Raw genomic sequence first — 57,521 nt, forward strand, 5'->3', positions numbered from 1 at the left:
CCCAAGGTTCCTGCAACCACACGGGCCAGATGAAGAGCCGGTTGCGATCCTGCTCCCCACAGTCCCAAACGACTGAGAAGGTGACGATCCGACAACCAGCTTCCGGGCGGGCGGCCACCCGCCCGGAAGCGCTAGTATCCTACATTTTTGTCATCCAAGAAGATGCCGGCAAGCAGATGAGGGGCGGCATGGCATGCCGCGTCGTTCAAGGAAATCTGGAGACACCTGCCGTCTCTACAGCATTTCCACAGACGCCATCAAAGACCTGACGTCTGCAATTTCCCGCGCGCCTCGACCATCGGGATCGCTTCCGAATAGCTGACGCAGGCGACGTCAGCCCGGTGGCAGACGTCGCTGACCAGTCGGTCCAGCGCGCGCCAGTAGGCGCCGCCGTTCATTTCGACGAAGTGGAAGCCGAGCTGGAGCGGGATGCGGGCGCCGGCATACTGCTTGTCGAAGGCCTCCTTGAAGGCGGCATAGGCGCGGTCCTCGAATTCCGTGGAATCGGCCTTATCCTCCTCACCCTTGGAATGGCGGACGAAGAGATTGTAGTCCATGCCGATGATCGGCTTTTCGCTCGGGCCTTCGGGGATCAGGGGAAGGCCGAAGCGGATGATGCCGTCTTCCTCGGCAGGCATGGCCGGACCCTTGGTGACGAGGCTCGCGTCATAGGTAAAGCCCGCCTTCCTTTCGGCGCCGATCATGTCGGCGCCCGCTGTCGCCGACAGATAGGGCGCGCGAAAGCCCTTGATGCCGTGATCGACCAAATCTTGCCACCCGGCCGGCTCCTGGAGCCCGACGCTTTTCCAGGCGTTCTTCAAGGTCGCGCGAAAGGTGGCATATTCGGCCGACCAGTCGGCCTCGCTCCAGAGGCGGCCGTCGAAGTGGCCGCAGGCGTGGCTCGATATGTCGTGGCCTTCGAGATGGGCGTGCCAGATATTGCCGAGGCGCTCGCGGATCTCGTCGTCGCTCTGGGCGAAGCCCACATTGGATTTTCCGCGTTTCTGGTGTGGCGCCTGGTAGGCCTTCTTCGCCGCCTCGTTCATCAGGAAGGTGCAGGAGAGGAAATAGGTGAAGTGGGCGCCGTTCTTCGCCGCCAACTCGCGACTCTTCAACCAGAGCGCATTGTCGTGGGCACCGTCGAAGGAAATGATGACGAGTTGTTTCGGCCGGTCGGCCGCCTCGGCAATTGCCGGGATGAGGAGCGAAACAGAAAGGCAGGTGGAGAGGAGAAAACCGGACATGGACACCGCGACAATTTGGTTCGCGGTTTCCCTCCGATAGAATTGCGGCGAAGCTGCGGTCTCGCTGGCGTTTTTTCACGCCAGCCGGTAAGCCATGACAAACGGCACGGAAGGGATCCACAATGACATTGCTTATCGTCGGCATCATACTTTTCCTCGGGGTGCATCTGGTGCGGGTGGTGTTGCCGGACTTTCGTCGTTCGATGATCGCAAGCCTCGGCGAGAAGGGCTGGCGGGCGGCCTATTCGATTGCCAGCATCGCCACGTTGATCCTTTTGATCTACGGCTTCGGGCAGGCGCGCCATGTGACCGGCGTGCTTTACAATCCGCCGGTCTGGATGGCGCATATAACAATCACGCTGATGCTGATCGCGATGATCTGTCTCGTCGCCTCGCTGCTGCCGGCGGGGTATATCGCGACCAAGACCAAACATCCGATGGTGCTGTCGGTGAAGATCTGGGCGCTGGCGCACCTGCTCGCCAATGGCGAGACATCATCGGTGCTGCTGTTTGCTGCCTTTCTCGCCTGGGGCGTTATCCTGCGCATTTCATTGAAACGGCGGCAGCGGGCGGGCGAGATCACGCTCCGGCCGTTCGTCTCGGCCAAATACGATCTCTATGCTGTTGTCATCGGCATCGTCGTCTGGGCGCTGATCATCTGGAAGCTGCACGAATGGTTGATCGGGGTTTCGCCGCTCGTCACGTGACCGACACATAACCCCGAAAATCGATTCCGATTTTCGGAAGGGATTATGCGCGGATTCAAAGTGTTAGAGCGTCCTTTGCGCATCATGTCGGACGCGCGGCGCTCTAATCTTTCACATCCCCCTTACAACGGCGGCAAAATGGAGTAGAAGGCCCGACAATATGCGTTTTGCATGGTGTATGGGTATTTCCGCGGCCGGAGACGAGAATGGCATTCAACGACGACAGCTTCATCCGTGAAGTCAATGAGGAATTGCGATCTGACCAGATGAAGGGCGTCTGGCGCCGGTTCGGCCGCTATATCATCGTCGTCGCCATCCTGATCGTCGTCGGCACGGCCGGCAAGGTTCTGTACGACTATTGGGACGACAACCGTTCCTCCGGCACCGGCGACCAGTTCCTGGCGGCGATGAAACTTGCCGACGAAAACAAGAACGACGAGGCGCTGGCCGCGCTCGACAAACTTGAGAAGGAAGGCCATGGCGCCTATCCGGTGCTGGCACGCATGCGGGCCGCGACGGTCCAGGTGCAGAAGGGCGATACCGCCGCGGCGATCGCCGCTTTCAACGAGATCGGCAAGGACAACGGCGTTCCGGCCGCCGTGCGCGATGCCGCCAAGATGCGTGCCGGCTGGCTGCTCATCGAGAACGGCGCTTACGAGCAGGTTTCGGCCGCAATCGAGGAGATGGCTGTTCCGGGCAACGCCTTCCGTCATTCGGCGCGCGAGGCGCTCGGCCTTGCCGCTTACAAAGCCGGCAACATGGCGCAGGCGCGGCAGTGGTTCCAGTCGATCGTCGACGATACCGACAGCCCGCGCAATGTTGCCAATCGCGCCCATATGATGCTTGATCTGATTACCGCATCCGGCAAGGCGCCCGCCGCTCAGGGCTGAGCTTAAGGAAAAAGAATGAGTTTCACGGTCGCCATCGTCGGTCGTCCGAATGTCGGCAAGTCGACACTTTTCAACCGGCTGGTGGGCAAGAAGCTGGCGCTTGTCGATGACACGCCAGGTGTAACCCGCGACCGCCGGCCGGGCGATGCGCGGCTGATGGGCCTGACTTTCACGATCATCGACACGGCTGGTCTGGAAGAGGCCGACGCGGAGAGCCTGCTGGGCCGGATGCGGGCGCAGACGGAAGCGGCGATCGACGAGGCGGATCTTTCGCTCTTCGTCGTTGACGCCAAGAGCGGATTGACGCCCGTCGATACCGACCTTGCCGAAATGCTGCGCCGCCGCGGCAAGCCGGTGGTGCTCGTTGCCAACAAATCCGAGGCACGCGGTTCCGATAGCGGTTTCTACGACGCCTATACGCTCGGGCTCGGCGAGCCGACACCGATTTCGGCGGAACATGGGCAGGGCATGCTCGACCTGCGCGACGCCATCGTTGCGGCAATCGGCGAGGACCGAGCCTATCCCGCCAAGGAGGATGTCGCCGTCACCGACGTCGACATTCCGCAGACCGAAGGCGAGGGCAGCGACGAGGACGAGGAGCCGGCCTATGACGAGACCAAGCCGCTCAGGGTGGCGATCGTCGGCCGGCCGAATGCCGGCAAGTCAACACTGATCAATCGCTTCCTCGGCGAGGACCGGCTTTTGACCGGGCCGGAGGCGGGCATCACTCGCGACTCCATTTCGGTCGAATGGGATTGGCGCGGCCGCACTATCAAGATGTTCGATACGGCAGGCATGCGCCGCAAGGCGCGGGTGATCGAGAAGCTGGAGAAGCTTTCGGTTGCCGATGCGCTGCGCGCCATCCGCTTTGCCGAAACCGTCGTCATCGTCTTCGACGCGACGATCCCCTTCGAGAAGCAGGACCTGCAGATCGTCGACCTGGTGCTGCGCGAGGGCCGTGCCGCCGTGCTCGCCTTCAACAAGTGGGACATGATCGAAGACCGCCAAGCGGTGCTTGCGGATCTGCGCGAAAAGACCGACCGGCTGCTGCCACAGGCGCGCGGCATTCGCGCCGTGCCGATCTCTGGCCAGACCGGCTGGGGGCTCGACAAGCTGATGCAGTCGATCATCGACACGGACAGGGTCTGGAACAAGCGCATCTCGACGGCGCGGCTCAACCGCTGGCTGGAAACGCAGCAGATTCAGCATCCGCCACCGGCCGTTTCCGGCCGCCGCATCAAGCTGAAATATATGACGCAGGTCAAGGCCCGCCCGCCGGCCTTCATGATTTCCTGCACCCGATCTGACGCGCTGCCGGAATCCTATACACGCTATCTGATCAACGGCTTGCGCGCCGATTTCGACATGCCAAGCGTGCCGATCCGCATCCATTTCCGCTCGCCTGACAATCCGTTCGAAGGCAAGAAGAGACGGACGTAGGCTTGGGTCGACGCTGATTGGTGGCGTTTTGTGGAGTTGGGGCGTGTGCCGTGTGGCCACCCCCCTCTGCCCTGCCGGGCATCTCCCCCACAAGGAGGGAGATTGGTAGGAGGTTTGACCATCGTTTCTCCTCTATCGGCGTAACGCCCATCAGCCCCGATCATTGTCTGGGGAAGCCATCACGCCCATCCGATCTCCCTCCTTGTGGGGGAGATGCCTGGCAGGGCAGGGGGGTATCACCAGCACTGCGGTAGCCATTCCGGCCCTTTAGCAGCGCTTCCGTTCAACGCCTCGCGCAGCGCCACGATCTCGGCCCGCAGCGGGTGAAGTCTGCTGCGTCGCAGTTGCTTCTTGCTTCTAAACGCCATCGCCGAAACACCTGCCGTCCACAAGCACCTTGCCCAAGTAAGAGCGATCAGTCTGCGGAAGGGACAGGCCCGGCGGTTTCGCCGGGCTTTCTGCTTCTTGGAAGCGACTTGGTGGCAAATTGCCAGGCCTTTTTCCATTTCGGCGTGATGACGCCGTTGGCGGCGCGGATATTGTTGATGAACTGCAGCGTCGCCGCTTCCCAGGAATATTGTATGGCGAGTTCACGCGCCTTGATACGTGAGGCGGAGAGGGCGGCAAGGCAGGCTGCTTGCAGGTTGGCGTCGAGCGCCCCGACTTCGCTGTCCTCGCCGATGATATCGAGCGGGCCGGTGACCGGATAGGCTGCAACCGGCACGCCCGATGCAAGTGCTTCGAGGATGGTGTTGCCGAAGGTGTCGGTGAGCGAGGGAAAGACGAAGACGTCGGCCTGGGCATAGATTTTCGCCAGATTCTCGCCAAACTGCACCCCCGCGAAGAAGACGTCGGGATATTGCTTTTCCAGTTCGGCGCGGGCCGGACCATCGCCAACGACGACCTTGGAACCCGGCAGGTCGAGATCGAGGAAGGCCGGCAGGTTCTTTTCCAGCGCCACGCGGCCGACGGTTATGAAGATCGGGCGCGACAGGCCGAACGGCTTTTCCTCGAGCTCCATCGGACGGAACTGCGTGGCGTCGATGCCGCGGCTCCAGGGCATGAGGTTGCGGATGCCCTTTTCCGACAGTTCGCGGGCAAGGCTCGGTGTCGCCACCATGCAGCCGGCGCCGCCATTGTGGAACCAGCGGACGAAGGAGTAAAGCCAGCTCTTCGGTATCGGCAGGCGCGCGGAAACGTATTCCGGGAAGCGGGTGTGGTAGCTCGTCGAAAACGGCATGCGGTTCTTCAGGCACCAGCGGCGGGCGGTCAGCCCCAGCGGACCTTCGGTGGCGATATGCACGTAGGAGGGATTGTGATTTTCAATCTCGCGGGCGATGCGGCGGTAATTGGCGATCGACAGGCGGATCTCAGGGTAGGTCGGGCAGGGGATGCTGTTGAAGCGCTCCGGCGTCACCATCGAAACCTCGACGCCCATCTTCGCCAGTTCGCGGTTGGTGTTCTCGATCGAACGCACGACGCCGTTGACCTGCGGGTGCCAGGCATCGGTAACGATCACCAGCCTCTCAGGCAGGTTTCCGGCGGCTGCGGCATTGGCCCAGCTCTCGCCGCTATAAGTGTTTGCCGGACGTTGCAGCATGTCACGATTTCCATCCGCGTTGCAGTGATAAGCCAACGCTAAGCCCCTCAGCGGGGTTCCGGAACGGCGATTCCCGCTTCTCTATTTTGAGGCATGACCATGATGGAAATATTACAGCCCATATTGCAAGGATTGCAGGGCCTTAGCGGCTCGATCCCCGCGATTATGTCAGCGGTCGATCGCAGTTCTCATACACAAAGAATGACGGCGCCGGTCCAGGACCGGCGCCGTTCGGGAGGTTTAAGCGGCAGCGGAAGCCGAGCTTACAGTCGGAACTTCCGAGATCGTCTTCAGAACCTGCGAAGCGATCTGGTAGGGGTCGCCTTGCGAGTTCGGGCGGCGATCTTCCAGATAGCCCTTGTAGTCGTTCTTGATGAAGGAGTGCGGCACACGGATCGAAGCACCACGGTCGGCAACGCCGTATGAGAACTTGTTCCACGGAGCAGTCTCGTGCTTGCCGGTCAGGCGCTTGTCGTTATCGGGGCCGTAGACCGCGATGTGGTCCATCAGGTTCTTGTCGAACTGCGCCATCAGCGCTTCGAAATAGTCCTTGCCGCCGACTTCGCGCAGGTACTTGGTCGAGAAGTTGCAATGCATGCCCGAGCCGTTCCAGTCGGTGTCGCCGAGCGGCTTGCAATGATACTCGATGTCGATGCCGTATTTTTCGGTCAGGCGCTGCAGCAGGTAGCGCGCCATCCAGATCTGGTCGGCAGCTTTCTTGGAGCCCTTGCCGAAAATCTGGAATTCCCACTGGCCCTTGGCCACTTCGGCATTGATGCCTTCGTGGTTGATGCCGGCAGCGAGGCAGAGGTCGAGATGCTCTTCGACGATTTCGCGGGCAACGTCGCCGACGTTCGAATAGCCGACGCCGGTGTAGTATGGGCCCTGCGGAGCGGGGTAGCCCTGCTCAGGGAAGCCGAGCGGACGGCCGTTCTGGTAAAAGAAATATTCCTGTTCGAAGCCGAACCAGGCATCTTCGTCGTCGAGGATGGTCGCGCGGGCATTCGATGCGTGTGGCGTGACGCCATCCGGCATCATGACTTCGCACATGACGAGAGCGCCGTTGGTGCGGGCCGGATCGGGATAAATGGCGACGGGCTTCAGCACGCAGTCAGAGCTGCGGCCCTCGGCCTGCATGGTCGACGAACCGTCGAAGCCCCACAGCGGAAGCTGTTCCAGCGTCGGGAATTCATCGAATTCCTTGATCTGCGTCTTGCCACGCAGGTTCGGTACCGGTGTGTACCCATCGAGCCAAATGTACTCGAGCTTAAATTTTGTCATCGCGACTCTCTCAGTGCTACAAAGGTGAGCAAATCCGAAGGCAATCTCGGCGCGCATGCGCATCCGATCGCCAGGGATGACGCTTTAAAAGCACGTAGCGTGCCAGTTTTGGCGTCACGCGAAAGAAAAATCGCAAATCAGCGTACCGACCGATTTTTTCCCTTTTGGAAAATCGGGCTGTTTTTAACGCTCGCAGGCGGTATCACCCCTCAAAATGCACTTTTTCCATCTGGAACCGGATGAAAATTGCGGCGTTAAACTGAAATGATGAAGTGTTAAACAAATTGGCGGAAGCTTCTGCTCGAGACAGCATGCTGACCGGCTATAATTGCAACATTGCTCTTATTTTGTGCAATTTGCATAAACTATGTGCATTATGCTATGGTAGAGGTCCTGAAATGTTGATGCGCCGAGCTGAATGGAGGCGATCTCATGCCCACCGGTTTCCACCGTGAATCCGCAACGATCTACCAGTTTCCCGTCAAGGCGATACGCAACCCCAACCGGTTCGAACGCGCCCGCCTGATGGAGCGTGAGGCAGCCGAAGTCTGCGATGCAGCGCTCGACAGCTGCTGGTACCATGACGAGGCGGTTCGCGAATCTGACCGGCCGACGAAGTCCTGATTTCCCCTAGTCGCGGGGCAAGGACGCCGACAAAGCTGAAAGTTTACGACGCTTAGCCGTCATTCAATCCAAGCTTTTCCTTTACGACCAATGCGCCATGTTCGCTGACGACGCGGGCAGCGACCTTTGCTGCGAAACGGGCGGCAACGGGCGCATCGCCTGCTTCGAGATATCGTGCGAGAAAGGCGCCGTTGAAGCTGTCGCCGGCGCTGGTCGTGTCGACCACTTTCTTCACCTTTTCGGCCGGAACGAAGGTTTGTTCGCCGGCAAAATTGAGCGTGACACCGTCAGCGCCGTTCTTGACGACGATATCGACAGCACCTAGCGCGCGGTAGCGATGGATCGTCGCCTCGATGGAATCGTCGCCGAAATGGGCGGCCTCGTCGTCGAAGCTCGGCATGACGAGCACGGAGGAGCGGGCACCTTCGCTGATCGTCGTGTGCATCACGTCGTAGCTCGACCAGAGGCGGGGGCGGATGTTCGGATCGAACACCACGAGCTTGCCGGCGGCCTTGGCGCGACGGACTTCGGCGAGCAGCGTCTCGGCATCCTCATGCGGCAGGATGGCAAGGGTGATGCCGGAGAAATAGATGACGGCAGCACTTTCCACCGCCTCGCGCAGACTGTCCGGATCGGCAGCCAGGCTGCGGGCCGCCGAGCTGTCGCGCCAGTAGCTGAAGGAGCGTTCGCCATTTTTCAGGTTAATCATATAGAGGCCGGGCGTCCTGCCTCTGATGCGGCGGATGAGGCTCGTGCCGATGCCCGATTTGTCGATGAAGGCCAACATCTCATCCGACATGGCGTCGTCACCGAGGGCGGTGAAATAGTCGACCGACCACTCGGCGGCAAGGCAGGCGCGGGCATACCAGGCGGTGTTGAAGGTGTCGCCGGCGAAACCTTTGCGCAGCAGGCCGTCGCCTGCTTGCGAGAGTTCCACCATGCATTCACCGATCGATAGAAACCGTCTGCTCACCTTGTCCTCCCGGCATTAGAGCGACGAGCGTCGAACAGGACGCACTAAGGACGCTCTATCACTTTGAATCGGCGCACAATCCTTTTCGAAAATCGATCCCGATTTTCGAAAAGGATTGTGCGGTGGTATTCATCCGCTGATACGCGGAGCCGGGCGAAGTGACAAGCGTCGATATCACGCAAGATGAAAGCCCGCCTTCACGGACGATGGGAGGGCGGGCTCTTAATGCCTATTCGTGGATGGTGTAGCTGCCCATCGCGCAAAGATCCTGCGTATCTTCGGTGGTTGCGAGGTTTGAGTCCTCCTCGAATTCGAAGCGCATGTCGTATTTGCAGACGGTGCGGCCGTCGGCGATGGTGATATCCATGGTTTCGCCCGGATCGAGAACGTTTTCGCCGAAGACGTCTTCTTCCCAGTCGTCGACGCCGGTCGGCGAACTGTAGAAGCGCGTCAGCACGGAGTTCGTACCGTTGATGAGCTTGAACGTCAGATCTTCGGCATGCGACGAAACGGCGGAGGCGGCGATCATCGTGGCGGCTAGTGCGATCAAAACGGATATCTTCGATTTCATATATGCGTTCCCCTGGCTTGCGATTAGGCCAAAATGGGATAGCACGCGCTCATAAAATCTTTCTTATTGGCGACTTTAGACCCAAAAATAGTCTGCCTCGTCCCAAGAACGGACGGCGCCCCAGATATTCAAGGCGAAGGCCGCTTGCGCGGCCTTCGTTTCGCTCATGGCCTGTCCATATGATAACAGGCGGCCGTCTGGCCGGGGCGGACCTGCTCGGTCGGCGGCATTTCGGTGCGACAGATGTCGGTCGCCTTCCAGCAGCGCGGTGAGAAGACGCAGCCTTTCGGCGGGTTGAGCGGCGACGGAGGATCGCCCTGCAGGCGGATGCGGGTGCGCAGGCGCGCAAGTTTCGGATCCGGGATCGGCGCGGCGGAAAAGAGCGCCTGCGTATAAGGGTGGGCGGGATGATCGAAGACGGTGGCACAGTCGCCGGCTTCCACCACCCTGCCGAGATAGAGCACCAGCACATCGTCCGAGATCAGGCGCACGACGGAGAGGTCATGGCTGATGAAGATCAGCGTCAGGCCGAATTCCCTGCGCAGCTTGCGCAGAAGCGTGATCACCTGGCCCTGGATCGAGACGTCGAGGGCCGAAACCGGCTCGTCGCAGATGATCAGCTTCGGTTTGGTGACCACCGCGCGGGCGATGCCGATGCGTTGCGCCTGGCCGCCAGAGAATTCGTGCGGATAGCGGTTGATCATCTCCGGCACCAGGCCGACGGCGGTCATGATGTCGCGGACACGCTCGGTGCGTTCGGCCCTTGATAGCTTCGGCTCGAAGACGGTGAGCGGCTCGGCGATGATGTCGCCGACCGTCATGCGCGGGTCGAGCGAGGCGATCGGGTCCTGGAAGATGATCTGCATGTCGCGACGGGCGGCGCGCATTTCCTCGTCCGACAGGTCGAGAAGATTGCGGCCCTGCCAGAGGATGCGGCCTTTCTGTGATTTCAACAGCCGCAAGATGGAGCGGCCGAGCGTCGACTTGCCGCAGCCGGATTCACCGACGATGCCGAGCGTGCGGCCTTCGCTGAGGTCGAAGCTGACATTGTTGACGGCGGTCAGGAAGACCGGCGGCTTGAAGAGGCCCTTGGCCGGCAGTTCGAACTGGGTCGTCAGGTTCTCGACCCTCAGAAGCGATCGATCAGCCATGATTCAGCAGCTCCTCGCGACGCGGGAAGGGGTGGTAACAGGCGGCGCAATGGTGCGGCGCCAGGGTTTCGAGCGGTGGCGGGCGGTCGATGCAATCGTCCTGGGCCTGTGAACAGCGCGGCGAGAAATTGCAGCCCTTCGGCAGGTGCTGCAGGTTCGGCGGACGGCCGGGGATGACGACGAGGTCGTCGACATCCTGGTGCGGCCGCGGGATCGAGGCATGCAGTGCTGCGGTATAGGGATGGGCCGGGTTGTCGAAAAGTTCGTCGACGGGCGCCTCTTCGACGATGCGGCCGGCATACATGACGGCGACCCGGTCGGCTAGGCCGGCAACGACGCCGAGATCGTGGGTGATCATGATAAGCGCCGTGTTCATCTCTGCCGTCAGATCGTTGAAAAGATCGAGGATCTGCGCCTGGATGGTGACGTCGAGTGCGGTCGTCGGCTCGTCGGCGATCAAAAGCTTCGGCCGGGTGAGCAGCGCCATGGCGATGACGATGCGCTGGCGCATGCCGCCCGAGAGTTCGTGCGGGTAGAGGTGGAAGCGGCGCGTCGGGTCGGGGATGCCGACGCGTTTGAGCATGTCGAGGGCGGCAGTGGATGCGGCGCGCGCCGTCAGCCCGCCGTGAACCTCGAGCTGTTCCGTCAGTTGCCGGGAAATCTTCAGCGACGGGTTCAAGGCGGTCATCGGGTCCTGGAAGACCATGGCCATGTCCTTGCCGCGGATCTGGTCGAGCTCGCGCGGCTTCAGCGAAAGCACGTCCTTGCCTTCGAGCAGCGCCTGTCCCGTCGTCTTGCCGTTCTTGGCGAGCAGTCCCATGAGGCCGAGGAAGGTCTGGCTCTTGCCGGAACCGGACTCGCCGACGATGGCGATGCGTTCGCCACGCCTGACCGTCAGGTTCATGTTGGAGACGGCTTTGACCTCTCCATCCGGTGTTTTGAAGGTGATCGAGTAGTCTTTGAGTTCGAGGAGGGTATCCGCCATTTAACGATCCTTCGGGTCGAACGCGTCGCGCAGGCCGTCGCCGATGAAGAGCAGGCTGAGCAAAAGGGCCACGAGGAAGCTTGCCGGGAAGACCAGCAGCCACGGCATGCTTTCCATAGCATCGGTCCCCTCGGCGATCAGCGTGCCGAGCGAGGTCAGCGGTTCCTGCACGCCGAAGCCGAGATAGGAAAGGAAGCTTTCGGTGGCGATGATCTCAGGCACGGTCAATGCTGCGAAAATCACCACAGGTCCGACGAGGTTCGGGATGATGTGCTTGATGATGATCTTGAATGGCCGCTGCCCGGATGCGCGGGCCGCTTCGATGAATTCGCGATGTTTGATCGACAGCGTCTGGCCGCGCACGATGCGGGCCATGGTCAGCCATTCCAGCGCACCAATGGCGGCAAACAGCAGATAGACGTTGCGGCCGAAGATCACCATCAGCAGGATGACGAAGAGGATGTAGGGAAGCGCATACATGATGTCGACGAAGCGCATCATGATCGCATCCAGCCTGCCGCCGATATAGCCAGAGACCGCACCGTAGAGCACGCCGATGAAGACGGAGACGACGGTCGCCGTCAGCGCCACGGCCAGCGAGACGCGGGTGCCGTAAAGGACGCGGGCGAGGAGGTCGCGGCCGTTCGGGTCGGTGCCGAAATAGTGGCCAGTTTCGATTGAGGGCGGTATGCGGAAGGCCGCCCAATCAGGATCCTCATAGTTGAAGGGAACGAACCAGGGGCCGATGAAGGCCACGAGGACCAGCAGCGTCAGGACGACGATCGACAGGACCGCGGCCTTGTTGCGCCCAAGGCGGCGCAAGGCATCCTTGGTGAGCGAGCGGCTTTCCGGCGCAAGGCCCTCCGCCTCCAGTAGTTCTTGGGCGAGCAGCTCGCGCTTTGCGGGGTTGAGGATCATCGGTTTCTCACTTTCGGATCGAGCCACGCATAGGCGATATCGACGAGAAGATTCAGGAACACGATCAGCACCATGTAGAAAATGACGGTGCCGAGAACCATGCCGTAATCGCGGTTCAGCGCTGCGTTGACGAAATAGCGGCCGATGCCGGGCAATCCGAAGATGCTCTCGACAACCAGCGAGCCGGTGAGAAGGTAGCTTGCCGCCGGCCCGAGGTAGGAGACAACAGGCATCAGCGCAGGCTTCAGCGCGTGGCGCATCACCGTGAGCCGCGGGCCGATGCCCTTGGCCTTGGCGGTGCGGATGAAGTTCTGGTTCATTACCTCGATCATCGAGCCGCGCGTGATGCGCGAGATACGGCCGGCATGCGGCAGGGCCAGAACGACGATCGGCAGGATGAGGTATTTGATCGAGCCGTCACCCCAGCCGCCAACCGGAAACCACGCGAGATGGATACCGAAGACGAGCTGCAGGATGGGCGCAATCAGGAAGTTCGGCAATACGACGCCGATCAGGATGAGCGCGCCCAGAATATAATCCGGCGCCTTGTTCTGATAAAGCGCCCCGAGACAGCCGACGGCCACGCCGACAATGATGGCAATCAGGAAGGCGGCCGTACCGATGGTGAAGGTGTAGGGCAGACCGATCATGATCTGCTGGGCGACGGTGAAATCCTCACTCGCGAAGGACGGGCCGAGATCGCCCCGGAGCAGGTCGCCGACATAGATCAGGTACTGCTGGATGAGCGGCTTGTCGAGATTGTAGTGGATCGCAAGGTTCTTCAGGATCACCGGCGGCAATGGCCTTTCGCCATCGAAAGGGCCGCCGGGGGCAAGGCGCAAAACAAAAAACGAGGCTGTCACGGCGATCCACATGACGGGGATCGTCGACAGCAGGCGACGGAGGGCGTATTTGATCATGGTGGTGGGCCGGTCCTTTCCGCAGTGCGCGGAAAGGACCGTTTTCCCTTACTCTTTCATCGACAGCCAGCGGGTGCGGTGGATGTCTTGAATGTTGTCGACGAAGCCTTCGATCTTCGGCGAAACGACGTTCTTCGAGACGTAGTAGTAGATCGGCAGGGCTGCAGATTCATCGAGCGCCAACTGTTCGGCCTTCTTGAAGATCGCGGCACGCTTGGTGAGATCCGTCTCGGCGTTGCCTTCCTTGATCATCTTGTCGTACTCGGGATTGGACCAGCGACCGTAGTTCATCTGCACGCCTGTCACCAGGAGGTTTAGGAAGTTGTCCGGATCGTTGTAGTCGGCGAGCCAGCCGGCGCGGCCGATTTCGACCTGGCCACGCTGCATCTGGTCGTAATGCACCTTGGTTTCGGCGTTGACGAGCTCGACATCGACGCCGAGCGGCTTCCACATGGAAGCGATGGCGACGGCGATGCGCTTGTGGTTGTCGTTTGTGTTGTAGCTCAGCACAGCGTGAAGCGGCTTGTCCGGCCCGAAGCCGGCTTCGGTCAGAAGCTTCTTGGCTTCGGCAACCTTCTCGCTATAGGGCAGGTCCTTCCAGCTGACATAGGCCGGCTCGCCGTAATTCGCCGTGCCCGGCGGAACCCATGAATAGGCCGGCAGTTCGCCGGTGCCGAGGATCTTTGGGCCGATCACTTCACGGTTGATCGCCATGGACAGAGCCTGACGGACGCGCTTGTCGCTGAAGGGCGGCTTCTGCGAGTTGACGACGTAATAATAGAGGCCGGAGAAGGGGGCGACATGCGCCTGGCCCGGCAGGTTCTTCTTCATCCACTCGTACTGGTCGGTCGGGAAGTCGGTGAGGATATCGAATTCGCCGGCGCGGTAGCGTTTCAGCGCGGCTTCCTGGTCTTCAAGCACGAAGAACTTCGCTCCGTCGATCTTCAGGTCCTTCGTGTCATACCACTGATCGTTCTTGACGGTCGTGACATGCGAGCCCGGTACCCATTCGACCGGCTTGTAGGGGCCGTTGGTGACGATGTTGCCGATCTTCACCCAATCCTGACCCTTCGCCTCGACGACATGCTTCGGCAGCGGATAGGCGGTGTAATGCATCAGGGCATTGAGGAAATAAGGGGTGGCATTTTCAAGCGTGATTTCGAGCGTCTTGTCGTCGATCGCCTTGACGCCAAGCTGGTTGAGATCGGTGATCTCACCCTTGTTGATCTTTTCCGCGTTCTTGATGGTGAACTGCAGATAGGCATAATCGGCGGCATTCTTCGGGTCGACGAGGCGCTGGAAGGCGAAGACGAAGTCTCCTGCCGTTACCGGCTGGCCATCGGACCACTTGATGCCGTCGCGAAGCTTGAAGGTGTAGACCTTGCCATCAGGCGAAATCGTCCAGCTTTCAGCCTGGCCGGGAACCGGATTGTCCTTGGCGTCCTCGGTGACGAGACCTTCGAAAATGTCGCCGGCGATACGGTTCTCCCAGTCTCCGGAAAGCTTCTGCGGATCGAGCGACTGCGGGTCGCCACCATTGTGAATGTTGAGCGTGGCCGCATGGGCCGAAAACGCCAGCAATGTGCCAAGCATTGCAGAGGCGAGAAATTTTTTCCTGAAATGGTTCATGGTGGGTCCACCTTTCTAGGCTTTGCGCCTTTATTAGACATTTGTTCCCGGTGTTTGACCTCTTACGTGCAGGTCAGTGCGCACCTTATCGCAAAGGCTTTGCGTTGCAACCCCAAATCCGGAGGATGGAAACGGGTTGTGGACAAGCCTATACACGTCTCCCCCTTGTCATATCGCGACGACGCGTTGCGACGTTTCGCAACGCGTTCATGACCGCTTCACATGGTTGTCTTTTGTTTCGTCCGCTTTAGTGTGGCGAGCGCAAACGAGGCAGGAGATGTAGCCGATGGCATTGCAGGCAGGCGGGAGTGCGGACTGGTGGCGCGGCGCGGTGATCTATCAGGTCTATCCGCGCTCGTTTCAGGACACCAACAGCGACGGTCTCGGCGATCTCAGGGGAATCACCCGCCGGCTGCCGCATATAGCCAGCCTCGGCGTCGACGCGATCTGGCTCTCGCCCTTCTTCAAATCGCCGATGGCCGACATGGGATATGACGTCTCAGACTATTGCGACGTCGACCCGATCTTCGGGACGCTTGCCGATTTCGACGAGATGATGGACGAAGCGCATAGGCTCGGCATCAAGGTCGTGATCGACCAGGTGATCTCGCACACCTCCGACCGGCATCCCTGGTTCGTCGAGAGCCGATCGAACCGGACCAATCCCAAGGCGGATTGGTATGTCTGGGCCGATCCGAAGCCTGACGGTACGGCGCCGAACAACTGGCTGTCGATCTTCGGCGGGCCGGGCTGGGAATGGGATGGCGTACGCCGGCAATATTATCAGCACAATTTCCTGACATCGCAGCCGGACCTCAATTTCCACAGCAAGGCCGTGCAGGATGCGGTCCTCGAGACGGTGAAATTCTGGCTCGACCGCGGCGTCGACGGCTTCCGCCTGGACACGGTCAACTATTATTTCTGCGACAAGCTGCTCAGAAGCAATCCGCCACACGAGCCTGATGAAGATGACGCAGGCCTCGATGCCCCCGACAGCAATCCCTATGGCATGCAGAACCACCTCTATGACAAGACGCAGCCGGAAAATGTCGCTTTTCTCAAGCGCTTCCGGGTGCTGCTCGATCAGTACGAAAATCGCACGACCGTCGGCGAAGTCGGCGATGGCGCGCGCTCGCTGAAGACGGTTGGCGCCTATACGAGTGGCGGCGACAAGCTGCACATGTGTTACACATTCGATCTGCTCGGGCCGGATTTCACCGCCGAGCATATTCGCGGCTGCGTCGAGGCGTTCCAGAAGGCTGTCACGGACGGCTGGGTCTGCTGGGCTTTTTCCAATCACGACGTCATGCGCCATGTCAGCCGTTTCGCGCGGACGGAGGAAGAGCGGCCTGTCATCGCCAAGCTGGCGATCTCGGTGCTTGCGGCGCTGCGCGGTTCGATCTGCCTCTATCAAGGCGAGGAGCTCGGCCTGCAGGAGGCGGAGCTCGCCTTCGAGGATCTGCGCGACCCCTACGGCATCCGCTTCTGGCCGGCCTTCAAGGGCCGCGATGGATGCCGCACACCGATGCCCTGGGAGGCCGGCAAGGCGCATGCGGGCTTCACCTCGGCCGAGAAGAGCTGGCTGCCGGTGCCTTACGAGCAGGCAGCGCTTGCCGTCGATACGCAGGAGGCGAGCGACAGCTCGGTGCTGCATCACTACCGCAAAACGCTCGCCTTCCGGAGGAGCCATCCGGCGCTGATCGACGGCGACATGACCTTCATCGGCACCAACCAGGATCTGCTCGCCTTCACCCGCGAAAAGAATGGCGAAAAACTGCTCTTTGTTTTCAACCTGACGCGCAAACCGGCCGAATTCCGCATGCCCGATGATATGGTGATCGAGGAACCGCTTGAGATGCCGGGCTTCGAGGCGGTGGCTGGCGCGGGATCGGTGAAGCTTGCGGCGCTGGACGGGTTTTGTGCGCGGATTTGACGTTCGACTGCGGTATCTCTGAAGGCGATGGCCAAATTGCATCACCCAATCAGCGCGAACTTGTCCACGTCCACCATGCCGCGGTCGGATATTTTCAGGTGCGGGATGACCGGCAGTGGCAGGAATGCGAGCTGGAGGAAAGGTTCTTCAAGCGTGGCGCCCAGCGCCAAGGCGGCTTTGCGCAGATGGTGCAGCGTATCGCGGACCGTCTCGTAGGGCTCGAGGCTCATAAGACCGGCGATGGGCAGGGCGATTTCACCGGTGATCTTGCCGTCTTCGACGACGACGAAGCCGCCCTTGATCTCGCCGAGGCGGTTTGCGGCGCAGGCCATGTCGTCCTCGCTGACGCCGACGACGCAGATATTGTGGCTGTCATGGCCGACGGTCGAGGCGATCGCACCCTTCTTCAGGCCGAAGCCCTGGACGAAGCCATTGGCGTGGTTGCCGTTCTTGCCGTGGCGCTCGATGACGGCGACCTTGATGATATCGTTGGCAAGATCGACCGTCGTCTCGTTGCCCCTGACGGGCAGGCGATAGCGGCGATGCTCGGTGATGATCTTGCCCGGCAGTACGCCGATAACGGGCGTCTCGCCCTCGGCGACCGGCACGCCGAATTGGGCGGCGTTGACGGGCCGGGCCTTGACGCTGTCGAGGCCGATCGGGGCAACCGGTCGACGCGAGGAAAAGAGCGCATCGGTGACGCGGCGGCCGGCCGAAAAGACCATGTCGGCGCGGCAGTTCTCCAGGCTGTCGAGAACCACCAGATCGGCGCGCCAGCCCGGCGCGACCAGGCCGCGGTCCCTGAGGCCGAAGGCGCGGGCGGCCGAAATCGAGGCGGCGCGGTAGATCGCCAGGGGCTCGACGCCGCTCGCGATCGCCGTGCGGATCATATGATCGAGATGGCCCTGTTCGGCGATATCGAGCGGATTGCGGTCGTCGGTGCAGAGCGCCAGATAGGGCGACAGCCGCTCGGTGATAATGGGTATCAGCGCGGCGAGATCCTTGGATACCGAACCCTCGCGCACGAGGATGTGCATGCCCTTGCGGATCTTTTCCAAGGCTTCGCCGGCGGTCGTGCATTCGTGCTCGGTGCGGATGCCGGCCGAGAGGTAACCGTTGAGGTCGTTGCCGGACAGCAGCGGCGCATGACCGTCGATATGGCCGCCCTGGAAGGCGTCGAGCTTGGCCATGCAGACGGGATCCTTGTGGATCACGCCGGGAAAATTCATGAATTCGGCAAGTCCGATCACCTTCGGATGGTGGCGGAAGGGCAGGAGGCGGTCGATTGGCAGATCGGCACCGGAGGTTTCGAGATGCGTCGCCGGCACGCAGGAAGAGAGCTGGACGCGGATGTCCATGATCGTCTCCAACGCAGATTCGAGAAAGAATTCGATGCCGGCAGTTCCGAGCACATTGGCGATCTCGTGCGGATCGCAGATCGCAGTGGTGACGCCATAGGGCAGAACGCAGCGGTCGAATTCGTGGGGTGTGACGAGCGAAGATTCGATATGCAGATGCGTGTCGATGAAGCCGGGGACGACGATCCTGCCGGATATATCGATCTCGGTTTCACCTTCGTAGCTACCTGAGGTGCCGACGATGCGATCGGCGCCGATGGCAATGTCCGACAGGACGAGTTCGCCGGTGACCAGATCGAAGAAACGGCCACCCTTCAGTACGATATCGGCCGGCACGCGGCCGACGCCCTGGTCGATGAGACGTTCGAGCTTGGTGGTCATGGCATTGCTCACATTACAACCGATTCCGAAACTTATAACCGATCTGCCGCCACAAGCGAGTGCCGCAGAACGAAACCGGGCGCCGTAGGAGCGCCCGGTGGTCGACGGTCAGCGATGGTTTATTCGGCGGCGACGATCTTGCCGGCTTCCCACTTGTAGAGCGAAAAGCTCTGCGAGGTCAGGTCGCCGGTCTTGCCGTAGGTGACCTTGCCGATGGCGGTCGGGATTTCTTCACCGCCCTTCAGCGCGGTCGCGACGGCTTCCGCATCCTCGGCGCTGCCGGCCTTCTCGATGCCGGCTTTCAGCACTTCGACGGCGGCATAAGCGTTCAGCGTGAAGGCTTCGGCCGGGATGTTCTTGGCGGCGAGCGCGTCGGCTGCGGCCTTGGAATCCGGGCTCTTGGTGGCGTCCGAAGCGTTGGTGAAGATCGTGCCTGCTGCCGCATCCGTGCCGATTGCCCAGAATTCGGTGTTGGAGAGTCCATCGCCGCCGATGATCGTCGCGTTGGCGGCGAGGTCATGCAATTGGCGGGCGAGCAGGCCGCCTTCAGGGTGGTAGCCGCCGAAATAGACCACGTCGACCTTCTCGGACTTGATGCGGGTGGTGAGCGCGCTGAAATCCTTGTCGCCAGGCGTGATCGCGTCATTGACGACTTCGGTGATGCCGCCGGCGTTCAGTGTCGCCTTGAAGGCATCGGCGAGGCCTTTGCCATAGGCGCCCTTGTCGTTGACGATGGCGACGCGCTTGTCCTTGAAATTCTTCAGCACGTATTTGGCGGCGACTTCGGCCTGCTGGTCGTCGCGGCCGCAGGTGCGCAGCACATTGGTGAGACCGCGTTTGGTCAGGTCGGGGGCCGTCGCGGTTGGGGTAACCATCAGCACGCCGTTTTCAGCAAGCACGTCCGAAACGGGAATGGCGACGCCCGATGTCACTGGGCCGACGACGAAGCGGATTCCGTCGCCGACGACCTTGTTGGCGGCGGAAACGCCCTGTTTCGGTTCGCCGGCATCGTCGGCCAGTTCGAGGACGACCTTCTCGCCGAGAATTCCGCCCTTCTTGTTGATCTCGTCGACGGCGGTCTGCGCACCATTCTTCACTTGGTCGCCATAGGCGGCGACGGGGCCGGTCAGCGGCCCGATCAGGCCGATGGTGATATCGGCATAGGCAAGCGGCGCAAAGGCGAGTGACGCGACGAGGGTCGCCGTCAATGTCTTGAGGGTCATTGTCTGTCTCCTTGGATGGGGTCATTCAACCCACGATGAAGCGTCGCGCCGGCTTTTCCGGATCGTTCCAACGGCTCCGGAGCCGTGCCAAGGACGATCGATATCGACGCGATCAATGCGCCCTCCGGCCATATTTGGCTCGAATGGGTGCAATGGCAAGATTTCTAGGAATTTTGGTGAGATTCCGCAAGTTGATAACAAAATGGAACGAAAATCGGCTCGATCAGGCGCGAAATCGTCCCCGAATCGTCGATCCTGGCGTCGTCTGCTGATTTTCAGGAGGGTGGCGGTACCCCGCACAATCGCGGTGCGCCGATGAACCTGCTGAATTTCGCGGAAGCTCTCTTGGTTTTTCCGAATATTCGAATTCTGTTTTGAGATTAACCCTTGATTCTACCAATTGGAGTAGAACCATTGTTCCCGCATATATTGCTGCAATGCAAAAGAACGGTCAGTAATAACAGAGGGATATTTTCAGGAACTGAGATCTGGATGCTGAAGCGTATCGAAGCCAGACAGGTGCGCAACGGAATGTTTGTGGAGGCGATCGAGGGTGCATGGCATGACCCTCTTCTGTCCAAGCGAAGATTTCTGCTGCGCCGTGAAGCCGATGCCCTGAAACTTCGCAAGAGCGGCATTGAAGGTGTTGTCATCAACACCAGCAGAGGCCTCGACATCGACGGCCTGCCAGGTGGCAATATCGAGATCGACACCAAGGCGGCACGCGAGACCATCCAGAAATCCGTGCAGGTGCTGGAAGGCGTTTTCAGCCGGCTCCAGCATGGCGATGGCATCAGCGTCGATCAGGTGGCGCCGGTGATTTCCTCTGTCTCCAAGTCTATGGATGACAATCCAACTGTCTTTCTCAGCGTTACACGTCTGAAATCCAAGGACGAAGTGACATTTCTTCATTCCCTTTCGGTGAGTGCGCTGATGATCCTTTTCGGCCGTCATCTCGGACTTGACGAGGCTACCGTGCAGACGCTCGGCACAGCAGGATTGCTGCACGACGTCGGCAAGCTCGAAATTCCGCTCGAGATCCTCAACAAGGAAGGGCGCCTGGACGAGAACGAGATCAAGATGATCCGCGATCATCCGGAAAAGGGGCATGCAATCCTGTCGCGCCAGGAAGTCATGTCGGAGATCGTCCTCGACGTATGCCTCAACCATCATGAGCGTATCGACGGCAAGGGCTATCCTCGAAGGCTTTCCGAGACGCAGGTCAGCTTCCATGCGCGTCTTGCTGCGATTTGCGACGTCTATGACGCCGTGACTTCCGTGCGGCCGTACAAGGCGCCATGGAGCGCGAGCCAAGCACTGAAGTGGATGCTTGGCAGCGAAGGGCAATTCGATCGCCGGTTGCTGAAGAAATTCGCCCTCTGCCTATCCGTCGCTGCGGTGAGCTGAAATCTATCTGGGTTCGCAACAAAAGGGCCTGCGTGGGCTTACAGCGCCGCGCGTCTATTCAGACGCGCAAAGGACGCTGTAGCACTTTCAATTCCGCATAATTCTATGCTTAAATCGATTCCGACTTAAGGAATTATGCAGGAGGTCCGCCGCAGGCGCTGTTGCCGGAAGCCTCAGAGCTTTCTCAGATGTTGTTCTGCAGGATGGTCCGCAGCTTGCCGAAGAGCTCGTCGATATGGTGCTTCTCGATGATCAGCGGCGGGGAGAGTGCGATGATATCGCCGGTGGTGCGGATGAGCAGGCCGCTTTCATAGGCTTTCAGGAAAGCGGTGAAGGCGCGCTTGGTGGGCTCGCCGGCGATCGGGTCGAGTTCGATCGCGCCGATCAGGCCGGTGTTCCTGATGTCGATGACATTGGGGCAGTCCTTCAGCGAATGCAGCGCGTCGGCCCAGTAGTCGGAAAGCTCGGCGGCGCGTGTCAGCAGGCCCTCCTCCTTGTAGGTGTCGAGCGTGGCGAGCGCGGCGGCGGAGGCGATCGGGTTGCCCGAATAGGTGTAGCCGTGGAAGAACTCGATCATATGTTCCGGGCCGTTCATGAAGGCATCATGGATCTCGGAGGTAACGAAGACCGCGCCCATTGGAATGACACCGTTGGTCAGCCCCTTGGCGGCAGTGATCATGTCAGGCTTGACGTCGTAATATTGCGCGGCGAAGGGAGCGCCGAGGCGTCCGAAGCCGGTGATGACCTCGTCGAAGATCAGAAGGATGCCGTGCTTGGTGCAGATCTCGCGCAGCTTTTGCAGGTAGCCCTTCGGCGGGATCAAGACGCCGGTGGAACCCGCCACCGGCTCGACGATGACGGCGGCGACGGTGGAGGCGTCATGCAAGGTGACGATACGCTCGAGCTCGGTAGCGATGTCGCCGCCATGCTCGGGCTCGCCGCGGGTGAAGTTGTTTTTGCCGGGCTGGTGGGTGTGCGGCATGTGATCGACGCCGGTCAGCAACGTGCCGAACATCTTGCGGTTGGTGACGATTCCGCCGACGGAGATGCCGCCGAAATTGACGCCATGATAGCCGCGCTCGCGGCCGATCAGACGGAAGCGTGATCCATTGCCCTTCACGCGATGATAGGCGAGCGCCACCTTGAGTGCCGTCTCGACGGATTCGGAACCGGAATTGGTATAGAGAACGTGGTTCAGGCCCTCCGGGGCAATGTCGACCAGGCGGTTCGCCAGTTCGAAGGCCTTGGGATGGCCGAGCTGGAAGGCCGGCGCGTAATCGAGCTCGCCGGCCTGCTCGCGGATCGCCTCGGTGATCTTCGGGCGGCAGTGGCCGGCATTGACGCACCAGAGGCCAGCCGTGCCGTCCAGCACCTGACGGCCGTCATGGGTCGTATAGTACATGTCCTTGGCGCCGACGAACAAACGCGGCTCCTTCTTGAACTGACGATTTGCCGTAAACGGCATCCAGAAGGCGCGAAGATCGTTCGGTGCATTGAGGCGATTGGACATGCTGTTCTCCTGGCCGCTGACGGCCCTTTCCCGGGGCATCACGCCCATATTTTTACTGCCCGGTCAAATTATCAGGGCTTCCCAAGGCGTCAACGGGAAAACTCCCGAAAGCTCCCCTGACAGGAGGCCCAAGCTCCTTCGATCGATCACGGGTTGAGCGCTTCAGCGCGATGAGGCTGCAATTCCTTCGCCGCCGGCGAAAGGAGCAGAAAGACCAGGGCATTCAAAGGCACGACCGGCAAATCGGAAGATTTGCCGGTCGTGCCATAAGGTTCAGGTGCTGAAATATCGTTGCCAGGGGCCTCCGGGAACATCCCTTCCGACACGGCATTGGCCGACATTCATGTCAGCGCTATCATCAAGCGGCGGATCTGTTTCTGTTCTGCACGAGGTAGATGTCCTCGAGCGTTGCAAGGATCTTCATGACCGGCTCGGAGCTGCTGGAATAATAGATGGTTTGTGCGTCTCTGCGGGTCTTGACCAGCTTTTGAGCGCGTAGTTTCGACAGGTGCTGAGAGAGAGCCGACTGGCTGAGGCCGACCTGCGTCGCAAGCACGCCAACGGCCACTTCGCCCTTCACGAGGCTACACAGGATCAGCAATCTCTTCGGGTTTGCCATGGCCGATAATAAAGCTGCCGCCACGGTCGTGTGATCGGCCAAATCAGAGGTTTCCATATGTTATCTTCCTAATGCGAAACGTACATCAATTGTGTTGGCGCAGGGCGCCAGCCGGGATTTTGACTGACACCAAAAGCCTACCAACTGGGCTCGAAGATTGTATATACCTAAATTTAAGGTATCGAGTATGCTATTTTAGTCATGTTTGAACAAATGTGATCGGCATCCACAGCGAGGGTTTCGAACTCGTATCGCAGCAGGAAGTCGCCGGAAATCATGTCGAAACCTGAGGAATCGATACCACAAATGCGCCAAGGACCCGATTCCGTAGCCTTTAGCCTGATAGCGAGGGCTTCGGCGACATCGGGATGGCGCTCTACTAAATCTCGCACTGTCTCTGCCGCATCGGCGGCGATTGCCTCATTCGCGCTCGACTGGATTATGAGATCGTTCCCATCGAGCTGGTAGGCGCGGCCGAAGCCGCCATTAAGGCTGGCTTGTTCCGGCTTGAGACGAAAGAACAGGAAATCAGGAAAGTCGATATAAAGCTTCGCCTTGGTGTGGCGAGCGAGAAAGCGCGTGCGGATACGCTCGTAGAATGCACTGCTGCGCTCGACGGGTTCTGCCAGGCATTGGGTCGTCAGACGCGGATAGGCGAGGGGATCGCCCTTGCCGGGCTCGCCGGTCAGGAGCGAGGCGCGCGGATCTCTGGCAAGCGCCCTCGTATGGGCCGATAGTTTCGAAACGAGGATGACGGGGGCGCCGTCGATATCGGTGGCGACGAGCACGCGACTGGCAAAGGGAAAGCCGGTCTCGGGGTCGAGAACGGCAATCGCCGCGTGCCGGGCGGAGCGCAGAAGCACGCGGGCAAGCTTGCGGGCATCGTCGTCGGTTTCGCGTAAGGGCGAGGGCTGATCTTTCATTCCGCTTTGTGACAAAGCGGATCGAAAACATCAAGCTTCCTGCTTGCGGCGATGGCGGGTGAGGCCGGCAACGATATCCTGAGCTGAGATGGTGCCGACAATCGCGCCGTTCTCGACGATGCCGATACTGCCCGGCTGGCGCGCCAGGGCATCGAGGATATCGATAAGCGGCGTCGCGGCGCGGGCCGTGGCGCTGACGCTCATGCCGGCGGCAGTGTGGCCGAGGCCTGACTGCATCACGTCGGCCGCCGTCAGCATGTTGATCGGATTGAGGTTCTGCACGAAATCGGCGACATACTGGTCTGCGGGATTCTTGACGATGTCGTGCGGCGTTCCGCACTGGATGATGCGGCCGCTCTCCATGATGGCGATGCGATTGCCGATGCGGAAGGCCTCGTCGAGATCGTGGCTGACGAAAAGAATGGTCTTCTTCAACCGCCGCTGGAACTCCAGGAGCTCGTCCTGCAAGCGGGTGCGGATCAATGGGTCGAGCGCCGAGAAAGGCTCGTCCATGAGCAGGATCGGGGCGCCGGTGGCAAAGGCGCGGGCAAGGCCGACACGCTGCTGCATGCCGCCGGAAAGCTCGTTGACCTTGCGGCCTGCCCATTTCGTCAGGTTGACCAGTTCAAGCTGCTCCCCGACGCGGAGCTTGCGTTCGGCTTCCGGCATGCCGGCGAGTTCGAGGCCAAAGCCGACATTTTCGGCGACCGTGCGCCAAGGCAACAGGGCGAACTGCTGGAACACCATGGAGACGGTGTGGGTGCGCAGATCACGCAGCGCCTTGGCATTACATCTGTAGGGGTTGACGGGGCCGGTGGTCGTGGAGACCGCAACATCACCGCGCACCACGGGAGCGAGCCCGTTGACGGCGCGCAGCAGCGTCGACTTGCCAGAGCCGGAAAGGCCCATCAGCACCAGGATCTCGCCTTCCTCGATTGTCAGTGAGGCATCGGCGACGCCGAGCACCAGACCGGTCGCGGCGCCGATTTCGTCGCGCGATTTGCCCTGATCGACCATGGCAAGCGCGGTTTCCGGCCGATCGCCGAAGATGATGCTGACATTGTTAAAGTTTACCGCGGTCATGCAGCGCCTCCTTCACCCGCTGTGCGGAACATCCGGTCGAGAATGATTGCCAGGATGACGATGCAGAAGCCCGCCTCGAAGCCCTTGGCGATATTGACGGTGTTCAGCGCACGAACGACGGGCACGCCAAGCCCGGGAGCGCCGACAAGGGCGGCGATGACGACCATCGACAGCGACAGCATGATGGTCTGGGTGAGACCCGCCATGATCTGTGGCGTGGCGAAGGGAAGCTCGATCTTGCGCAGCACCTGTATCGGCGTCGCGCCGAAAGCGACGGCGGCTTCGACGAGGGACGGCGGCGTCGAGATGATGCCGAGGCGCGTCAGCCGGATCGGGGCGGGGATTGCGAAGATGACGGTCGCGATCAAGCCCGGCACCATGCCGAGGCCGAACAAGATGAGCGCCGGGATCAGATAAACGAAAGTCGGTATGGTTTGCATGAGATCGAGCACCGGCCGCATGGCCGCATAGACCCAAGGGCGGCGGGCGGCGGCAATGCCGAGCGGAATGCCGATCACCATGCAGACGAAGGTGGCGGCGAGCACGAGGGCGAGCGTCTCCGTCGTTTCCTTCCAATAGTCCTGGTTCACGATGAGCAGCAGCCCGAGACAGGTGAAGACCGCGACCGCGATCGATCGGCGCAACCAAAAGGCGATAGCGGTGATGGCGGCGATGACGATCAGCGGATGAGGCTTCTGCAGCACGAAGAGCAGGCCGTCTATGGCGCTCGACAGCAGGAAGGCGATCTGGTTGAAGAACCATTCGCCGTTCGAGGTCAGCCAGTCCACGAAGGATTTGGCCCAGGGGCCAACGGGAATCTTAAATTCGGTGATCCAATTCAAGGGCGCGCCCATCCAGAAAAACAACAATCGGACAAAAATGAAGCGGGGCGGCGAGCCGCCCCGTTCGTATCGTCAGAGGCCGAGGCCGGTCTTGGCGGCCGCGAGAGCGTCGCCCTTGCCGTCGCGGGTCTTGACGCCCTTAAGCCAGGGCTCGAGCGCTGCGGGGTTCGCCTTCAGCCATTCGGAAGCTGCAGCCTCCGGCTCTTTGCCGTCGTTCAGGATCTTGCCCATGATTTGGTTCTCCATATCGAGGGAGAACGTCAGGTTCTTCAGCATCGTGCCGACATTCGGGCATTCGTCGAGATAACCGGCGCGGACATTGGTGAAGACCTTGGCGCCGCCGAAATCCGGACCGAAGATATCGTCGCCGCCGGTGAGGTAGGTCAGCTTGAAGTTGGTGTTCATCGGATGGGGTTCCCAGCCGAGGAAGACAACGGGCTTGCCTGCTTTGTCGGCACGGGCGACCTGGGCGAGCATGCCCTGTTCGGAGGATTCGACGACTTCCAGATCCTTCATGCCGAAGGTGTTCTTTTCGATCATGTCCATGACGAGACGGTTGCCGTCATTGCCAGGCTCGATGCCATAGATCTTACCGTCCAGATCGTCCTGATGAGCGGCGATGTCCTTGAAGTCCTTGATGCCGAGTTCCGCACCCTTGGCGTTGGTGGCGAGCGTATACTTGGCACCGACGAGGTTGGGGCCGAAGGATTCGACCGACTTGTCGTCGAGATAGGGCCGAACGTCCTTTTCCTGTGTCGGCATCCAGTTGCCGAGGAAGATGTCGATGTCCTTGTTCTTCAGCGAGGTGTAGGTGACCGGCACCGAGAGAACCTTGACATCGGTCTGATAGCCGATGCTCTTCAGGACTACAGATGTGGTGGCGGTGGTGGCGGTGATATCCGTCCAGCCGACGTCCGAGAAATGAACGGTGGAGCAGCTGTCGGGATCGGCGGCGAAGGCAGCGGTCGCAACGGAGAGGGCGGCGACGGCAGTTGCGGTAACGAGTTTGAACGTGCTTGTTGTTTTCATTTTAGACTCCCAGTCTTTAAGTTCCCAAGCCAACCATCAATAACCGAGTTTGACAAGCGACCTCAGTGCGTTTGCGTCGTATCGACCTATGCGATTGCGACGTCGGCGAATTTTTTCCGAGCGCCTGGTTTTCAGGGCTTTCGGCCGTTTTCGAGCCGGATTCCTGTGATTATCGTTCTCTCAGGGCTTTTCTTTGCCATTCCGAGCTTTCAATAAGCCGATTAAGGAGAAATCGGATGGCAAAACTCTATTTCAACTACTCGACGATGAACGCCGGCAAGTCGACGATGCTGCTGCAGGCCTCCTACAATTACCAGGAGCGCGGCATGCGCACGGTGCAGCTGATCGCCGCCTTCGACGAGCGCGCCGGCCGCGGCGTCATCGGCTCGCGGATCGGCTTGGAGGCGAGCGCCATTCCCTTCGAGCCGCATGAGGATCTGTTCCGGCTCGTCACGGCGCTGAGCGGCGAAGGCGCGCCGATTTCCTGCATCTTCGTCGACGAGGCGCATTTCATGACGCCTGTCCATGTCTGGCAGCTTGCCCGCGTCGTCGACAGGCTTGGTATCCCTGTGATGGTCTACGGGCTGAGAACCGATTTCCAGGGCAAGCTGTTTCCGGCCTCGCAGGAACTGCTGGCGATCGCCGATGAAATACGCGAGGTGCGCACGATCTGCCATTGCGGGCGCAAGGCGACGATGGTTGTGCGGCTCGGCGCGGAAGGAAAAGTACTGCACGAAGGCGCCCAGATCGATGTCGGCGGCAACGAGAAATATGTCTCGCTCTGCCGCAGGCATTGGGACGACGCGATGAACGGAGCCTGGATCGCCGAGCCGGTCTGAAGCCGGCGACGCCGCCTGTTTTCTTTAGCGCCGCAAGCGACTAGCTTGAGCAGGAGATTCCCTGGAGAGATCAGGTGCGCAAACCCCCGCCATTCGACAGCCGGTACGAAGCCGCAGGCAGCTTTGCCGAGAGGATTGCGGCCGAGGGAGCCTATTGCGTGGCGGCGATCGGCGCCTTCAGCGGCGAGGAAACGCGGTCGGCCGACGAGGTTTTCCTGGAACAGAATGCCCGCTTCCAGGCCCATATCGCCGATGCTGCGGCGCTCGACGCCCAGCTGGCCGAGCTGGTCTTTTCTCTTGACCGGCTGACGGCCGAGGTTTCTGCCGATCTCGATAGTTTCCGGGGGCTGACGCTGGGTGAGAAGATGGCCGGCTGGTTGTCGCGCCAGCGGATGTGGCGCATGTATACCGAACGCGTGCGCGAGGCGCCGGTCATCGAGCGGCTGCTCGACCTTTTGACGAAATCGGACGCGCTCGCCAAGCTGATCGCCGGCCAGCGCGCCTCGCTCATCGAACGGCACAGGGCAGCCGAACGCAGCCTTGTCGATATTGTCGAGCAGCGGCGCCGGCTGGTCGATTCCATCGATATCGCCCGCCTCAAGATGAAGGAGCTCAATGCCAAGGCGCTGACGACGCAGGGCCGTATCGGCGTCTATGGCAACAGGGCCCATTGGGAGCAGATGGAGGCGGAACGGCGGGCGCTGAAGGCGGAGGCCGAGCGAATTTCCGCCGAAGAACACGAGATGCGAGACGACAGCCAGCGGCGCGAGCGCTTTATCGGCCTGTTCCAGGCCTTTGTCGATTCGCTGAACGGCCGGGTCGCCGCCTGCAACGTGCTGCTGCGCAAGCTGTTGGTAGACGTCGAGGAGCGGCTGATCATATACCAGGCGCAGGTCGATACCGACAGGCCGGGCATGAAGGCGAGGATCAAACCGGAACTCTTCCCCGATATCGCCACACCGATCAGGCTGTTCGAGAAGGGCATGCTGGTCGCCCAGGATCTGGAGCAGCGCAAGAGCCGCGCCGATCTCGAATTCACAAGAAGGTTTCCGACCTATGCCGAACCGCCGCCGGAAACATCGGGAGCGCCTCTGATCGATACGGCGCGCGGCTCCTTGCGCTTCCGCCTGCCTTTCCTGCGCTCCTGACCGGCAGGGCGCGGGCAATACCCTCTTGCGCAATGCTTTCATTCCGAAAAATCGAAGGGCTCGTGTTGTGCTCGGCCGATCGAGCGCATATGTGGGATGCAGCGGGGCGGCAATGTCCTGATGTTCGCCTCGCCTGACAGGAGACGACGATGCTTGACCGGATAGCCGGTTTTTTCAGGCTGATCGGCCAGACGATCGGCCGCTGGGCCCGCCTGTTTTGCGCCTGGGCTTTCTGGCCCTTTCTTGCTGCGCACGGCTGGTATCAGCGCCGGAGCTGGATGATCCGGCTGCCGGTCATCGCGTTCGTGGCGCTGCTGGTCGTGCTCTACGGCTATTTCTTCTGGCAGACGCAGGTGTGGTCGAATTTCAACCCCGCCTTCGTCGACCAGTACCGGCTTTCCGAACGCAAGGTTGCTGCCGGGCAGGACGTCCTAGGCGCCGAGAGCGCCAATGCGGCGGCGCCGAAGACCTGCCAGCGCTCGGCGATCGTTGATGTCGCGGCCGATCTGACCGATTTCAATGTCAACCAGAACGCATGGATCTCCTCCATGCTGCTCTACAAGATGGGCTTCTTCGGCATCGATTGGGATCACACGCCCTTCCTCGACAACAAGGCGTCGATCCAGCGCGGCGTCAACCAGGCGGTCCGGCGGACTTCGGCGGAGCTTGTCGATACGCTCGGACGCGTGCGCGGCACATCCGGCATCAACAATGACCTGCAGAGAGCGCGCGGCAATCTGCAGTTCGACGAAAACAGCTGGTATTTCGGGCTCAATCCCTTCGGGCCGAAGACGCCGACGCCTTCCTATTACCGCTCGGCGATCGGCAGCCTGCGCAAGTTCAACACCGATCTCGCCCTCTGCAATGTCATTTTCGACGGCCGCGCCGACAACCTGATGCAGTTCATCGACCGCATTGCCAACGATCTCGGCGGCACCTCCGACATGCTCGCCGAGCGCTCGGAGAACCACAATCGCGGCTGGTTCGATACACGCGCCGACGACCGGTTCTGGTTCGCCTATGGCCAGCTCTATGGCTACTACGCGATCATGGCTGCCGCCCAGGCGGATTTCTCGCAGGTGGTGGCGGAACGCAATCTCGGAACGATCTGGGGCGGGACCATGCGGCAGTTCCAGGCGGCGCTCCGCATCCAGCCGGCGATCATCTCGAACGGGCGCGAGGACGGCTGGATCATGCCGAGCCATCTCGCCACGATGGGCTTTTATATTCTGAGGGTGCGCTCGAACCTCGTCGAGATCCGGTCGGTGCTCGACCGCTAGGTCATCAAGTCACGAAGAATCCCCACGTGCCTTAACGAGGCGGGGCGATGGAAGCGCGCAGGATTAACTGGCATTCCATCTTCAGCCGCACTGGTGCCCTCTTCGGCTGCGCCACCTTTTCCAGAAGCTCAGCCACCGCCCATTGGCCCATGTCCTCGTGCGGCAGTTTCAACGTGGTGAGTGGCGGCAGGATTTTTCGGGCAAGGCTGTCATCATCGAAGCCGACGACGGAAATGTCTTCGGGGATTTTCAAGCCTCTTATTCTGATTGCATCATAGGCACCCATCGCCACCCGGTCTGAAAAACAGAATACCGCAGTCGGCGGGGACGGCAGGTCGAGCAACTGCAGCATTTTCTCGCGCCCGAGGTCGAGCGACCAGGCGCCGGACACAATCAGCTCTGGATCCACCGCGATATCGTAGGTGGTAAGCGCTTGGCGGTAACCGCTTAAACGATCTCGGGACGCTTCAAGCCGCTCCTTGCCCGCGTCGATCATGGCTATGCGGCGATGTCCGGCCTTGATTAGTGTCTCCGTCGCCGCAAAACCGCCGGCAAGATCGCCAGGAATGATCGACGAGAACTCGGCCCGCTGCTGATGGCAGTTCAAGAGCACGGTCGGGTAGTTGGCAAGTTTGGAGGGCAACACTGGCGCCAACTGGGTGATGAGGGTGGCGTAGACCACTCCGACGATCTGACGCCGGCCCAGATAGTCGAGAATGACCTCTGCGAATTCGACCTGTCCGCCGGTAACGACGGTGATCGCCGCCAAGCCCCGTTCTTCTGCTGCCTCACGCACGCCTTCAATCAGCGGCGCGGCGTGATGCGAAGCCATCAGATCGTCGATCAAAAGCACGATGATGCCGCCGATCGGGACATTGACGGGCGTGGTCTTCTGATAGCCGAGCTCCTCGGCCACAGCCAGCACATGACTGCGCATCTTCTCGGAAACGCGCTTGCCGGGCGCCTCGTTCAGCACCAGTGAAACCGTCGCGTGCGAAACGCCGACCTTTGCAGCGATGTCGGACATTGTCGGTCGTTTCGTTATTTTGTCGTTCACGCAGTTTCTCTCTCAGACAGTTGGCATGCACGTTAGAAAATCTAACGGGCAATGTGAAGCGGCGGGCTTGCGGGAGTTACATTTTTAAGTTACGAAACCTATCTGTAACTTATTTTGTGACTGCATCCAACTGGAAAGCTTGCGGCTCATGACCATCGCCTCCCGCCGTTTCGCCGACACCCATTCCGGGCCGCGTGCGCGCCTGTCTCTTGACGGGACCTGGGACTTTCAGCTGGAGGGACACGAGCCCGCGACGATTGCCGTGCCCGCTCCTTGGCAGGCGCACTTTCCGAATCTACGTGCCGCTGCGGGCGTGGCAACTTATTCGCGCACGCTTACCGTGCCGCAGAAGTGGCAAGGTCGTCAGGTGATTGTGCATTTCGGCGCGGTGAACTATTTCGCCGAAGTGTCGGTCAATGGCAGGCGCCTTGGCTCTCACGAAGGCGGCTATCTGCCGTTTGAATTTGTCATCCCCGCCGATCTGCTGGGCGGTGAAATGCGTCTTGACGTACGGGTCACGCTGCCGAGTTCTGACGGACAGGCTTTCCCCGACTTTCCATTCGATGAAATCCCGCACGGCAAGCAGAGCTGGTACGGTATGTTGGGCGGCATCTGGCAGTCGGTCTGGCTGGAGTGCCGCTCTGAGGCGCATATCGCTCACCAGGGCATTCGCGCCGACCTTTCCACCGGCGGCGTGACGGTTGATATCGAACTGGCCGCGGCCTTCACTGGTGCGTTGAACATTAGGCTTCTCGATCGCAATGGCGTGGTGGCGGCGTCCGCCGAGCTTGCTCTCAACGGCGCGGCACACGCCTCGGTCGCGCTCAAGGTCGCCAAGGTCGAGGCCTGGTCGCTCGATGATCCCGCGCTTTACCGGGCTGTCGTCGAACTGCGTCAGGGCGACGTCGTCATCGATGCCGACGTCCAGGATTTCGGCTTTCGGACGTTTGAAGCGCGAGATGGAAAGTTTTTCCTGAACGGCCAGCCATTCTATATGCGCGGCGCGCTGGATCAGGATTACTATCCCGAGGGCATCTACACGCCGCCGTCACTGGAGTTTCTGGAAGACCAGGCGCGTAAATCGAAGGAGCTCGGCCTCAACCTCCTGCGCTGCCATATCAAGGTTCCCGATCCGCGCTACTATGATGTCGCTGACCGCTTTGGCTTGCTGGTCTGGACGGAAATCCCCAACGTCCAGACGTTCACCGAGAAGTCGGCGCAGCGCCTGCTCGATACCATGGAAGGGATCCTGCGCCGCGATGGCAACCATCCCTCTATCGTGATCTGGACCATCATCAACGAAGACTGGGGGACGCGTCTTGTCGAAAGCGCCGATCAGCGGAGCTGGCTGGACAATGCCTACCATTGGCTGAAAAAGAAGGACCCGACACGGCTGGTGGTGGACAATTCCGCTTGCATTCCAAACTTCCATGTCGTCTCCGACATCGACGATTACCACTATTACGCCTCGGTTCCGGAAATGGCGCGCGAGTGGGCCGATTGGGTTTCGGCCTTCGCCAAGCGGCCCGACTGGTCCTATTCGCCGAACGGCGATGCAAAACGGCGCGGCGACGAGCCGCTCGTCGTCTCCGAGTTCGGCGTCTGGGGCCTGCCGCATCCAGACAAGCTGCTGCAGGACGGCAGGGAGCCGTTCTGGTTCATCAACGGACTGGAGTGGGACAGCGAAGGTGCGACCTATCCGCACGGTGTCGAGCAGCGCTTCCGCACCTTTCAGTTCGACAAGGTCTTTACGTCCTTCGGTTCCTTCATCGAGGACACGCAATGGCATCAGTTCAATGCCCTCAAGTTCGAGATCGAAGAAATGCGCCGCCATGCCTCGATCCAGGGCTATGTCATCACCGAGCTGACCGATCTGCACTGGGAAGCCAATGGCCTCATGGACATGGAGCGCAATACGCGCGCCTATCACAACCGTTTCCATGAGATTAACACCGACGTGGTCATCGTGCCACGCATGCAGCGCTATGCGGTCTGGACAGGCGACATGGCCAGCATCGAGCTCGAAATCTCGACGGGCGGCAAGGCGCTGCCAGCGGCCGAATTGAACTGGAATGTCGATGGCGCAGCCGCCGGCAAGATGGCGATCGAAGCGGTGGATGCAACGTCAGTGTGCCGCCTGCCGGCCATTGAACTATCCTTCGCCGCGGAAAAAGCCGGCAATCAGGTCAGTGTCCAGTTCACGCTGACCGCCGGCGATAAGGAGCTGGCGCGCAACAGCCTCGATATCAGCGTCTATGCCCGCCGGTCCAAGCCTGTGCTTTCGGTTTCGTCCGCAGAGCCCGAGATCGCGCAATATCTGACCTCCCTTGGCTATGAGGTCGTAAACGCCGACAAGGCGCATGTGCGGGTTGTGTCGACATTGAGCCAGGCCGATATCGATGCCATGGAGCATGGCGCCCATTACGTGTCGCTGGCCGATGTTGCGCCCCTGTCGTTTGGCAATCTGCGCAACGACCAGCCAAACTGGAATTATCCGACCGGAGGCGATCGCGGGCAGCCCATGCCGCAGATGCGCGTCACCGAACGCAACGGCACTATCTGGAAGGGCAACTGGGTCACCGGCTTCAGCTGGGTGAAGCGTTCCGGGGTATTTGAACGTCTGCCGGGCGGCCCGCTCACCGACCTATCCTTTGTCGGCGTCAACCCCAACCGCGTCATCACCGGCTTCCGACCAATCCATTTCGACGGGCTGGTCCATGCCGGCACGATGGCGGGCTGGATTCACAAGCCCTGCGCGACCATTGCCGAACGGCGGGTCGGCTCAGGTCGTATCGTGGCCACGACCTTCGGCCTGATGCGTGAACCCGCAGGCGCCGATCCGGTCGCAGCGACCTTGCTTGATTGCATCATCGAGACGGCCGCCGCGGGATAGCCGTCAGTAGAATTGAACCGCCGCATATAACCGGGAGGAGGTTTAGGTGGCCAAGACAGATGCAGGCGTGAGCATCCGCAACGTTTCCAAGAGTTTTGGGGCGGTGGAAGTGCTCGACGACATCTCGCTCGGGATAGACAGCGGCGAGTTCATCGTCTTCCTGGGCGCTTCCGGCTGTGGCAAGTCCACCCTTCTGCGCATGATCGCCGGGCTGGAGACGGTTTCGGGCGGCGAAATCTGGATCGGCGGGCGCCGTGTCGACCAGCTTGCCCCCGGCCAGCGTGACGTATCCATGGTGTTCCAGTCCTATGCGCTCTATCCGCATATGAGCGTGCGAGAAAATCTTGCCTTTGGACTGGTCAACGTCGGTACGCCGAAAGCCGAGATTGCAACCCGCATTGCGACGGCGGCCAGGATGCTGGAGATGGACCATCTCCTCGACCGCAAGCCGGCGCAGCTGTCCGGCGGCCAGCGCCAACGCGTTGCGATTGGCCGCGCCATCGTGCGTGAACCAAAAGTCTTCCTCTTTGACGAACCCCTGTCGAACCTGGACGCCGGCCTGCGTACGCGCACCCGTTTCGAACTGTCGCAGCTGCATGATCGTCTTGGCGCCACGATGGTTTTCGTAACCCATGATCAGATCGAGGCAATGACGCTGGCGACCCGGATTGTCCTTCTGAACAAAGGAAGGATCGAGCAGGTCGGCGCGCCCATGGATATTTATGCCCGCCCAAGCACACGCTACGTTGCTCAGTTCGTCGGCTCGCCGCCGATGAATTTCCTGCCGGTGGCACGGATTGAGAGCGGTCCGGACGGCGCGATTGTCACAACCGGCGGCGTCGGGCTGCAAACCTCGGTTCCGTTCGACAGTTTGCCCGGTGCCAACCTCACGCTTGGCTTGCGACCGGAGAATCTGGCGGTCTCGCCGCACGGCACGCTGAGGGGCAAAGTCGTCACAGTGGAGCAGATGGGCGACCGCTCTCTCGTCCACGCCGAACTCGCCGACGGGACGCAGGTCGTCGGCGTTGACGACCCAATCACCGCGGCCCGTGGTGGTTCCGAAATCGCGTTTGCCGTCGAAGGAGCGAAGGCGATGCTATTTGATGAAATGGGCAAAGGGTATCACGCGGCCGGCTAGGCTGCGGCGCAAGACAGTAAGGCCGCCCTCCAAAGGAGGTGCCGGCAGGAAAACCGATCATTCTGGAGGAGTGAGAATGCGTAACCTGTTGAAAACATCGATTGCGGCGTTAGCCGTCATGATTGCCTTCCCGGCATTCGCAGCCGAAAATGTCGTCTGGTGGGACTTTCTGTCGGGAGGCGACGGCGTGCGAATGAAGGCGCTGATCCAGCGCTTCAACGACGAACATAAGGACAAGATCCAAATCAAAGGCACCACCCTCGAATGGGGCATCCCTTATTACACCAAGCTGCAGACATCAACTGCTGTCGGCCAGGGACCTGACATCGCCACCTACCACCTGTCGCGCCTGGCCGGTGCGGTTTCGGCAAAGACCGTGTCGCCAATCGATCCGAAGGAGCTTGAGGCTGTCGGTTTGAAGGACAGCGACTATCCGCCGAATGCAATCGCCGCCTCGACGGTCGACAATGTGCGCTACGCCGTACCGTTCGACGTGCACGGTGAGGTGCTCTACTATAACAAGAATGTACTGAAGGAACTTGGAGCATTGGGCAAGGACGGCAAGCCTACCGGCATCGATACGCTGGAAGGCTGGCGTGCGCTGTTGGCCAGGGCCAAGGAAGCAGGCAAGAACGGCGTCGTCATCGCCTCGTCCAGCGGCGATTTGCGCGACATCTATACCTTGTTCGGCCAATTGGGCGGTCAATTGACCACCGATGGCAAATTCCTGCAGGGCGACAATTTCGACAAGATGCAAAAGGCCTATGGCGAGGTGACCGATTGGGTGAAGCAAGGCTGGGCGCAGCCTTATATCGACCCTGAAACCATCACTCCGACCTTCCTGGCCGGACAATCCGCCTTCTTCCTGAACGGCAACTGGGAGCTGCCGACCATGGAAACCGAAGTCGCCAAGGGCAGCGGCTTCGATTACGGCATGGTCAACATTCCCGCCTGGATGGGCAAGCCTGCCAACTGGGCGGACTCGCACTCGTTTGTCATGCCCAACAATGTCGGCGTGACCATGACGCCGGAAAAGCGTGCCGCGGTTCTCGAAGTCATCAGATGGATGAATGTGAACTCACTGGAATGGGCCGGCGCCGGCCATATCCCGGCTTATTTGCCGGTCAGCACGTCTGACGCCTACAAGGCACTGAAGCCGCAAGCGGACTATGCCGCCATGGCGCTCAACGCCTTCTATATGCCGAAGACGCCGCTCACCGGCGCTGCGTCCAAGTTCGACGACGACTGGCAGAACATGGCGTCCGGACCGCTGAACGGCGACGGCGATCTGAAGGAGACACTGGAGACGTTCCGCGATCATATGAACTCTCAGTGACGGTTTCCTTCAACAGTCCCCGGGGCAGTTCCTGCCCCGGGATCGCATAACCGAGGCAGGTGATAGATGGCTACAGTCAGCAACAAGAAGCAGGACAGCCTGATCGCAGCGCTGCTGGTCGCACCGGCCGTCATCGCGTTTCTGGTGATCTTTGCCTATCCGACGTGGCGCATGGTGGCGATGAGCTTCACCAATGCGCCGCTGATCGGTCCCGGCGAGTGGGTCGGCCTCGACAATTACGCGCGCCAACTCTTTTCGCCTCAATTTCAGAAGGCGCTTCTGAACACGCTGTACTTCATCGTTCTGACCGTCATTCCCGGCACGTCGCTGGCGCTGTTCGTTGCCATGGGGGTCAATCGTCTGACCGGGCGCATACAGATGTTGGTCCTGGCGTGCTTTTTTCTGCCTTCCATTCTGCCGGTTTCGGTGGTGACCCAGATCTGGACCTGGATCGCAAACATGCAATATGGCGTCATCCAGAATGTCATCGGGCTGTTTACCGGTGGCCGCCCGCTGCCGGTGCTGCGTTCGCCGACCTATTTCATGCCCTCCGTCGCCGTCGTCACGATCTGGTGGACGATCGGTTTCAACATTCTTCTGTTTCTTGCCGCCTTGCGCAGCATTTCGTCCGACATCTACGAAGCGGCGGCGCTCGACAATGCCAGCCGCTGGCGGGTGTTCTCAAAGATAACCTGGCCGCTGATCTGGCCGGTCACGGCGTTGGTTCTAACGCTGCAACTGATCGCGCAGTTCAAGATCTTTTCGCAGCCTTATCTGCTCGGCTATTTCGCCCACACGCCGGCTGACGCGCAATCCGTGGTCATGACCGTCATCTACGACCTCGCCTTCAAGCAGAACAAGGGTGGAGAAGGTGCAGCCGTCGCTACTATCCTGTTCATCATCATCCTGATTGCTTCCGTTTTCCAATATCAGTTCCTGCGCGCGCGAGGTGAAAAATGAGCGTTCTGGCTACCGATCAACAAGCGGCTCTGGCGCGGACGAGCGGTAGCATTGCCGCAAGCAATTGGAGCGGCCGCGCGCTGACCGCTCTGGCTGTGCTCGGGGCGCTGATCTGGTTCTTCCCGCTTTACTGGGCGATCGTGACTTCGCTCAAATCCGACACTGAGGTGGCGAGCCCGGCATCCGGGTTCTTACCTAAAGAACCGACGATCGAGCCCTATCTCTACGTGATCGACCGCTCCAGTATCGTGCAATGGTATATCAACTCGGTCGGCACATCGACGATCATTGCGTTGGTGGTGCTGGCAGCCAGCGTCTGCTGTGCCTATGCCTTGAGCCAAATTCAGTTTCCCGGCCGCCGCCTGATCTACGGCGCACTTATCGCCTCGGTGATGGTCCCGGCGGAGGCGCTTATCATCAACCATTTCGTGCTGATGAACTCATTCGGGCTGATCAATAGCTGGGGCGGCATCATCATGCCGCAACTCGTGGTGCCATCGGTCATTATCATCCTCAAACAGTTCTTCGACCAGATCCCGAAGGAATTCCGCGAGGCGGCGATGCTCGACAATGCGGGCCACTTGCGAACGTTATGGAAGATCTATGTGCCGATGAACTGGGGCGTGATCATCGCGCTTGGTATCACGACCTTTATCGCGGCATGGAACAATTTCCTATGGCCGTTCCTGGTCGCGACTTCGGACGCCACAATCACCATTCCCGTCGGCATCACCCAGGTGAAGGACGTCTTCGGCGTGCGCTTTGCCAAGGACATGGCTGCGGCGGTATTGGCCGGTCTTCCAGTCGCCATACTCTACCTCCTCTTTCAGAAGCAGGTCACGCGCGCCATCATGCTCTCCGCCGGAATAAAGGGATAATGGGACTTCGTGGGCATTTCTGTAATAACACCCTAGAGAGCCGCACGCCCAACAGGACGCTCTATCACTTTCGAATCTGCATATAGTCCTTTCCGAAGATCGATTCCGATTTTCGGGTTATGCGCCGAAGGTGGTCAGCGAGGCGGCGTGCTGTCCTCGAAGCCGACGACGCGCAGTTTCTCGACGAATTCATAGGTGATGCCGACGATGCCGCCGCCGCTTTCATCGTCGCGGAAGCGGCCGACGCTGCGCACCAGCTTGTGGCCGCCAAGCCGGTTGTCGACGCGATAGACGAAATGGAAGCCGACGCCGTGAAGGCTCGCCTCTTCGAAAGTTTGGGCGATCAGGCTGCGGTCCTCCTCGTGGATACGCGACATTAGCTCTGTCAGGTTGATAGGGCCGTCGCTGTAGGGGAGGTCGAAGATCGCGTGGACGTCCTCGCTTGCAAAGAAATGTCCTGTCTCGATATCGATGCGCCAGAAGCCGAAAAGACGGTAGGCAGCAAGCATCTGGACGACTTCAGCATCGGTGATGCCGATGTGAGCGCGGGACTGCTCTGTCTTATTAGTGACGGGCTGTTCGAAGTGAAGAGGCACGATTCCCCCAGATCACGGGACGACGTGCCGACTCTCTTCCGATTCCTCAGTTGATCAGCTTCAATCGAATTGCCTTAGCTACTAACTGGGTGCGGTTGACGCAATCGAGTTTTTTGATCGCGTTCGTCATATAGGCGTTCACCGTATGGTCCGAGAGCGTCAGGATCTGGCCGATTTCGATCGAGGTCTTGCCCTGGGCGGTCCAGCGCACAACTTCTAGTTCACGGTTCGATAGCGCGTTATGCGCGCATTCCTCGTTGCGCTTGACTGCATTGTATGCATCGAGAGCATGGAGAATGATCATTACCAGTTCGTTGATCTCGCTCTGGCCGAGTGCGGCGCGCTCGCCGCAGAACCAAAAGACCAGGCGCTGGCCGTCGGCTGCAATGCTCGGCATGGCAACGCCTGCCGGAATGGCATGGCGCAGCATCAGGGCGCGCAGTTCGACGGGAAAGGCCTGACCATTGACTGCGTCGTTGAGGTGCCAGGACAGCGGCACAGCGGACTGCCTCAGCCTTAGGCCGAAAGGGCAGCCGCGCATCATGTGGGCGCGGTCGAAATCCCTGATATAGGTGGCCGGAAGCGAGCTCTCGATCAGCAAGGGTTTGAAGAGAAGGTCTTCGGGGGAGGGAGCGTGCATCAGCGTCGCATGCGACAATCCGAAGGCTGTAGAGACCCTGCCGAGCGCCTGCGCAAACAGGCTGCGCGTTCGAGCGGTCGCAAGCTCTGCCGAAAGCAATGACTGTCTTTCAGAGGTAGTCATGTAAGACATTCGTACGCCCCCGGCAGCCTCAATGTTACCGCTATCAAATACAGAAAGTCTGCGGGATGCTAGCCCCAATTAACTTAAGGCAAGGCGATTCATTCAAATTGTGAAAAAATAGCCACACGAGATCGCGCTCTGATTGAGTTTCGACTTGCAAAGATAACGTTGCGGTATCTTGAGTCCCTTCTTGACGGCATAGTTATGGCGCCGCGCAGTAGGGCAGGCAGAGAATCACTTGGGAGAGTTCGGGGGGAGAAGTCCAGTCTTCTCGCACCGACCTACAGGCGGTGGGCTCCAGCGCCTTTCGCTGGAGCAGGTGATCTGCGTGAACACGACCGCGATGGGTCGCCATGTAAGCCTGATTGTGTCGAGAGAACAGGGCTAAGAGGACTGCAGCAGGCGTCGGGTCTCAATCGACCCAGGAAGACCGAGCTCACAAAGGCTGAGCGTGACGAATTCTTACCGAAAATCGAAACCGATTTTCGGGTCGATGCGAATATTGAAAGTGTTACAGCGTCCCTTGCGCGTCTGATAAGACGCGCGGCGCTGTAAGCGTGGCGGCCGCAAGGCGCAGCACTGTTCACACCCCCGATATTTCGCTATCTCGATGAAGAGAAAAACAACGGCTCCGCGCCCGCGGAGGTCGGACGGGGGAACATCCATGCCATCCATCAAATCCGATATCGAAATCGCGCGGGCCGCGGCCAAAAAGCCGATCTTCGAAATCGGGGCGAAACTCGGCATTCCGGTCGAGCAGCTCGTTCCTTATGGTCACGACAAGGCAAAGGTCAGCGCCGAGTTCATCGCCGCGCAAGCGGGCAAGGCAGACGGCAAGCTGATCCTCGTCACCGCGATCAATCCGACACCGGCGGGCGAAGGCAAGACGACCACCACTGTCGGGCTCGGCGACGGGCTGAACCGGATCGGCAAGAAAGCCGTCGTCTGCATCCGCGAGGCGTCTCTCGGCCCCTGCTTCGGCGTCAAGGGCGGGGCGGCCGGCGGCGGTTATGCGCAGGTCGTGCCGATGGAAGACATCAACCTGCATTTCACCGGCGACTTCCATGCGATCACCTCGGCACACAATCTGCTGGCGGCGATGATCGACAATCACATCTACTGGGGCAACGAAGAGAATATCGACATTCGCCGCATCACCTGGCGGAGGGTGATGGACATGAACGACCGGGCACTCAGAAGCATGGTCTCCTCGCTCGGCGGCGTCGCCAACGGCTTCCCGCGCCAGGGTGGGTTCGACATCACCGTCGCCTCCGAGGTGATGGCGATCCTCTGCCTTGCCACCGATCTCAAGGATCTGGAGCGGCGGCTCGGCGACATCATCATCGGCTATCGTTTCGACCGGACACCGGTGCATGCGCGCGACCTGAAGGCCGACGGCGCCATGGCGGTGCTCTTGAAAGATGCGATGCAGCCGAACCTGGTGCAGACGCTGGAGAACAATCCGGCCTTCGTGCATGGCGGCCCCTTCGCCAATATCGCCCATGGCTGCAACTCGGTGACGGCGACCAAGACGGCGCTGAAGCTCGGCGACTATGTGGTGACGGAAGCGGGCTTCGGTGCCGATCTGGGGGCTGAGAAATTCTTCGACATCAAGTGCCGCAAGGCAGGACTGAAGCCGGATGCGGCGGTGATCGTCGCGACCGTCCGGGCGCTGAAAATGAATGGCGGGGTGAAGAAGGAAGATCTCGGCACGGAGGACGTCGTGGCGATGAAAAAGGGCTGCGCCAATCTTGGCCGGCACGTCGCCAATGTGCGCCGGTTCGGCGTGCCCGTCGTCGTGGCAATCAATCATTTCGTCTCGGATACCGAGGCCGAGATCGCGGCAGTCAAGGAATTTGTCTCGAGACTTGGCGCCGAGGCGATCCTCTGCCGTCACTGGGCGCTGGGTTCGGCCGGCATCGAGGACCTGGCGCACAAGGTGGTGGAACTGGCAGAATCCGGGCAGGCGAAATTCCAGCCGCTTTACGGCGATGATCTTTCGCTGTTCGAAAAGATCGAGATCGTCGCCTCGAAGATCTACCATGCGGGCGAGGTGACGGCCGACAAGGCGGTGCGCGATCAATTGCAGACATGGGAGGAGCAGGGCTACGGCAAGCTGCCGATCTGCATGGCGAAGACGCAATATTCCTTCTCCACCGATCCAAACCTGCGCGGCGCGCCGGAAGGCCACATTGTCACCGTACGGGAGGTGCGGCTTTCCGCGGGAGCGGGCTTCGTCGTTGCCATCACCGGCGAGATCATGACGATGCCCGGCCTGCCGAAATCACCGTCGGCGGAGCGGATTTTCCTAAACGATCAGGGCTATATCGAAGGTTTGTTCTAATCCGGTGACAGCCTACCGGGATGATTAGTGGCAATAGCGATAGCCACCCTTCCTCTCAATCACGTCGAGATGGAAATGTGTCTCATGGGCGACGTCGCTTTCCGGGTCGAGGACGGTGGTGAAATAGAGGCAGGCGGCGGCGCTGACGGTGCGCTGGAAGGCGCCGGTGAGCGTCGGATCCTCGCGGCGGGAGCGGACAGCGACATCCTCACCCTTTTCGAAATGGAAGCTCGCAATGTCGATGGCGTTGCCGCGGGCATGTTCGGAGATCTTGCCGGTTCCAGCGCCGTTGCGCAGGCGGCACATATAGGACGTTGCCTGGTTGACGGTGGTGATGCGGCCCTGCTCCGGCAGGGCGGCGGAGGCCGCCGGGATGACGCTGTCCTTCATCCAACGGGCAAGGGCAAGCGCTGCCGGACAGCGGATCGTTGCCTCCGGCTTCAGCTTGATGCCGGGCGGGACTTCGGAGACGATGATCGGCCTGTCGATGCCGCAGCCATTGCCGTCGTCGATGCGCGGCGCGTCCTTGAAGACCACGCCCAGCGCCTGAAGCGCAGCCGTGCACTCGGTGTGCTCGGCATCGCTTTCGGGCTCGATCGTCAGATGCTGTTCCTCAAGTGTTTGTGCGGCGGGAGGCTTGTTCTCCTCAGTCGGAGCTTGTGGGTTTTCCTTCCCAGGGGGAAGCGGCGGTCCCTGCATCGGTTTGGCGGGTTCGGTTTTCGGTGTTTCTGGTTTTTGGATGTCGGGCTTCGGTTCAGGAGTGGGCATTTCTGCTGCCGGCGGCGGTTGCGTGCCTTCGGCATTTGAATCGGGGGTGGGTGCGGACGTGCCCTCGATATCCGGCCTTTGTTGTGGCAGAGGACCGTGAACGGGCAGGCGGGCACCGGCAAGAACGGCGGTTGCGGCGAGAAGGATCGCCAGTATCGCAAGTTTTCTCAACGCATCCGATTCCCTGGTGTCGATAGCTAGGGATAACGCAAGCGAGCGGATTTCGTTGCAATTTCGCAACGTCCGGAGAGATCATTAAAACTTGATATTTTATTCAACATAAGTCGCCGCTTTATGTTGACAATATTTCTCATGTTTTTTATGCGGCAGAAAGAAGGCGGAATTTTGCATCGTCTTCATCCACAAAAGCCCAGCCAGCCCCTCGAGCGTTCGACGCGCCACGACTAGCCAGCCCGGTATCATCATTAAGGGGTAGGTTATGATCGTCCGGCATTGGCGTTCGGTTCTATTGGTCTGCACGGCAGCCACAGTTGTACTTCCTGTTTCGCAGTCTTTCGCGCAAAGCGCTCCGGCAACCGCGCCGCAAGCCACGGCGGATGACAGCACCGCCCTGCAGAAGATCGTCGTCAAGGGCAAACGCGTGGCGCCGGGCAGCGTCGCCGATACGCCGCTGGCAACCGAGATTACCGACAAGAAGCTCGATGAAAAGCAGGTCACCAATATCGAAGACCTCGGCCGCAGCGTCGATCCGGGCATTAATGCCTCACGTGGCGATGCCGGCATCAATCTACGCGGCCTCTCCGGCCCGCGCATCCTGACCATCGTCGACGGCATTCCGATCCCCTATCTCTCGAATAGTTCACGCCAGGGGGCCTTCGCGCCGGCCAACGCCAACGGCGGCGGCGACACCTTCGATTTCAATTCGCTGTCGTCGCTCGACATCGTGCGCGGGGCAGATTCGAGCCGGGGCGGTTCCGGCATGCTCGGCGGCGCCATCGTCCTCAATACGCTGGAGCCGGAGGATCTTATCCCTGAAGGCCGCGACTGGGGCGCGATCGTCAAGTCGACCTATTACAGCGAATACCGCAGCATTTCCGGATCGGCCGCCGCTGCCAAGAAGATCGGCAATACGTCGATCCTGTTTCAGGGCGGTTACCGCAAGGGCCATGAACGCGACAACATGGGCGACAGCGAAAGCTACGGTCGTTACCGCACCGAGTCGGATCCGGCCGATTTCGACCAGCACAACCTGCTTTTCAAGATCCGTCAGGAATTCGAGGGCGGCCACCGCCTCGGCCTGACGGCCGAACGGTTCCGTCGCGATCTCCAGACCGAAAAAAGAGATCTGCAGGGGACCGGGCGCACCTATATGATCGACAATTATGATGCCCGTGAGCTGAACGACCGCGACCGCGTTTCCCTCGATTACGATTATGAAGCCATATCGTCTGACGCTTTCTTCACCTCCGCCCGCGCGGTACTCTATTGGCAGGACCTGAAGAAGGAATCGGGCACGAATGGCCGCACGGCGGCCAATGTCGCCTATGGCCGTAACAACGAGATCGAAAACAAGACCTGGGGCTTCAACGGCACCGTCACCAAGGATTTCGATTATTCGAACGTCCGGCATTCGGTGAAGGCAACGCTCGAAGCGACGACGTCGGACTGGACCCAGTACAGCTCCGCGCTATGCCCGACGCCGACGACATGCCCTTCGCTCAACAACCAGTCGGAAGTGCCCGACGTCGAGAGCAAGACGATCGGCCTGTCGATCGAAGACAAGATCGAGTTCGGCGATACGAATTTTGCGTTGACGCCGGGCATTCGTTTTGACTGGTTCAGCTATGATCCGTCAACGAGCGGCGGGTTCGCCAGCAATCCGGCGCTTGCCAAGTTCGGCACGCTGTCCGACCGCAGCGGTAAGCACGTTTCGCCGAAGGTGCTCGCCACCTACGAACTGACACCCGATGTGCAGCTCTACACCCAGCTGTCGTCGGCCTTCCGCGCACCGACTGTCGATGAGCTCTACAGCCGCTTCTACAATGCGGGTGGCAACTATGCCCAACTCGGCAACCCCGACCTGAAGCCAGAAACTGGCTATGGGGTCGAGATGGGCGCCAATTTCGACACGGGTGATTTCAACGGCCGTCTGGCGGTCTTCCACAACCGGTATCACAACTTTATCGAAACGGTGACGAGCGTCAACGCGACCACTGGCATCACGGAGTTCAACTATGCCAACGTCAGCAGTGTGACGATCTCCGGCATCGAAGCCAGCGCCGACAAGACGTTCAACAACGGCATCAACCTGCATGCCGCACTCGCCTATGCCTATGGGAGGAACGAGGATACGGCCCAGCGCCTGCGCTCGGTGGCGCCATTCAAGGCGATCGTCGGCGGCGGTTGGAGCAACGAGAATTTCGGCTTCGATCTTTCTTCTACGCTTTCGGCCGGCATGCTCACTGACCATCTCAAGACGCCCATCACCAACACAGCCGACACGACCTTCGATGCGCCCGGCTACGCAATCGTCGACCTGACCGGCTGGTGGACGCCGGATCAGGTGCCGGGCCTGCGTGTGCAGGCAGGCGTCTACAACATCTTCGACCAGGAATATTTCAACGCGCTCGCCGTGCGCGATGTCAACCTGATCTCGACGGCGTCGCAGCCGCGCGACTGGTATTCCGAGCCCGGCCGCACCTTCAAGATCTCGCTGACCAAGACCTTCTGATCGCGATCACGCTTTCAGGACTGGGGGATGGGCGGCTTTCGGGCTGCCCTTTTCATTCCCGCATTCGCCTCTTGCGCAATGGCCGATCTCAGGCTAACAATTTTTCCATGATCAAGTCCTTGAACATTGCAGTTTGGTGGTGGGTTCGCTAAGGCGGCCTCGACCAATCGTGTTCAAAGACGACGAGTGAGCCGCCCGAAACTTCGAGGCGGCTTTTTTTGTTTTATGGCCGCCTGTCGTCCGGGCCCGATAACGGAGTGGAACAATGGTAACGATCCTACGGGATGATGGTGCGGAAATCTACGAGACCAAGGGCGGCATATCCGTCACGCGGCAGCGGCGGGCGATCCCCTACGGCGATGCGGTCTCTTCCTATGTCGACAAGCTCGACGAGCGCCGCGGTGCGGTGTTCTCGTCGAACTACGAATATCCGGGCCGCTATACACGCTGGGATACCGCCGTCGTCGATCCGCCGCTCGGCATCTCCTCCTTCGGGCGTGACGTCTGGATCGAAGCCTATAATGAACGCGGCGAAGTGATCCTTGGCTTCGTGACCGAGCGGCTGAAGACGGTGTCCGACATCGTGCTCGGCGTGTCCTCCGCCCGTCGCCTCGACCTGACCGTCAAGACGCCGGACCGGGTGTTTACCGAGGAAGAGCGCTCGAAGATGCCGACGGTCTTCACCGTGCTGCGCGCCGTCACCGACCTGTTCTATTCGCAGGCGGATGCGAGCCTCGGGTTCTACGGCGCCTTCGGATACGACATCGCCTTCCAGTTCGACGCGATCAATCTGAAGCTGACGCGGCCCTCAGACCAGCGCGACATGGTGCTCTATCTGCCGGACGAGATCCTCGTCGTCGACAACTACGCCGCCAAGGCCTGGGTCGACCGTTACGACTTCGAAAAAGGCGGCGTGACGACCGAGGGCAAGGCCCAGGATATCGCAGCGGAGCCCTTCAAACACACGGATGCCATTCCGCCGAAGAGCGATCACCGGCCGGGCGAATATGCCGAGCTCGTCACCAAGGCGAAGGAAAGTTTCCGCAAGGGCGACCTCTTCGAAGTTGTGCCCGGGCAGAAATTCATGGAGCGCTGCGACAGCAAGCCGTCCGACATTTCCAAGCGGCTGAAGGCGATCAATCCGTCGCCCTATTCCTTTTTCATCAATCTCGGCCATCAGGAATATCTGGTCGGCGCCTCGCCCGAAATGTTCGTGCGCGTTTCCGGCCGTCGCATCGAAACCTGCCCGATTTCGGGCACGATCAAGCGCGGCGACGATCCGATCGCCGACAGCGAGCAGATCCTGAAGCTCCTGAATTCCAAGAAGGACGAATCCGAGCTTACCATGTGCTCGGATGTCGACCGCAACGACAAAAGCCGTGTCTGCGAGCCAGGTTCGGTCAAGGTCATCGGCCGCCGGCAAATCGAGATGTATTCGCGCCTCATCCACACGGTCGACCATATCGAAGGGCGGCTGCGCGACGACATGGACGCCTTCGACGGTTTCCTCAGCCACGCGTGGGCGGTCACTGTCACCGGCGCCCCGAAGCTCTGGGCGATGCGCTTCATCGAGAGCCATGAAAAAAGCCCACGCGCCTGGTATGGCGGGGCGATCGGCATGGTCGGCTTCAATGGCGACATGAACACCGGCCTGACGCTGCGCACCGTGCGCATCAAGGATGGTATCGCCGAGGTGCGCGCCGGTGCGACGCTGCTCAACGATTCCATTCCTGAGGAAGAAGAAGCCGAAACAGAACTGAAGGCCTCCGCCATGCTTTCCGCCATCCGAGACGCCAAGACGGGTAATTCCGGCAGGATCCAGCGCGACGTCGCGAGCGTCGGCAAGGGCGTCAGCATCCTGCTCGTCGATCACGAAGACAGCTTCGTCCACACGCTCGCCAATTATTTCCGCCAGACGGGGGCGACGGTTTCGACCGTGCGCACGCCGGTGCCGGAGGAAATCTTCGACCGGCTGAACCCGGACCTCGTCGTGCTGTCGCCAGGACCTGGAACGCCCAAGGATTTCGACTGCAAGGCGACGATCAAGAAAGCGCGGGCGCGCAACCTGCCAATCTTCGGCGTCTGCCTCGGCCTGCAGGCGCTCGCCGAAGCCTATGGCGGGGAACTGCGCCATCTGGCGCTGCCGATGCACGGCAAGCCCTCGCGCATCCGCGTGCTGGAGCCTGGCATCGTCTTCTCCGGCCTTGCCAAGGAGGTGACGGTCGGCCGCTACCACTCGATCTTCGCCGATCCCTCGACGCTGCCGCGCGAGTTCATCATCACGGCGGAAAGCGACGACGGCACGATCATGGGTATCGAACACGCCAAGGAACCGATCGCCGCAGTGCAGTTCCATCCGGAGTCGATCATGACGCTCGGTGGCGATGCCGGGATGCGGATGATCGAAAATGTCGTGGCGCATCTGGCGCGCAGGGTGAAGACGAAGGCTGCGTGACGGCAATTTAACCTGACCCTTCCCACTGTGGGAAGGGCCAGGCATCAGGCCGTCGGGCCGCGACTTGACTTCTTCCGGCAAATCAGAACATTTCAGGAACGATCAATCGGAACCTATCGCCGTGGCCAATGCTGAAAAGTTCATCGTTCTCCCTTACCGCAAGAACCGCGGCAATCTCGTGCCCGGCGAAATGCGCCAGGCATCGAACTCCGTCAGTGCGGAAAAGATCGCCTCGGCGATGGCTGAGCGTTTCGTCGGCGTGGCGGCCTATGCCGTGATCGTCGATGAAGAAACCGGTGACATGTCGTCGCCGCGATTGCTTGCGCGATATGGCGAGATTGCCGATCTCAACGCCGCCTGAGGCGCCGTTTTTACCATGGAGACGTCGCTCTACCTGCCGGTCAAAGCTTTCCTGGAGGCGGCTGGTTATGTCGTGAAGGGCGAGGTCGGCGGATGCGATCTTGTCGGCTTGAACGGCGCCGAGCCGCCGATCGTGGTAGTCTGCGAACTGAAACTCTCCTTCAACCTTGAACTGCTTCTCCAGGCGGTCGACCGCGCGACGATGAGCGATGAAGTCTGGGTTGCGGCCCGCGTTTCCGCCAAGGGCCGAGGGCGAGAGGCCGACAAACGATACCGCAATCTGTGCCGGCGACTTGGTATCGGCATGCTTGGCGTCTCCGATGGCGGCGAGGTCAGCGTCATCGTCAGTTCCGTCTCGCCGATGCCGCGCACCAATCCGAAGCGGCGCTCGCGCCTCGTCAAGGAGCATCAGCGCCGCCTTGGTGATCCCGCCGTCGGTGGCGGCTCGCGGGCTCCGATCATGACCGCCTATCGCCAGCAGGCGTTGCTCTGTGCGTCGGCACTCGATGGGGGGTTCAAGCGGCCGCGAGATATGAAGGCGCTTGTGCCCAACGCCGGCCCGATCCTGCGCGACAACGTCTACGGATGGTTCGAGCGGATAGAAAAGGGTGTTTACGCCCTGACGTCTGCAGGACGGGCTGCTCTTTTGCGCTGGCCGCAGCCTGTCCTGTCCGACCCGGCTCCTTGAGCCGGCGCAGTACCGAGCAACGGGGATCGCTCGACGAGGGCTGCTTTCCGGCTACTGCATAATGCCTTGAATCGGAATCGATTTTGAGGATAAAATTATGCAGTAATTCAAAATGTTACGGCGTCTTTTGCACGTCCGAAAGGATGCGCGGCGCTGTAAGGTCGGCAACGCTCGTGAACGGCCTGTCATTCCCCTTTGACAAATTCTCCGTCATCGCCCATATCACCCTAGACTGAACCGCCTGCGCGACATTCGCGTGGGCGGTTTTGCGTTTCAACGGCTTGAAAGCTGCAATTCATTCGCAACCGCAGGGGGACGATATGAGTGACAACGGCGATCTTACGGTTCGGAAGCTGGCGATGTGGGGGATTCCGCTGTCGCTCGGCGTCATGGGTCTGAAGATGGTGGCGTGGTGGGTCACCGGGTCGGTGGCGCTGCTGTCGGACGGGCTCGAATCGTCGGTCAATGTCGCCGCCGCCTTCATCGCCTTCTTCGTCATCCGCTACGCGCAGAAGCCGGCCGACCACGACCATCCCTTCGGTCATCACAAGGCGGAATATCTGTCTGCCGTCACCGAAGGCGCGCTGATCGTGGTCGCCGCCCTGCTGATCGTCAACGAAGCGATCGGTTTCCTCGCCGAACCACGCATGCTCGATGCGCCGGTACTCGGCCTCGCGATCAATTTCGCGGCCGGCGTCATCAATGCGATCTGGGCGCGACTGCTGGTCCGGACGGGTCGCCAACACCGCTCGGCGGCGCTGACGGCGGATGGGCAGCACATCATGTCCGATGTGGTGACCTCTGTCGGCGTGCTCGTCGGCCTGCTGCTGGCGCTGGCGACGGGCTATGCGATCTTCGACCCGATGCTCGCCATCCTCGTTGCCATCAACATCCTCTATCAGGGGTGGAAGGTGATCTCGCAATCGATCGGCGGTCTGATGGACCAGGCGGTCGAGCCGCAGGAGGAGGAGGCGATCAAACAGGCGATCGCTACCCACGCCGAAGGCTCAATCGGCGTGCACGACCTGAAAACGCGCCGTGCGGGTAAAGTCACCTTCATCGATTTTCACATGGTGGTGCCGGGAGCGATGTCCGTTCGGCAGGCGCATGATATATGCGACCGCCTTGAGGATGCCATCAGGGCGGTGCACGAGGGGGCCACTATCGCAATTCATGTGGAGCCGGAGGGCGAGAAGGCTCACGGCATCCGCGTCAAAGTCGTCAAGGAGGCATGATGCCGAATACCGATGTTTCCAACCTGTCGATGCTGGGTCAGCAAACCGAAACCGCAAGATCGCCGGAAGAGGCAGTGCTTGAGAAAGTGCCGTCCAACCATGCCGGCACCGATTATGTCGTGCGCTTCACCGCGCCGGAATTCACCTCGCTCTGCCCGATGACCGGGCAGCCGGATTTCGCTCATATCGTCATCGACTACATTCCGGGCGAATGGCTGGTGGAATCGAAGTCGCTGAAGCTCTTCCTGCATTCCTTCCGCAATCACGGCGCTTTCCACGAGGATTGCTCCGTTTACATCGCCAAGCGCATCGTCGAGCTGCTCGATCCGAGGTGGCTGAGGATCGGTGCCTACTGGTATCCGCGCGGCGGCATTCCGATCGATGTCTTCTGGCAGACGGGCACACCGCCCGAGGGCGTATGGCTGCCGGAGCAGGGCGTTGCCACGTATCGCGGCCGTGGGTGAGCTGCGTTGGGGCGCAGCCCGGGCAATCGATCCAGTGAATCGATTGCGGCGGCGAACGCCCTGAGCTTGGAGCGAAGGGCCGGGCAACGGTGCGGCAACCGCTGCCCATCTCTACCCGCTAGATCTCACACATCCGTAACATCGTCGCCGGACGAGTCGTCGGTGGAATCGTCGCTGTCGTCGTAATCGGCCTGCTGCAGGTTGGCGTCGTTATCATCGTCTGTGTTGTCGGAGGCCTGGCGGGTGTCATCATTGCCGTAATAATTGTTGATGACGGTTTCCTCGGTGGGCGCACTGGCATTGCCGAAGGGATTGGCGCCGAAGGGCGAGCCCCAGCCGAGCGAGGACATGTGGTTGCCGAAGATGCCGCTCAGCGAGTTGGCAAGCAGCATGCCGCCGGCGACACCCGCCGCCGTGCCGAGCGCGCCATGCAGGAAGCTGCCGCCGGCAGACGGCGCCGAGACCTGCTGGGTCCAGGGGCCGGTCGGCTGTTGCGGCGGCTGGCGGACATCGCGTTCGTAGCCGCGGGACTGCTGGCCCCAGGGACCGGAATTGGAAAGGCCAGGGTTGGAGGGGACCGGGGCCGGTTGCTGCGTCTGGGTATTGCCGAAGATCGAGCTCAGAAAGCCGCCACCCTGCTCGGCCTGGCGGTGCTCGCTCTCGCCGGCTTCCAGCTGGCGGACACGCTCTTCGAGTTCCTTGATGTGGTTGGCCGCCGCCTCCAGCCCCTTTTCCTGAACGATGACGGCCTGGGCCAGATAATAGGTGGCGGAGGGCTGTTCGCGGGTCGCCTGGTCGATCAGGGCTTCGGCCTCGCGGTCGCGCGGTGTGGCCGCGGCGGTGCGTACGCGGTCGAAGAGGGCGGTCAGCAATTGGCGTTCTTCGGGTGACATGTCCTGCCTCCTAATGATCTAGAGCGCCGCGCCTCCGACAGGACGCGCTAAGGACGCTCTATCAATTTAAAACTGCGCAAAATCCTTTCCGACACTCGATTCGATTGTCGGGGTTATGCGCTGGCGGCATTTGCCGCGTGAGGTTGAGGTAGGAACCGATTTAGGCTTTTCAAAGCCTTTCGCGGTTACAATTCAGTAAGGCTTGCAGAACGGCGCGCTGCTTCTTATGGATATCTCCATCGCTTCGGTGCCTTGTGTTTTTCCCGCATTGTTTTAGGCATTGAGTCGCACTATGTGCGAGGAACCCGAATTCATCTCCAAGAGGTTCGAATGAACGACGAAGACCAGGACGACAAGACGAAGGAACTGCCGCTCGGCAAGGAAACGGAGGCGAATCTTTTCAAGTCGCGTTCGATCTTCATCTACGGACCGATCAATCAGGAATTGGCGCAGAAGGTCTGCTCGCAGCTCGTGGCGCTTGCCGCGGCCAGCGACGAGGACATCCGCATCTATGTCAATTCGCCCGGCGGCCACGTCGAATCCGGCGATTCCATCCATGACATGATCAAGTTCATCAAGCCAAAGGTCTGGATGATCGGCACCGGTTGGGTCGCCTCCGCCGGCGCGCTGATCTATGTCGCCACTCCGAAGGAGCGGCGCCTGTGCCTGCCGAACACGCGCTTCCTGCTGCATCAGCCCTCCGGCGGCACGCGCGGCATGGCATCCGACATCGAAATCCAGGCGCGCGAAATCATCAAGATGAACGAGCGCCTGAACAGGATCATGGCAGAGGCTACCGGCCAGCCGCTTGACAAGATCGACAAGGATACGGATCGCGACTATTGGCTTTCGGCCGAAGAGGCGAAGGACTATGGCCTCGTTTCACGGATCGTGACGTCGCAAGCCGAGATCTAAGTTTTTCTCAGCCAAGGCTGCCGAGAACCCGCCCTTGCCTGCCGATCGCAGGCGAGGGCGCTTTGTTTTCGGATAAGGCTTGAACGGAGATGGTCTCCTATCGACAAGGTCTGAACGGAAAGCACAGAATCCGAACTTGCGCCTGCGGCAACCATCATGCTCCATGCGCCATTCCAGCAGCCCACGAGTCCTGCCATGCTCAAAGATTTTTCCGTCCAGGCCCTGTTCATGGGGCTGCTGACTGCCTTCGTCGGTTCTGCCAGCTCCTTCGCCGTCGTGCTGCACGGGCTGCAGGCGGTCGGCGCCACTGACGTACAGGCGGCTTCGGGGCTGATGGCATTGTCGATCTCCATGGGCATCTGCGCGATCGTGCTGAGTGCTGTGACCCGATTGCCGGTCAGCATCGCCTGGTCGACACCGGGTGCCGCGCTGCTGGCAAGCACCGGGGCGATCGAGGGCGGCTTCAATGCGGCGGTCGGAGCATTCCTGATCTGTGCTGCGCTGATTATCGTTGCGGGACTGTTCAAGCCGCTCGGGCGAGCGGTTGCCGCCATTCCGGCGCCACTCGCCAATGCGATGCTTGCCGGCGTGCTGATCGGCCTGTGTTTCGCGCCGGTTAAGGCGATCGGCTTCAATCCGCTGTTCGGCCTGCCGATCGTCGTCGCCTGGATCGTCGTCGGCGCCTTCAAGCGGCTCTGGGCGGTGCCGGCAGCACTCGCGGCTTTCGTGCTGGTGCTCGCCTTCGGCGTCGATATCCCTGACGGTGCGCTCGGTTCGTTGGAACAGTCACTGGTGCCGACGGCGGAGATCGTCCGGCCGGTGTTTAATCTTGCCGGCCTCATCTCGATCGCGTTGCCGCTCTTCATCGTCACCATGGCCTCGCAGAACATTCCGGGTATCGCGGTGCTGAAGGTCAATCACTACGATCCAAAGCCCGGTCCGCTCTTTGCCGTCACCGGCTTCTTCTCGCTGCTCTCGGCGCCGTTCGGCGGCCACGCCGTCAATCTGGCGGCCATTACCGCGGCGATGTGCGCCGGACAGGATGCCCATGCCGATCCGAAGCGGCGCTATTGGGCGTCACTGATCGCCGGCGTCGGTTATATCATCCTCGGGTTGCTCGCCGGCGCGGTGACGGCCTTCGTCGCGCTCGCGCCTTCCATCCTGATCGAGGCAGTGGCGGGGCTGGCGCTGGTCGGCGCCTTCTCGTCCTCGGCAATGTCGGCCTTCCAGGCGCCGGACTCGCGCGAGGCGGCGGCAATCACCTTCCTCGTCACCGCCTCCGGCGTTTCCTTCGGTGGTATTTCCGGCGCCTTCTGGGGCCTGATCGCCGGTGGGCTGATGCTTGCGCTGTCGCGGCTGGTGAAGATTTGGAAAGACCGAGCTCAGTCGAGGTAGCGGAAGGTCGTTCTGCTCTCCAAATGCCGGAACGCTTTCAGGCAACTCCGCCGGCAATAGGCTGGCAGTTCGTCGACCGTTGGCGACGACCAAAAACCGGGCAAGGACTTGCCAGCGTCACCGCCCGAGGTTATAAGCACGGTCATGAAGACCACTGGCGCCAGAATTTCTGACACGATTGCACGCGGCCGCATCGCCCTGCGTGACGTCTCGCGCGCCCTGACCTCGCTTCTTCTCCTCGGCCTTACGCGCGGTTGCCGGGTCCTTTGAGGAGCGCCCGGCGGCCGAAAGCCCGCCCGGCCATCGCTCCTCGCGACTCACTTTCAAAATTGACCTAACGACCGACAAGGTCCGCATTTGTTTATCGCCAAGCCCGACGTGATCGGCTAAGAGCGGGCAAATGCCGGGACGAGGAGACGATACGATGGACGCGAAGACGCAATCCCCCCGAGATAAGATGGCCTCCAAGAGCGAGATGAGCCCCGCAAAAGGCATGCCCGACGCCGCGGTGAAATACCGGGCCTATCCGCAGGTGAACATTCCCGACCGCACATGGCCGACAAAGACCATTACCAAGGCACCGGTCTGGTGCTCGGTCGACCTGCGCGACGGCAACCAGGCGCTCGTCGACCCGATGGGCCACGATCGCAAGGCGCGGATGTTCCACCTGCTGATCGAGATGGGCTTCAAGGAAATCGAGATAGGTTTCCCCTCGGCTTCGCAGACCGATTTCGACTTTGCCCGCTGGTGCGTGGAGGAGGGCAATGTCCCCGACGACGTCTCCCTGCAGGTATTGGTACAGTGCCGCCCGGAACTCATCACCCGCACCTTCGAAGCGCTGGAAGGCGCAAACCGGCCGATCGTGCACTTCTACAACTCCACCAGCGAGTTGCAGCGCCGCGTCGTCTTCGCCAAGGATGTGCAGGGCATCAAGCAGATCGCCGTCGATGCCGCCAAGATGATCACCGATATGGCCACGAAGGCCGGCGGCGGTTACCGTTTCGAATATTCCCCGGAGAGCTTTACCGGCACCGAACTCGATGTGGCGCTGGAGATCTGCAATGCCGTCATCGAGGTCGTCAAGCCGACGCCCGATAACAAGCTGATCATCAACCTGCCGTCCACCGTCGAGATGGCGACGCCGAACGTCTATGCCGACCAGATCGAATGGATGTGCCGCAACCTCGGCAATCGCGAGAACCTGATCGTTTCGCTGCATCCGCATAACGACCGCGGCACCGGCATTGCCGCTGCCGAACTGGCACTGCTGGCAGGTGCCGACCGCGTCGAAGGCACGCTGTTCGGCAATGGGGAGCGTACCGGCAATGTCGACATGGTGACGATGGCACTGAACATGTTCACGCAAGGCGTCGATCCCGAGATCGATTGCTCGAATATCGAGCGCATCAAGGAAGTGTTCGAATATTCGAACCAGATGGCGATCGGCGAGCGTCATCCTTACGTCGGCGAACTGGTCTATACGGCCTTCTCCGGCTCGCATCAGGATGCGATCAACAAGGGTATGAAGGCAGCACAGGTCGCCAACCATCCGGTGTGGGAGGTCCCGTACCTTCCGATCGATCCGCGCGATGTCGGTCGTTCCTACGAGGCGATCATCCGCATCAACTCTCAATCCGGCAAGGGCGGCATCGCCTATATCCTGCAGCAGGATTACGGGCTGAACCTGCCGCGTAACCTGCAGGTGGAATTCCGCGAGGATATCCAGCGCATCACCGACGTAGAGGGCAAGGAGCTTCCGTCCCGGCGCATCTACGACCGCTTCATCGAGCGCTACGTGACGCAGCCGGAAGGGCGGCTGCGCTTCGTCGACCATCACACCTATCCCGACACTGAGCACAAGGGTCAGCGGATCGTCGCAGCCGAGATTACCGACAATGGGGAGATCAAGCGCATCGAAGGGCGCGGCAACGGTCCGATCGACGGCTTCATCAACGCGCTGTCGCATTATCTCGGCATCGAGATGTCGGTCGAGGACTATTCCGAGCATTCGCTCCAGCATGGCTCGAACGCGGCGGCGATCTCCTATGTCGAGACCTCCTATCCCGGCGGCAAACTCTTCGGCGCCGGCATCAATACCAACATCGTCGCGGCATCGCTGGAAGCGATCGTCTCGGCCGCCAACCGTGTGCTCGACGTGAAGGCCGGCAAGGCCTGATCTTAAAAGGACTTAGGCCGCGAGCGCACTACTGCACAATTCCTTAAACCGGAATCGATTTAAGGATAAAATTATGCAGTAATTCAAAGTGTTACAGCGCCTTATGCGCGTCTGAAAGGAGGCGCGGTGCTGTAGCGCGGCGCGGCCTGACGATGCAGTCGGCGATTTTGTCGGCTTCGTTTCGCGTTTCGGCGTGGCGTTGGCCCCATTGGCAGAGCGCCAGCAGCACCGGTTCGAGCTGGAGGCCGAGTTCGGTCGCGTTGTATTCGACGCGAGCAGGGACTTCGGCGAAGATCTGGCGGGCGACCAGCCCGTGCTCCTCCATCTCGCGCAGCTGCTGGATCAGAACCTTCTGGGTAATGGCGGGCATCATCCGCTTCAACTCCGACAGACGCTTCGGACCGGAGAAGACGTAATAGAGGATAACCGGCTTCCAGCGCCCCGAGATCACCTTCAGTGCGCGCTCGACCGGCAGTTCGGGGAGTCTTTTCATCGGCTCAGCCATGGTCACCTCCTGGTGGGTAGGGCACGAAAGAGTTTGTATTTTCATCTGATATTCTATTGCTAAACCTGCCCCACGCCAATCAGACGTGAGGTTCACCTGCCATGAAAGCCGTCCAATTTACTCGCTTCGGTCCGCCCGATGTCCTCGAGGTCGTAGAGCTGCCGGTTCCCGAGCCGGGGCCGGGGGAGGTTCTCGTCCGCGTCCATGCGGCGGGCGTCAACTTCTTCGAGGTGTTGATGCGGGCCGACCGCTACGCCGCAACGCCCGACCTGCCGATGTTTCCCGGTGTCGAGGTCGCGGGTACGATCGAGCGAGCAGGGCCTGGTGGCGACCGCTCGCTCATTGGCATGCGGGTTGCCGTTCCTCTCTTTACGATCGGGGCCGGTTCGGGCGGCTATGCCGAATTCGTCACGGTCGACGGCGGGGCGGTGGTGCAGCTGCCGGATGCGATTTCTTTCGCGGCGGCTGCCGGGCTGATGGTGCAGGGACTGACAGCGCTGCA

At 60.6% G+C, this 57,521-nt stretch carries 51 protein-coding genes (1 of these 51 running past the window's edge); 26 read left to right on the forward strand and 25 right to left on the reverse strand.

The genetic code is table 11. The features are described from left to right. Nucleotides 1–257 precede the first annotated feature (257 nt). The gene (locus HFO99_RS25995) at nucleotides 258–1,244 is read right to left on the reverse strand and encodes a polysaccharide deacetylase (RefSeq protein ID WP_222364500.1); all 987 of its coding nucleotides are present in this window, start codon (nucleotides 1,242–1,244) and stop codon (nucleotides 258–260) included. Nucleotides 1,245–1,366: 122 nt separating this feature from the next. Between HFO99_RS25995 and HFO99_RS26000 the strand changes: the two genes are divergently transcribed. From HFO99_RS26000 to der, 3 genes are all read left to right on the forward strand, one after another. Further along, nucleotides 1,367–1,951, forward strand: a complete 585-nt coding sequence (locus tag HFO99_RS26000) for an NnrU family protein (RefSeq protein ID WP_222364501.1) — start codon at nucleotides 1,367–1,369, stop codon at nucleotides 1,949–1,951. A gap of 206 nt (nucleotides 1,952–2,157) precedes the next feature. Further along, complete coding sequence (locus HFO99_RS26005; protein WP_130744811.1) at nucleotides 2,158–2,841, forward strand: tetratricopeptide repeat protein; 684 nt, start codon at nucleotides 2,158–2,160, stop codon at nucleotides 2,839–2,841. Nucleotides 2,842–2,856: 15 nt separating this feature from the next. Next, nucleotides 2,857–4,281 carry a ribosome biogenesis GTPase Der gene (gene der / locus HFO99_RS26010; protein ID WP_164576230.1) on the forward strand — a complete coding sequence of 475 codons (1,425 nt, stop codon included), beginning with the start codon at nucleotides 2,857–2,859 and terminating at the stop codon, nucleotides 4,279–4,281. 415 nt (nucleotides 4,282–4,696) lie between these two features. On the opposite strand, the gene HFO99_RS26015 is transcribed toward der, so the two are convergent. Both HFO99_RS26015 and HFO99_RS26020 read right to left on the reverse strand, forming a co-directional pair. Continuing rightward, a complete protein-coding gene (locus HFO99_RS26015; RefSeq protein ID WP_222364503.1) occupies nucleotides 4,697–5,881 on the reverse strand; it encodes a glycosyltransferase family 4 protein in 1,185 nt (394 codons plus the stop codon). A gap of 240 nt (nucleotides 5,882–6,121) precedes the next feature. Further along, nucleotides 6,122–7,162: a glutamine synthetase beta-grasp domain-containing protein gene (locus tag HFO99_RS26020; protein ID WP_222364505.1), complete on the reverse strand. Its 1,041-nt coding sequence runs from the start codon at nucleotides 7,160–7,162 to the stop codon at nucleotides 6,122–6,124. Between the two features lie 24 nt (nucleotides 7,163–7,186). On the opposite strand from HFO99_RS26020, the gene HFO99_RS26025 reads away from it, so the two are divergent. Both HFO99_RS26025 and gstI read left to right on the forward strand, forming a co-directional pair. Then, nucleotides 7,187–7,405, forward strand: a complete 219-nt coding sequence (locus tag HFO99_RS26025; protein ID WP_222364507.1) for a hypothetical protein — start codon at nucleotides 7,187–7,189, stop codon at nucleotides 7,403–7,405. Between the two features lie 189 nt (nucleotides 7,406–7,594). Further along, the gene (gene gstI, locus HFO99_RS26030; RefSeq protein WP_222364509.1) at nucleotides 7,595–7,786 is read left to right on the forward strand and encodes a glutamine synthetase translation inhibitor GstI; all 192 of its coding nucleotides are present in this window, start codon (nucleotides 7,595–7,597) and stop codon (nucleotides 7,784–7,786) included. A 52-nt stretch (nucleotides 7,787–7,838) separates the two neighbouring features. Here the strand turns inward: gstI and HFO99_RS26035 are convergent, their stop codons facing one another. The 7 genes from HFO99_RS26035 to HFO99_RS26065 form a co-directional block, all read right to left on the reverse strand. Beyond that, the gene (locus HFO99_RS26035) at nucleotides 7,839–8,759 is read right to left on the reverse strand and encodes a sugar kinase (RefSeq protein ID WP_222364510.1); all 921 of its coding nucleotides are present in this window, start codon (nucleotides 8,757–8,759) and stop codon (nucleotides 7,839–7,841) included. Between the two features lie 229 nt (nucleotides 8,760–8,988). Further along, nucleotides 8,989–9,330: a hypothetical protein gene (locus HFO99_RS26040; protein ID WP_222364511.1), complete on the reverse strand. Its 342-nt coding sequence runs from the start codon at nucleotides 9,328–9,330 to the stop codon at nucleotides 8,989–8,991. 164 nt (nucleotides 9,331–9,494) lie between these two features. Continuing rightward, nucleotides 9,495–10,481, reverse strand: coding sequence for an ABC transporter ATP-binding protein (locus tag HFO99_RS26045; protein ID WP_222364512.1), 987 nt, complete (start codon nucleotides 10,479–10,481; stop codon nucleotides 9,495–9,497). After that, a complete protein-coding gene (locus tag HFO99_RS26050) occupies nucleotides 10,474–11,466 on the reverse strand; it encodes an ABC transporter ATP-binding protein (RefSeq protein WP_222364516.1) in 993 nt (330 codons plus the stop codon). The genes HFO99_RS26045 and HFO99_RS26050 overlap by 8 nt, the downstream gene beginning before the upstream one ends. Then, nucleotides 11,467–12,384, reverse strand: a complete 918-nt coding sequence (locus tag HFO99_RS26055; protein WP_064247871.1) for an ABC transporter permease — start codon at nucleotides 12,382–12,384, stop codon at nucleotides 11,467–11,469. It lies immediately after the preceding gene. Beyond that, nucleotides 12,381–13,304, reverse strand: a complete 924-nt coding sequence (locus tag HFO99_RS26060) for an ABC transporter permease subunit (protein ID WP_017965401.1) — start codon at nucleotides 13,302–13,304, stop codon at nucleotides 12,381–12,383. Before HFO99_RS26060 ends, HFO99_RS26055 begins: the two co-directional genes overlap by 4 nt. A gap of 48 nt (nucleotides 13,305–13,352) precedes the next feature. Beyond that, nucleotides 13,353–14,933 carry a peptide ABC transporter substrate-binding protein gene (locus HFO99_RS26065; protein WP_222364518.1) on the reverse strand — a complete coding sequence of 527 codons (1,581 nt, stop codon included), beginning with the start codon at nucleotides 14,931–14,933 and terminating at the stop codon, nucleotides 13,353–13,355. Nucleotides 14,934–15,219: 286 nt separating this feature from the next. Between HFO99_RS26065 and HFO99_RS26070 the strand changes: the two genes are divergently transcribed. Beyond that, nucleotides 15,220–16,866, forward strand: a complete 1,647-nt coding sequence (locus tag HFO99_RS26070) for an alpha-glucosidase family protein (RefSeq protein WP_222364519.1) — start codon at nucleotides 15,220–15,222, stop codon at nucleotides 16,864–16,866. 41 nt (nucleotides 16,867–16,907) lie between these two features. Here HFO99_RS26070 and ade read toward each other — a convergent pair whose 3' ends face one another. Next, nucleotides 16,908–18,605 (reverse strand): adenine deaminase, encoded by a 1,698-nt coding sequence (gene ade, locus HFO99_RS26075; RefSeq protein ID WP_222364521.1) that lies wholly within the window; start codon nucleotides 18,603–18,605, stop codon nucleotides 16,908–16,910. 119 nt (nucleotides 18,606–18,724) lie between these two features. Then, the gene (locus HFO99_RS26080) at nucleotides 18,725–19,828 is read right to left on the reverse strand and encodes a branched-chain amino acid ABC transporter substrate-binding protein (protein WP_222364523.1); all 1,104 of its coding nucleotides are present in this window, start codon (nucleotides 19,826–19,828) and stop codon (nucleotides 18,725–18,727) included. 492 nt (nucleotides 19,829–20,320) lie between these two features. Here HFO99_RS26080 and HFO99_RS26085 point away from each other — a divergent pair, with 492 nt between their 5' ends. Continuing rightward, complete coding sequence (locus HFO99_RS26085) at nucleotides 20,321–21,235, forward strand: HD-GYP domain-containing protein (RefSeq protein ID WP_222331356.1); 915 nt, start codon at nucleotides 20,321–20,323, stop codon at nucleotides 21,233–21,235. Nucleotides 21,236–21,419: 184 nt separating this feature from the next. On the opposite strand, the gene HFO99_RS26090 is transcribed toward HFO99_RS26085, so the two are convergent. The 7 genes from HFO99_RS26090 to HFO99_RS26120 all read right to left on the reverse strand — a co-directional run bounded on the left by HFO99_RS26090 (nucleotide 21,420) and on the right by HFO99_RS26120 (nucleotide 27,241). Next, nucleotides 21,420–22,745: an aspartate aminotransferase family protein gene (locus tag HFO99_RS26090; protein WP_018243099.1), complete on the reverse strand. Its 1,326-nt coding sequence runs from the start codon at nucleotides 22,743–22,745 to the stop codon at nucleotides 21,420–21,422. A gap of 146 nt (nucleotides 22,746–22,891) precedes the next feature. Next, the gene (locus tag HFO99_RS26095) at nucleotides 22,892–23,086 is read right to left on the reverse strand and encodes a hypothetical protein (protein ID WP_222331357.1); all 195 of its coding nucleotides are present in this window, start codon (nucleotides 23,084–23,086) and stop codon (nucleotides 22,892–22,894) included. Nucleotides 23,087–23,103: 17 nt separating this feature from the next. Next, the gene (locus HFO99_RS26100) at nucleotides 23,104–23,421 is read right to left on the reverse strand and encodes an ArsR/SmtB family transcription factor (RefSeq protein ID WP_222246771.1); all 318 of its coding nucleotides are present in this window, start codon (nucleotides 23,419–23,421) and stop codon (nucleotides 23,104–23,106) included. A gap of 116 nt (nucleotides 23,422–23,537) precedes the next feature. Next, on the reverse strand, nucleotides 23,538–24,287 hold the full coding sequence (locus HFO99_RS26105) for a HugZ family protein (RefSeq protein ID WP_222364526.1): 750 nt from the start codon (nucleotides 24,285–24,287) through the stop codon (nucleotides 23,538–23,540). Nucleotides 24,288–24,317: 30 nt separating this feature from the next. Continuing rightward, nucleotides 24,318–25,370 carry a choline ABC transporter ATP-binding protein gene (gene choV, locus HFO99_RS26110; protein ID WP_222331359.1) on the reverse strand — a complete coding sequence of 351 codons (1,053 nt, stop codon included), beginning with the start codon at nucleotides 25,368–25,370 and terminating at the stop codon, nucleotides 24,318–24,320. Further along, complete coding sequence (choW, locus tag HFO99_RS26115) at nucleotides 25,367–26,212, reverse strand: choline ABC transporter permease subunit (RefSeq protein ID WP_017961531.1); 846 nt, start codon at nucleotides 26,210–26,212, stop codon at nucleotides 25,367–25,369. The genes choV and choW overlap by 4 nt, the downstream gene beginning before the upstream one ends. 72 nt (nucleotides 26,213–26,284) lie before the next feature. Then, nucleotides 26,285–27,241 (reverse strand): choline ABC transporter substrate-binding protein, encoded by a 957-nt coding sequence (locus HFO99_RS26120; RefSeq protein ID WP_222364528.1) that lies wholly within the window; start codon nucleotides 27,239–27,241, stop codon nucleotides 26,285–26,287. A gap of 236 nt (nucleotides 27,242–27,477) precedes the next feature. Between HFO99_RS26120 and HFO99_RS26125 the strand changes: the two genes are divergently transcribed. From HFO99_RS26125 to HFO99_RS26135, 3 genes are all read left to right on the forward strand, one after another. Next, nucleotides 27,478–28,080 (forward strand): thymidine kinase, encoded by a 603-nt coding sequence (locus HFO99_RS26125; protein WP_222364530.1) that lies wholly within the window; start codon nucleotides 27,478–27,480, stop codon nucleotides 28,078–28,080. A gap of 74 nt (nucleotides 28,081–28,154) precedes the next feature. Then, the gene (locus HFO99_RS26130; protein ID WP_222364532.1) at nucleotides 28,155–29,228 is read left to right on the forward strand and encodes a hypothetical protein; all 1,074 of its coding nucleotides are present in this window, start codon (nucleotides 28,155–28,157) and stop codon (nucleotides 29,226–29,228) included. A gap of 149 nt (nucleotides 29,229–29,377) precedes the next feature. Beyond that, a complete protein-coding gene (locus tag HFO99_RS26135) occupies nucleotides 29,378–30,508 on the forward strand; it encodes a DUF2333 family protein (RefSeq protein ID WP_222364534.1) in 1,131 nt (376 codons plus the stop codon). 31 nt (nucleotides 30,509–30,539) lie between these two features. On the opposite strand, the gene HFO99_RS26140 is transcribed toward HFO99_RS26135, so the two are convergent. Continuing rightward, on the reverse strand, nucleotides 30,540–31,535 hold the full coding sequence (locus HFO99_RS26140; protein ID WP_222364535.1) for a LacI family DNA-binding transcriptional regulator: 996 nt from the start codon (nucleotides 31,533–31,535) through the stop codon (nucleotides 30,540–30,542). Between the two features lie 178 nt (nucleotides 31,536–31,713). Here HFO99_RS26140 and HFO99_RS26145 point away from each other — a divergent pair, with 178 nt between their 5' ends. From HFO99_RS26145 to HFO99_RS26165, 5 genes are all read left to right on the forward strand, one after another. Then, nucleotides 31,714–34,458, forward strand: a complete 2,745-nt coding sequence (locus HFO99_RS26145) for a glycoside hydrolase family 2 protein (RefSeq protein ID WP_222364544.1) — start codon at nucleotides 31,714–31,716, stop codon at nucleotides 34,456–34,458. 46 nt (nucleotides 34,459–34,504) lie between these two features. Continuing rightward, entirely contained in the window at nucleotides 34,505–35,596 is a 1,092-nt protein-coding gene (locus HFO99_RS26150; protein WP_222364546.1) for an ABC transporter ATP-binding protein, read from the forward strand. A gap of 76 nt (nucleotides 35,597–35,672) precedes the next feature. Continuing rightward, the gene (locus HFO99_RS26155; RefSeq protein ID WP_222364547.1) at nucleotides 35,673–36,932 is read left to right on the forward strand and encodes a hypothetical protein; all 1,260 of its coding nucleotides are present in this window, start codon (nucleotides 35,673–35,675) and stop codon (nucleotides 36,930–36,932) included. A gap of 66 nt (nucleotides 36,933–36,998) precedes the next feature. Continuing rightward, nucleotides 36,999–37,892 (forward strand): carbohydrate ABC transporter permease, encoded by an 894-nt coding sequence (locus tag HFO99_RS26160; RefSeq protein WP_222364548.1) that lies wholly within the window; start codon nucleotides 36,999–37,001, stop codon nucleotides 37,890–37,892. Between the two features lie 95 nt (nucleotides 37,893–37,987). Next, a complete protein-coding gene (locus tag HFO99_RS26165) occupies nucleotides 37,988–38,770 on the forward strand; it encodes a carbohydrate ABC transporter permease (RefSeq protein WP_130702894.1) in 783 nt (260 codons plus the stop codon). 134 nt (nucleotides 38,771–38,904) lie between these two features. Here the strand turns inward: HFO99_RS26165 and HFO99_RS26170 are convergent, their stop codons facing one another. Beyond that, nucleotides 38,905–39,366, reverse strand: coding sequence for a PAS domain-containing protein (locus HFO99_RS26170; protein ID WP_064247852.1), 462 nt, complete (start codon nucleotides 39,364–39,366; stop codon nucleotides 38,905–38,907). Between the two features lie 46 nt (nucleotides 39,367–39,412). Continuing rightward, nucleotides 39,413–40,138, reverse strand: a complete 726-nt coding sequence (locus HFO99_RS26175; RefSeq protein WP_222364549.1) for a helix-turn-helix transcriptional regulator — start codon at nucleotides 40,136–40,138, stop codon at nucleotides 39,413–39,415. A gap of 655 nt (nucleotides 40,139–40,793) precedes the next feature. Here HFO99_RS26175 and HFO99_RS26180 point away from each other — a divergent pair. Then, the gene (locus HFO99_RS26180) at nucleotides 40,794–42,473 is read left to right on the forward strand and encodes a formate--tetrahydrofolate ligase (RefSeq protein ID WP_222364550.1); all 1,680 of its coding nucleotides are present in this window, start codon (nucleotides 40,794–40,796) and stop codon (nucleotides 42,471–42,473) included. Between the two features lie 24 nt (nucleotides 42,474–42,497). Here the strand turns inward: HFO99_RS26180 and HFO99_RS26185 are convergent, their stop codons facing one another. Then, nucleotides 42,498–43,412 carry an extensin family protein gene (locus HFO99_RS26185; RefSeq protein ID WP_222364551.1) on the reverse strand — a complete coding sequence of 305 codons (915 nt, stop codon included), beginning with the start codon at nucleotides 43,410–43,412 and terminating at the stop codon, nucleotides 42,498–42,500. Between the two features lie 268 nt (nucleotides 43,413–43,680). On the opposite strand from HFO99_RS26185, the gene HFO99_RS26190 reads away from it, so the two are divergent. From HFO99_RS26190 to queF, 6 genes are all read left to right on the forward strand, one after another. Then, nucleotides 43,681–45,933 (forward strand): TonB-dependent hemoglobin/transferrin/lactoferrin family receptor, encoded by a 2,253-nt coding sequence (locus HFO99_RS26190; protein WP_222364552.1) that lies wholly within the window; start codon nucleotides 43,681–43,683, stop codon nucleotides 45,931–45,933. A 265-nt stretch (nucleotides 45,934–46,198) separates the two neighbouring features. Continuing rightward, nucleotides 46,199–48,388 (forward strand): anthranilate synthase, encoded by a 2,190-nt coding sequence (locus tag HFO99_RS26195; RefSeq protein ID WP_222364553.1) that lies wholly within the window; start codon nucleotides 46,199–46,201, stop codon nucleotides 48,386–48,388. A gap of 121 nt (nucleotides 48,389–48,509) precedes the next feature. After that, entirely contained in the window at nucleotides 48,510–48,749 is a 240-nt protein-coding gene (locus HFO99_RS26200) for a hypothetical protein (RefSeq protein ID WP_003561395.1), read from the forward strand. A 15-nt stretch (nucleotides 48,750–48,764) separates the two neighbouring features. Continuing rightward, nucleotides 48,765–49,436: a DUF2161 domain-containing phosphodiesterase gene (locus tag HFO99_RS26205; protein WP_222364555.1), complete on the forward strand. Its 672-nt coding sequence runs from the start codon at nucleotides 48,765–48,767 to the stop codon at nucleotides 49,434–49,436. Between the two features lie 320 nt (nucleotides 49,437–49,756). Then, on the forward strand, nucleotides 49,757–50,671 hold the full coding sequence (gene emfA / locus HFO99_RS26210; protein WP_222310520.1) for a cation diffusion facilitator family transporter: 915 nt from the start codon (nucleotides 49,757–49,759) through the stop codon (nucleotides 50,669–50,671). Next, on the forward strand, nucleotides 50,671–51,135 hold the full coding sequence (gene queF / locus HFO99_RS26215; protein ID WP_064247845.1) for a preQ(1) synthase: 465 nt from the start codon (nucleotides 50,671–50,673) through the stop codon (nucleotides 51,133–51,135). Before emfA ends, queF begins: the two co-directional genes overlap by 1 nt. A gap of 125 nt (nucleotides 51,136–51,260) precedes the next feature. On the opposite strand, the gene HFO99_RS26220 is transcribed toward queF, so the two are convergent. After that, nucleotides 51,261–52,028, reverse strand: a complete 768-nt coding sequence (locus HFO99_RS26220; protein ID WP_222310519.1) for a DUF2076 domain-containing protein — start codon at nucleotides 52,026–52,028, stop codon at nucleotides 51,261–51,263. 330 nt (nucleotides 52,029–52,358) lie between these two features. Between HFO99_RS26220 and HFO99_RS26225 the strand changes: the two genes are divergently transcribed. From HFO99_RS26225 to leuA, 3 genes are all read left to right on the forward strand, one after another. Further along, the gene (locus HFO99_RS26225; RefSeq protein ID WP_064247843.1) at nucleotides 52,359–52,943 is read left to right on the forward strand and encodes an ATP-dependent Clp protease proteolytic subunit; all 585 of its coding nucleotides are present in this window, start codon (nucleotides 52,359–52,361) and stop codon (nucleotides 52,941–52,943) included. A 195-nt stretch (nucleotides 52,944–53,138) separates the two neighbouring features. After that, nucleotides 53,139–54,338 carry a benzoate/H(+) symporter BenE family transporter gene (locus HFO99_RS26230; protein WP_222364557.1) on the forward strand — a complete coding sequence of 400 codons (1,200 nt, stop codon included), beginning with the start codon at nucleotides 53,139–53,141 and terminating at the stop codon, nucleotides 54,336–54,338. A gap of 424 nt (nucleotides 54,339–54,762) precedes the next feature. Next, nucleotides 54,763–56,514, forward strand: coding sequence for a 2-isopropylmalate synthase (gene leuA, locus HFO99_RS26235; protein ID WP_222364559.1), 1,752 nt, complete (start codon nucleotides 54,763–54,765; stop codon nucleotides 56,512–56,514). A 91-nt stretch (nucleotides 56,515–56,605) separates the two neighbouring features. On the opposite strand, the gene HFO99_RS26240 is transcribed toward leuA, so the two are convergent. Further along, entirely contained in the window at nucleotides 56,606–57,115 is a 510-nt protein-coding gene (locus HFO99_RS26240; protein WP_222364561.1) for a winged helix-turn-helix transcriptional regulator, read from the reverse strand. A gap of 5 nt (nucleotides 57,116–57,120) precedes the next feature. Between HFO99_RS26240 and HFO99_RS26245 the strand changes: the two genes are divergently transcribed. Beyond that, nucleotides 57,121–57,521, forward strand: partial view of a zinc-binding alcohol dehydrogenase family protein gene (locus HFO99_RS26245; protein ID WP_222364563.1) — the beginning only. It continues 580 nt past the right edge of the window; only the first 401 of its 981 coding nucleotides appear in the window; it begins with the start codon at nucleotides 57,121–57,123; its stop codon lies off the right edge, out of view.

Source organism: Rhizobium leguminosarum, from assembly GCF_019798305.1.
Lineage (GTDB): Bacteria > Pseudomonadota > Alphaproteobacteria > Rhizobiales > Rhizobiaceae > Rhizobium > Rhizobium leguminosarum_U.

Excerpts from the sequence above, each read along its gene's own strand:
- HFO99_RS25995 (WP_222364500.1), bottom strand. The coding sequence starts at position 1,244 with ATGTCCGGTTTTCTCCTCTCCACCTGCCTTTCTGTTTCGCTCCTCATC.
- HFO99_RS26000 (WP_222364501.1), top strand. The coding sequence starts at position 1,367 with ATGACATTGCTTATCGTCGGCATCATACTTTTCCTCGGGGTGCATCTG.
- HFO99_RS26005 (WP_130744811.1), top strand. The coding sequence starts at position 2,158 with ATGGCATTCAACGACGACAGCTTCATCCGTGAAGTCAATGAGGAATTG.
- der (WP_164576230.1), top strand. The coding sequence starts at position 2,857 with ATGAGTTTCACGGTCGCCATCGTCGGTCGTCCGAATGTCGGCAAGTCG.
- HFO99_RS26015 (WP_222364503.1), bottom strand. The coding sequence starts at position 5,881 with ATGCTGCAACGTCCGGCAAACACTTATAGCGGCGAGAGCTGGGCCAAT.
- HFO99_RS26020 (WP_222364505.1), bottom strand. The coding sequence starts at position 7,162 with ATGACAAAATTTAAGCTCGAGTACATTTGGCTCGATGGGTACACACCG.
- gstI (WP_222364509.1), top strand. The coding sequence starts at position 7,595 with ATGCCCACCGGTTTCCACCGTGAATCCGCAACGATCTACCAGTTTCCC.
- HFO99_RS26040 (WP_222364511.1), bottom strand. The coding sequence starts at position 9,330 with ATGAAATCGAAGATATCCGTTTTGATCGCACTAGCCGCCACGATGATC.
- HFO99_RS26045 (WP_222364512.1), bottom strand. The coding sequence starts at position 10,481 with ATGGCTGATCGATCGCTTCTGAGGGTCGAGAACCTGACGACCCAGTTC.
- HFO99_RS26050 (WP_222364516.1), bottom strand. The coding sequence starts at position 11,466 with ATGGCGGATACCCTCCTCGAACTCAAAGACTACTCGATCACCTTCAAA.
- HFO99_RS26055 (WP_064247871.1), bottom strand. The coding sequence starts at position 12,384 with ATGATCCTCAACCCCGCAAAGCGCGAGCTGCTCGCCCAAGAACTACTG.
- HFO99_RS26060 (WP_017965401.1), bottom strand. The coding sequence starts at position 13,304 with ATGATCAAATACGCCCTCCGTCGCCTGCTGTCGACGATCCCCGTCATG.
- HFO99_RS26065 (WP_222364518.1), bottom strand. The coding sequence starts at position 14,933 with ATGAACCATTTCAGGAAAAAATTTCTCGCCTCTGCAATGCTTGGCACA.
- HFO99_RS26070 (WP_222364519.1), top strand. The coding sequence starts at position 15,220 with ATGGCATTGCAGGCAGGCGGGAGTGCGGACTGGTGGCGCGGCGCGGTG.
- ade (WP_222364521.1), bottom strand. The coding sequence starts at position 18,605 with ATGACCACCAAGCTCGAACGTCTCATCGACCAGGGCGTCGGCCGCGTG.
- HFO99_RS26080 (WP_222364523.1), bottom strand. The coding sequence starts at position 19,828 with ATGACCCTCAAGACATTGACGGCGACCCTCGTCGCGTCACTCGCCTTT.
- HFO99_RS26085 (WP_222331356.1), top strand. The coding sequence starts at position 20,321 with ATGCTGAAGCGTATCGAAGCCAGACAGGTGCGCAACGGAATGTTTGTG.
- HFO99_RS26090 (WP_018243099.1), bottom strand. The coding sequence starts at position 22,745 with ATGTCCAATCGCCTCAATGCACCGAACGATCTTCGCGCCTTCTGGATG.
- HFO99_RS26095 (WP_222331357.1), bottom strand. The coding sequence starts at position 23,086 with ATGTCGGCCAATGCCGTGTCGGAAGGGATGTTCCCGGAGGCCCCTGGC.
- HFO99_RS26100 (WP_222246771.1), bottom strand. The coding sequence starts at position 23,421 with ATGGAAACCTCTGATTTGGCCGATCACACGACCGTGGCGGCAGCTTTA.
- HFO99_RS26105 (WP_222364526.1), bottom strand. The coding sequence starts at position 24,287 with ATGAAAGATCAGCCCTCGCCCTTACGCGAAACCGACGACGATGCCCGC.
- choV (WP_222331359.1), bottom strand. The coding sequence starts at position 25,370 with ATGACCGCGGTAAACTTTAACAATGTCAGCATCATCTTCGGCGATCGG.
- HFO99_RS26120 (WP_222364528.1), bottom strand. The coding sequence starts at position 27,241 with ATGAAAACAACAAGCACGTTCAAACTCGTTACCGCAACTGCCGTCGCC.
- HFO99_RS26125 (WP_222364530.1), top strand. The coding sequence starts at position 27,478 with ATGGCAAAACTCTATTTCAACTACTCGACGATGAACGCCGGCAAGTCG.
- HFO99_RS26135 (WP_222364534.1), top strand. The coding sequence starts at position 29,378 with ATGCTTGACCGGATAGCCGGTTTTTTCAGGCTGATCGGCCAGACGATC.
- HFO99_RS26140 (WP_222364535.1), bottom strand. The coding sequence starts at position 31,535 with ATGTCCGACATCGCTGCAAAGGTCGGCGTTTCGCACGCGACGGTTTCA.
- HFO99_RS26145 (WP_222364544.1), top strand. The coding sequence starts at position 31,714 with ATGACCATCGCCTCCCGCCGTTTCGCCGACACCCATTCCGGGCCGCGT.
- HFO99_RS26155 (WP_222364547.1), top strand. The coding sequence starts at position 35,673 with ATGCGTAACCTGTTGAAAACATCGATTGCGGCGTTAGCCGTCATGATT.
- HFO99_RS26160 (WP_222364548.1), top strand. The coding sequence starts at position 36,999 with ATGGCTACAGTCAGCAACAAGAAGCAGGACAGCCTGATCGCAGCGCTG.
- HFO99_RS26175 (WP_222364549.1), bottom strand. The coding sequence starts at position 40,138 with ATGTCTTACATGACTACCTCTGAAAGACAGTCATTGCTTTCGGCAGAG.
- HFO99_RS26180 (WP_222364550.1), top strand. The coding sequence starts at position 40,794 with ATGCCATCCATCAAATCCGATATCGAAATCGCGCGGGCCGCGGCCAAA.
- HFO99_RS26190 (WP_222364552.1), top strand. The coding sequence starts at position 43,681 with ATGATCGTCCGGCATTGGCGTTCGGTTCTATTGGTCTGCACGGCAGCC.
- HFO99_RS26195 (WP_222364553.1), top strand. The coding sequence starts at position 46,199 with ATGGTAACGATCCTACGGGATGATGGTGCGGAAATCTACGAGACCAAG.
- HFO99_RS26205 (WP_222364555.1), top strand. The coding sequence starts at position 48,765 with ATGGAGACGTCGCTCTACCTGCCGGTCAAAGCTTTCCTGGAGGCGGCT.
- emfA (WP_222310520.1), top strand. The coding sequence starts at position 49,757 with ATGAGTGACAACGGCGATCTTACGGTTCGGAAGCTGGCGATGTGGGGG.
- queF (WP_064247845.1), top strand. The coding sequence starts at position 50,671 with ATGCCGAATACCGATGTTTCCAACCTGTCGATGCTGGGTCAGCAAACC.
- HFO99_RS26220 (WP_222310519.1), bottom strand. The coding sequence starts at position 52,028 with ATGTCACCCGAAGAACGCCAATTGCTGACCGCCCTCTTCGACCGCGTA.
- HFO99_RS26225 (WP_064247843.1), top strand. The coding sequence starts at position 52,359 with ATGAACGACGAAGACCAGGACGACAAGACGAAGGAACTGCCGCTCGGC.
- HFO99_RS26230 (WP_222364557.1), top strand. The coding sequence starts at position 53,139 with ATGCTCAAAGATTTTTCCGTCCAGGCCCTGTTCATGGGGCTGCTGACT.
- leuA (WP_222364559.1), top strand. The coding sequence starts at position 54,763 with ATGGACGCGAAGACGCAATCCCCCCGAGATAAGATGGCCTCCAAGAGC.